Below are 46,741 nucleotides of genomic sequence, written 5' to 3'. Positions count from 1 at the left end.
CTTTTTGATTGACATTCACAATCGCAGAGTAAACGGAGAAAAACATAAGCCGAACTTATACAAAATTACTTTACCAATTGAAAAAGTTGAAGATGGTGAAATCTCAATGAGTGAAATTATTCCGTTTTCAAATGTACTCAAATACTTCTATGATGATGGTCAATTGAAGAAATTATTACCAAGAAGGCAATTTGAACAGTTAATTAAAGTTGGTTAGTCTAATATGTTGTTTATTTTGAATGTCTGGTTAATGAATGAATGATGTTGGTGGGAGTACCTACTCCCCTACTATTTGTCCGTTGCACTGCTAAATAATAAAAATATCTATTGTACCCCATTTCGTACAAACTATTTTAATATCAGATAGGAATACTAGGAATTAACTTATTCGTGGTGGCTATTTATCAAGGTAGTCACCTTTTCTATTTCAAAACTAAAACTGGAGGGTATCTCAAATGCAAGAAACAATGAATGAAATGTTAGAAGTAATTAAGCAAACAAATGTAGAGTTGAAAGAAAATAGTATTCGTTTACAACAATTAGCCGAAAAAATGGGAATCGTCATTGATGAACAACAGATTATGAAAATGGGTATGAAAGAAATCAATCAACGGTTGGATGTTTTGTTAGAGCGTTTTGAGGATAGAGAGCAACGTCACTTAAAGGTGGTGCACTAATGAATATTTATGATGTGATTGCTAAACTGCCATTTCCGAAACAGCAGTATGTAAAGTATAAGTTTAATCTTTGGTTTGATACAAATAAGACTATGACCGAGGATGAATTTTTACATACAGTCCATAAAAAGACCATGAACAGTTTCCATAAATGGGAGCGTACTGATGAGTTCAAACACATTGCCAGTATGGTTTTGGCGACAAAAACAGCACAGGATCTCATTGATATGTATGAAGCGGTAAGAGATAAAGCAGTAAAAGGTGATGAGAAATCGGTTAAACTGCTTCTTTCGCTACAGAAAGAGATCGAACAGTACAAGCAGCAAGCACTTAAAGCGTTCGAGGATACAGTTGAACAAGACGAAGAGGATGACGATGATTTGGAACTTTAAAAGAAAGCGGCAATTGGTGGATATTGAACTTTTTACTTTACTGGAATAATATTGTATTGCTTGAGAAAAGGAGGACGAAACGGTGAATTTAGTTGAAGACCTAAAAAGAGCATTGATAGAAATATTCCAAAAGTTTGACATGGCTGTACCAAGAAGGCAAGACGCTCATTATCTGTTAATGTGCTATCTAAATTTAAAGTCAAAACTAATCACTCCTTATCCAAGAAAAGTGCATATATCCTCTGAGTTATCCAACAAAGAAATTGCAAGCCCTTTTAAAGAAGCGCTTGATAGTATAAAAGTTAAAATCGAAAGGGGAAAAGATATTAATCCTCACTTAAGTAAAGGTATCTTTAAAATTGAAAAGCCAGATGATTTGCTTGTTGATTGGGGCATATATCATTTACATTTGAATAACAAAAAAGACAAAGATGATGATTACTTTTACAGTAGGTCTGATGAGTTGCTTTTTTTTATGTCTTTCGAAAAAGATATCTACTTTTTAGAAGTTCTTCCGCACAAACAAAAAGATTTATGGGGCAACAAGGAGTTGCTACGTATTGTAAATAAGAACTGGCCACATTTACTTGAACCTTTTAGAATTCCTGATGCAATTTCGATAACTCCAGATCTTACCGAAAGAGAAATAATTGATGCAAGAAAGTCTGGTTCATTTCTGTTAACTGAAGTGGATGGGAATGTATATTCTCCTATAAATGGAGGACTTACTACTGCAAAAATTGCAGTTCGCCATGTTCAAATGGCTGATTCAATCATTTCTTCCATTAAGGAATTGGAAAGGGTATTAGAAAAACAAATTGGTAAACAGAAGAAAAGAGACTCTCCTAAATTCAAGTTAGTTCATGATGGAATGTTGCTTTATGTAATTGAGGAAAATACAAATAAAATGATTGCATTTTTTTAAAGCGTTATAAAATCCTATTTCCCAAAAGGGTAGCCGATGTTTCGGCTGCCTTTTTAGTCTTACCTGAAAAGGAGATGAAACGGTGGCTGCGCTAACAAAAAAGCAAAAACTTGAAAAGATAATGAGTTCATTTGAACTTTTTGCCAAGAATTTTATCAAAATAATTGACAACAATGGTGATCTAGTTCCGTTTGTCTTGAACAAAGAGCAATCTGAGTACATTAGCACAATGGAAAAATACAATGTTATCCTCAAAGGACGACAAATCGGCTTTACAACACTATCTTTGGCCTACATGTTGTACTCGGCTATAACAAGGCCAGACACAAGTTACATAATCATGACACATCATAACAGTGTGAGCAAAAGTTTGTTCGTCAAATTGAAAAAGATGTATAAAAATCTCCCTCATGCTAAGTATCCTGAACTGTTTCCAAAAGATAGTTTAAACAATAGGGATGAGTTGTTCCTCTCCAATGGCTCAAGGATAATCATTTCTACTGCTGGTGGGGATGACGCTATTTCAGGTAATACTTTTCAATTTATCCATTTCTCGGAGATGGGCAAATATCCAAACAACGTACAGGAGGAGATATTGTCAACCGCTATTCCTGCACTAGCAAAGAATGATTCGGCTATGATTTGGATTGAGAGTACAGGTATGGGTTACAATTATTTTGCCGAGTTGTTTCTTAAATCATATAGAGGTAAAGAAAGTGTCTGGAACGCCAAGTTTTATAGTTGGCTGGCTGATGCTTACCGTCAACAGTTCAAAGTGGTGTTTGATGAGGCAGAGGAATGGTATAAACTCCATAACAAAGGCAACAGATTAAGAGAGAAAGACTTAGAACATGATGAGCGGATTTTGTTTGAAAAGTATGGTGCTACGTTAAGGCAATTGATGTTTAGGCGGTATTACATTGCTACGAACAGTTTGGATAAATGGAATCGTGAGTTTCCAACAACGCCAGACCAAGCATTCCAAACGAGTAACGAATCTGTATTCTCGACGGAAAAGATCGTTGAGCGATTGCAATTTGTAAGTGAACCTTTACCATACAGCGAATTAAGCGATTTACCAGAGGTTTTAAAACCTTATCTTGGTAAGTCGCTTTTTATTTGGCATAGACCAAGGAGTGGAAAACGGTACTATACAGGTGTTGATACGGCTTCTGGTGGAGGTAAAAATTCGGACTTCTCTACTATCAGTATATTTGATGCTGAAGGTCAACAGGTTGCGAGTTTCTATAATAATGAGATTCCAGTTTATAAGTTTGCAGATGTGGTTGATTCCTTAGCAAGATATTTTAATGAATCCTTCCTTGTGGTTGAGTCAAATTCATATGGCTTACCATTAATTGAACGTATCCGTAAAGAGAAAGGTTACCTAAACATGTACAAGCATAAGACGTTTGACCAAAAGGGAAAGAAGAAACTAAAAGTCGGTTGGCAAACAACAAAAGCCAATAAAGCCATTTTAATCTCAGATTTTAAAGAGCAGTTTGAGGTTGGCATGATCAACATTGAGTGCAAACAAACACTTGAACAAATGAAGATATATGTAGACCAAGACGGAAAACTGGGCAACAAAAGAGGTTCAGGAGAAAGTTACCATGACGACTTGGTTATTTCCGCCGCGTTGGCGATTCAAGGAATGAAAGCAGGAAAATGGTACGTTTAAAGAATTAATTAAGGAGGTCATCCGATGAGTATAGATCAATATATTCGAGAACAACATGACGCAAATCCAGAATGGTTCGTTGAAGAGTGCAACTCAGTTGCCAATATGCAACGGATTAATAACATAATTGATATAAAAGAGTATCTGTCGGGCAATCATGCAATTCTTCAAACTCCATCCTACATGTATAACGGTCGTGAATTTACCCCTAGAAAGATCGTTTTGCAGTATGCGAAGAACGTATTGAATTTTAGTACATCATATTTGCTCTCTCATCCGATCACATTGACAGGTCAGGATAGTGTAGTTAAGGAATATAAGAAGGTTTATAAGAAAGGGAAATATGACCGAATTGACTTTGATGTGCTGGATAAGATTACGAAATATGGATTCGTGGCTGAATATGTATTCGTGGATTTTGATGGAACAATTAAAAGTAAACTGATTGATCCTGCTGATTCATATCCTGTATATGATGATGAGAACAACTACATAGCGTTTATCGAGCATTATACAACGGCTGATAATGTGAGTTACTATACAGTCTACTACCCTGATAAGGTGCAGAAGTATTCAAACAAAGACGGAAGATTAAAGTTAGTCGGGGAATATTCCAATCTTAGCGGATTGCCAATTGTCTATAAGAACCAGAATGAATTGGATAGTACAATCGGACGTAGTGACTTAGAGGATATAGTAACCATCATCGACAGTATGGAGGATTTACTCAGTAAGTTTGCAGATTCATTCCATAAACATCATAATCCTATACCAGTTGTGATTGGACAGCAGTTAAAAGGTGGTGGGCTTCCTTCAAATGTAGTCGGGGCTGGTATAGCCTTAGATGATGGCAGCGACTTTAAGATGGTCAGCAATCAGTTAGATTATAAATCATTTGAGACAATCTACAAGACGCTTATGACTACGTTACTCGATATTTCTAATACGCCAGGCGTTGCAATGGGAAAAGTGGACATTTCCAATTTAAGCGAGGTCAGCATCCGTCTACTTTATAGTTTATCAGACCTAAAAGCCAGTATGAATGAGAAGTATATGCGTGAAGGAATGGAACAGCGATTTGATAAGATTAGAAAGTTATTAGAGTTGAAAGGTAAACGGATTTCAGATGATGCTTTTGATTCTTTAGGGATTGTATTCCAGTATGCTCGACCGCAATCGGCTAAAGAGGTAATTGATAATCTGAAAGTGCTTAGTGATATGGGAGCAATTAGTATTGAAAGTATTTTGGAAAGATCACCTTACACTAATGATGTGGTGCAAGAGTTGGAACGATTAAAGGAGTATCAGATGGGAAACAAAACGGGAAATAATGATGATCAGGAGAGTATGGATTCGGAGAGTTTGAGAAAAAACGTTGGGAAATAATAGTATGAATGATAAGGGATTGAGTGGAAAGAGATAATGTCCACTCGCCCACACATGTTATACTATCCGTTTCATCAGGTGAAACAAAAAATAAAAGCGGCAGGGGAACGTGAGATTTCAAAAATTTTGCGTTCCTCTTGATTCCTGTTGCTGATTGATCCTGATAAATGGCTAATTGTGTCAATCTTAACCACTTAATCATGGAGTTAGTGGTCTATTTTTTGCCTGTTTTGTGGTCAGGTGTTGATAACTAACATTATCAACGGTTTTAATCTGGGGAATGTTCGGGAATAGACGTGATAAAATCAAGTTTTCATCAGTAATGTTCGATACCCCAATTGGCATGAAAGGTGCTGTAGCATACCCAATTACACCCACCCTGAAAAAATCTATCATACCCTAGTTGGAGAATATATTCCCATATATCTATGATAATGGTACTATGATGGTGGAATATTCGTACTGGGGAGGAAGATTAGTTAGATGGCAGGATGTCTTGGTGTCGGAATTGCATTTATTATTATTGCTTGGATGTTTAGTATTAGTAAGGCACTAGGTTGGACTGTTTTAATAGGTATTGTCGTTGCTGGATTTTATTTTAGTGTAAAAGACAAAGAAAAAAGAGATAAAGAGTTGGCTCAAAAAAGGAGTATGATGGATGAAACCATTGAGTTAATGAGAAGAAATGAAAACTTCTCCATTTCAAAGAGGTATATGTCAGAATACAATGATTGTGGTATTGCGATTGATGAAAACTCTAAAAGAATATCTTTCCTGTATACTGATAGGTCATATACATACTCCTATAAGGACATTTTAGAGTCCGAGATTATTGAAGATGGTATCTCAGTCACAAAAACCTCGAGAGGCAGTCAAATTGGTGGTGCTTTGTTGGGTGCTGTTCTCGCAGGAGGAGTTGGAGCAATTGTCGGTGGTTTATCTGGTGAGAAAAAAACAATGGAAAAAGTCAAAAATGTCGATCTTAAAGTGATTGTAAATGATACAAGCAATCCGATTCACAAAGTTAATTTTTTCAAGAGTATTGATTTAGCAACTCACCAAGAAACTAAGGATGGAGAAAAGAAAGACAGTCCTAAATATAAAGCAGCAATTGAAAATGCTAATCATTGGCAAGCATTAATTAGTGTATTGATTAGACAGGCGGATGAAGAAGACAAGTCAAAGATACAAGAAAAAGTTGAAGAAATAACTGTAGCAAAGGAAAGTAATTCATCAATATCTATTGCAGACGAACTATTAAAACTTTCCGAGTTACTTAAACAAGGAATCATAAGTCAAGAGGAATTTGATAAACAAAAGGCAAAACTATTGTCCTAATAAATGCTTGTCTGAGTGTTATTTATTACCCGACCACATACTTCATTTTTTTCCAAATGTAATCAAAATACTCCTTGAGATATGGTAAAATCCTCCTATGATCAAATCAGGAGGGAATTACTGTGAAAAGGGTATTGTTGTCGCTTGCATTAGTTGGATTATTAACTGGATGTGGAGGTGACCCATCAAGTGGGATTACCCAAACCAAACCAGAAACACATAATAGTAATTCAACTAAGCCCATAACCAACAATCAACCAGTTTATACTAAAGAGGAACTAGAAGCCGATCCAAAAGCACCTTCTAAAGACCCATCGGATTACGACCAAAACGGGCAGTATGTTCCCAAAGATGGGCCTTCTGATAATCCAGCAGATTACAGTAAAAATGGTGAGTATAAACCTGTCGAATCTATGACACAAGAGGAGATTCAAGCCGAATTAGAACAGATGTTAAAAGATTCGTTAGGACAATAGAATTCTGACTGCCCATTGTGGCAGTTTTTCTTTTTACCCAAATCTACAAGGAGGAACCATAATGACTAACCAATCACGTCTCGAAATGGAGATAAAGGGAATCACACTTACACCAGAGGAAATTGACGTATATCTTGGAGAATCAGGGCTACAACCATTGGCAGAATACGAGCCTACAAACAAATCACAAACACGAAAAATTTACGAAACGGCACTTGCGATATTGGGATCAATTTCCAATCAGCCACAATTAATGAAAAACTATACTTCCGATGATCAAACAGTTAGTCAATTCCATGAAAACTTAATGGCACGTATTGACCAACTAGAAAACAAAATCCACAAAATGAAAATTGACGAAGAGAAAGCAGCCAATACTAATGGCTCTTTTTTTATGTTGTTTTATCAGTAAGGGAGGATGTATATGGTTAATTTGTTTCAATCCAATCCAGACGATTTTCAATATATCCTAGACACTCTAGGACAGGATGTTTTAATCAATAATCGATCTGTAAGAGCGGTCATTTCAAATACGACACTCAGCACAGACGTTGATGACAAAAAAATCAGTACTCTTACACCGATTCAAAGGGGTTATTTAGTCCATTACAATGATGAGGACTGGTTAATCATCTCTGAAGTCAATGGACAGCGTAGCGGGCGTTACAGAGCGTTTATGCGTGTCTGTGACTATCGGATTAAGTTCAACTTTACAGGTACTGTTAAAGAGTTTCCTGCTATTGTAGACGGAAAAGTGTTTGATGTAGAGACAGGCCAATTTATGACATTACCTAACAGCAAAATCCTAGTGACGTTACAAGAAAACGAGGAAACATTACAAATTGTAGTTGGTCAGCGGTTCATTAAAATGGGCAGAGCGTGGGAAGTAGAAGCCATTGACAGAACAGAAAAAGGATTACTTAGATTGTGGTGCAAAGAGGATCAATTTAATGATGCTGTGGACGATAAAGAAAATGAAATTGCAAATGCAGGAAGTTGGGTATATACCGTTGATATAACTAACTCGGACACGTCTATTACAGAAGGTAATACTCTGCAATTGAATGTATCGGTAACACTAAACGGTCAATCTGTGACAGATAAAACTGTTGTATTTACTTCAAGTGATTCTAATGTCGCAACAGTGGATTCAAATGGATTAGTTACTGCTATAAATACAGGATTAGTGACCATTACGGCTGCATTGCCTGAAAAATCAGATGTTAATGATACAATTACACTCACTGTTGAAGCAGTTCAACAAGACAATTTCGCTTTAACAATCGTTGGCGATCCTGATATGAGAGTGACGCAAACTAAAACATGGAATGCCGTATTGACCAACAATGGTCAACAGGTTTCAATGCAACCGGCAACGTGGGGTATTACTAATACAACAGGAGGAACAACGGATTTAGTGTCGATAACAAGTCAGACAAGTGAAAGTTGCACGCTGAAAGCGAACAGCAACAATAAAATAGGTTACTTCAAGTTGATTTGCACTCTTAATGATGGGAGTTTGACGGCTGAAAAGCAGATACAAGTTAAGAGTTTGATTTAGATTTATACAAACTTTGTGTATTATCGGAGATATTTTAAGGCGACCACTTGACTTCTTTTACCGACTACTATATATTTATGATAATTGATACTGGAAGTAAGTGGTTTGATATATCAAGGACAAGCCCAGTCAGTAAAAGGACAACATTTCGTTCCAGTTTACTTGACAGGGTGGGGGTCGCTGGTTCGAACCCAGTCCGGATCACCATATAATGAATGCTGAAACCTCTTGGTAATCAAGGGGTTTTTCTTATTGTTGTCATTCGGTTGTTTCATTGGTTTTGATACGAATTTGTATTTTGATACGAACCTAGGCTATTTTCGGGTTTTGTAGAATATATTACCAAATCCATCCCGGGTGTCTCTCTGGAGATTAGGCAAAGGTTTCTATATGTATCTAATGTAATACGGACATTGGCCTGATCTAGCATTTCTAATACAACCTTTTCGAATTTACTCCTTGTTTCAATAGCAAGCTTGCATGAGGATGACGGATATCATGGAATCGAATTTTCCGCAAAGCTGTCTTCTGAGTGAGGATGCCAAAAGACCTATTCAACTTGCGTAGGGATAGTGAAGTGCCACCAGAGGTACAAATGACCCACCCAAAACCTCAATACAAAGGGCGGCGGTTAGCCACCATTTTCTGATAAGATCGATAAGTCGCCAACTGTTCGTTTCCCACCTGCTTTTCATTACTGTGATATAATGAAAATAAAAACAATGGGGTGTATTGTTGAAGAGACAATTTTTGATGATTGTAAGTGATGTAACCAAACCACAAATAGATAGCGCCAGCGAAGCAGTAAAAGATTTTAACGAATTCATTGACTTGATTCCAATTGAGTCTAAATCTGATGGAGGCTATAGCCTGTACCTCGATATTCAAAAAGGCGATGTTCCGATAACAGTTTCAGATACACGAAAATTCCTGAGAAATTGGTTTATGCCTTTAAAAATAGAATGTGATTCAAATCCACGAGACTTTTATTAAAAGTCTTTTTTTATACAAAGTAAGTAAGAGGTGTGGGCGCTGGTTCGAACCCAGTGAAAACTTCTTTTGACTGTTCCTTGATGAAGCTGATTGTCGAGTGGCTCCCCGATTTATCCAATCGGCTGTTTTGTTATCACTTGCTACGTGGATTCAAATGTTGCATTCAAATCTTGTAAATATTTACGCTTAATTGGCCCGTTGTAAATCTCCTTTGTTATCCGTTGATGGAACGCCGTGTGTAATGTCCATCTAAGTGGATTGACTCCTGGCAATACCAACTACACTCTTGCTGAAGATGCAGCTCACAATGCTTCTTCGCCTATCGGTTTGCCTTTCTATACTGGTACTGCAGATTAGACAGCACTCTAATAGCTATTACTTTTCGAAGTCGCTCAACCGAGCGGCTTTTTCTTTTGGAAAGGGGGAAGAACACGGTTGTTCTAGAATCACTTGGAAGTTGGGTGCAAAATACGAGTAAAGTCTTGGATCAGGATCATTTTATTTACTTGTTCACTCATCCAGGCGCGGACTGTAACAGTGCACCTGTCACAATCTCACCAGACGGGCCAGTAATGGCAGCAGGACATGACGCTTCAACAACTTATGCATTGATTCCGCTAAGTGCTAGTAGAATTGTGTCACTTGGATCACTCAGCAGAAGCGTTTTCCAGAAGATATGGAAGACGGGTGACGTTGCTGACCCAGTGTACCCGCATAATTTGATCAAGTTTGATTGAGACGGATAGGCTAGATAAGTATGATGTTGATAAGCCTGACAATTTTATCGATAAAGAAACGTCTACGGCCTTGAAGCTGGAGGGCTGGAAACGTGAAGCCGGCTTGAAGGCAATTGACAGTGTTTGACTGCCAAAAGACTACTGAACAACTCGAACGCCTGGAAAAAGCGATTGACTAACGATCCAGCAGGCGGACTGAGCGAGTTGCCCTGGCTCATGTTTACGATGCCTGACCGGACGACAGAAAAAACAACGCGACAAAAACACAGCCCTCCGTCCGGGGGATAACCGGGGAGGGCTGTTGCCTGTTTGAACAACTCCATGAGCATTTCATCTATCTTTTGGCAACCATTGAAAACAACCCTAAATAACCTCAAAGTGGCAAGTGTAATGTATAAAATCAGGTATCTAAACCATAATAAAACAGCCTGAAAAGACTTATTTCCTATGAACAGAGGAGCAGATGAATATGAAAATCAAGCGACTGCTTGCGTTACTGTTGACCTTGACGCTCGTTTTTAGCATGATGCAGGCAGTAGTATCCGTGCAAGCTAAAGAGGGGAAGGTAGCTGATTCAGTTTGCCTCAGTCCCAAAATGGTGCAGTTGAAGACAGATATGCAGAAAGTCTGGATCGACCATACAATATGGACGAGAAGCTACATTGTCAGTGCCATATCGAATCGTCCAGACCAGCAGGACGTTTTGGACCGACTTTTGCAGAACCAGCAGGATATCGGGAATCTGATCAAGCCTTATTATGGGGAAGCCGCCGGAAATAAGCTGGCTGATCTTCTCAGAGAGCATATTTTGATTGCAGGGAAAATTGTAGCGGCTGCCAAAGCGGGCAATCAGGCGGATGTGAAAAAGCTGGAGGCGGACTGGCATAGAAACGCTGACGATATTTCGAAATTTTTAAGTGCAGCGAATCCGAACTGGCAGTTTAAAACGCTGCAAGATATGCTTTATGCGCACCTTCAATTGATTACGGAAATAGTTCTGAACTGTCTCAAAGGAGATTGGAAAGCGGATATTGCAGCAACGGACAAAAACGAGATCCATATGATTCATTTGGCGGACATTTTGACAGAAGGCATCGTCAAGCAATTCCCTGAAAAATTTTAACCGGGTAGCTATAGGGCAGTTCGACGCTTCTGCAAAGCTCCACAAGTGTAGAGCTTTTTTTATTTGCATGTTCGTATTATGTTCGCATACAATACAAACAAACGTTCCTATCTGGAGGCGAACAGCATGAAAAGGCAACTGCAAAGAGCCATACAACAGCATCAGTACATCCGGATTATTTACCTTGGCAGTGACGGCCGCACTACACAGCGAACTTTGCGTCCCATCGAAATTTCAGACGACCGACTGAAAGCGTACTGCCTCACGAGAAAAGCGCCGCGTGTCTTTGTAATCGACAACATCCTTGCGGTACAGTCAGTGGCGAACCGCCATGCTGTCTGATCTCTTGTAACATATGGAAGGGTTGGTGTGTTGAGAGGGCATTCCAGATAGACAATCCGTTCTCGATCCGATTTGTTCTGCCGAAGCAACGAGAAGGGGTCCTTCAGCTGAAGAAAGACAAGAAACTGGTAAAATGCCTCTTTTAAGTGGGGTACTTCCCGTCAGCAAGGTTCTATTTTTTCGGATCTCGACCTGGTCGTTCCACCGCGGGCGCATCTCTGTGATGTACTTCTTATCTATGTAACGGCTGGACATTTTTGTGATGCTTTGAAAGTGGATTAGTTCCAGCTGTGTAACATCGCCGCTGAGAATGTTTCGCGCTGCGATTTTGAAAAAATTTTCCGCTCACGCTTCTTCATGCCCGTTACCAGTTACCTCTCGTCGTTTATTAAAATCTTTCTCCCGATGTCCTTACTTAGCGAAGGCGCTATTAAGCGTTAAACTAAGGAGGAGATTGTGATGATGAAAAAATTTCTGAATTGGGCCCGTCGTTATGGCAATTGAAATGATCATCCATTGGTTTAACTGATCTTCTGGCATGGGGCTGGAGATTCAATTATCCCGCCATTCATCAAATCGCGCGGGTTGAAACGATAACTTTAGTTAGCTGCAAGATAAGCTTGCTCCCTTTACCCTAAATCTGCCCGTTGTAAATCTTTATCTTCTTATTTGTTGATGGAACGTCGTGTGCGATGAAAGTCGCTCGCACGGTGTAGGTCCAGGGCGACCTGGAAATAGCTTATCAGTAACAATCGAACAGACAGCACTAAGTGCGGAACAAGTCCAATTTAGATGGAGGTGGTCAGATAGCGACTATGCCGATTACATGGTGGCTTATGTAAATGGGCAGGAATACAGGGTCTTCAATTACGGAGAGACTTATGGATTTGGTGCTATTAAAACATTACGTGCGGATACAAGCTATGACATCACGCTTCATTTTTACAAGAATAATGTCAATATCGCCCAAGGCGAACTGCATATCGTTACACCGCACGATGATACAATTGCTCCAAACGTGAATGCAATGCTTGGAAATCACACATCGACCACGGCAGATTTTGAGGTTTGGTCAGATGAGCCCGGGACTATTTACTATATCTTCGTTAGGGACGCGGATTTTAACGTTATGCCTAATAAAAGTTTGATTATGGCCGGGAATGATCCGAGAATCGTACGATCTGGACAATTGAATGTAACAGCCGATCAACGGAAACAGGTGCTTTTGGATGGATTTACTATTACCGAGCCAGGATATTGGACACTTTATTTAGTATCGGAGGATTCGGCGGGTAATATTTCAAGTATCCAAGGAGCAGGGTTTTCTCTGTGAAAAACGTCGATACTTTTTTCAGCAAACGGGATGTGACTGTTTGCGGTCAACAAAACGGTCATGTCGTTTGTTGATCCAAACAAATTAGTCGTTGGCGGCTGATCCTTAGGATTTATCCTGGGGTTTTTTCTTGGAAAAGCTTGAGTAAAGTGCGGAAGAGTCGGTCAACCGAGCGGCTTTTTTGACAAGGAAGATGAATAAGGTAATGAGGACATTTGCCAATAACTGCCCTAATCACCAGAGGAGCAAGTCAGAGAGAGGCACAATCGAGCTGGACTTCCTTCCTTTATGGCTTATGGCTCGCAACGATTTCGGTCGTGCCAAACATGCAGATTGAACAGCCAGAAGTGGCTGAACGTCTAATCGAGTGTCAGCTAACGGGTAAAGACATGTTGGCTAAAGAATCTTTACATTCGTACCGCAAAAAAGGGGGCAGGAAACAGGGCAGGCAAGATAGCAAATGTTTTGGCAGAACGGAACAGCGGGTGTTGACCACTCAACAACTTTTGCATTACGGCAAATCAAGATAGGTTCTTGATGCCCCTACCGAGTTATTTCATATTTGACTTCAGAATAATTGTGAATCATCAATTCTTCATGCAGAAGATTCCCGGTTCGTTTATCAATGACTCTCCTCCATATTTCGTTCTCTCTAAAATTTTTCCCGTCTATATGATGGAATTGATGATTTCTTTCTTCCAAATGGTAGGAAAAGGGCAACTCGTTTTCACAAAAGACAATTCCTTTTAGATGTTGGTCGGTTAGCCAAACGTGAAATTGAAATTGATCATTGGTGGGATTAAAGAAACGCAAATCCACGTAATTAAAAAATACGCTTGCCCCACTCCCAAAAGGCAAGACCCTATGCTCGTCTGGAAACGGATCAAAACTATGATGATGTCTCTCCGTGATTTCTAACGGTGTATGCAAGGCAAGCCAAAAAAGCAAGTTCGCTAACTGACACAACCCTCCCCCAACACCTGTTTTCACTTCACCTTGCGATAACAGCAATCCGTCAATATACCCTTTGCTCGATGTAGGTTTCCCAATTAAATGCCAAAACGAAAAGGTTTCACCTGGCTTCAAAACAATCCCGTCCATGGATTTTAGGGCAATGCGTAGATTAGTAATTTTATTTTCCTGTAACATCGGATCGGATGTACCCAATTTTCTCCTTAAAAGCGATTGATGTCGTTTGACTACATGGGGGAAGCGATCAACCATTCGCTCATTGGCAAAATTCACAAACAGATTGCGAGTCGTTCTCTTTAAACGAAGCTGAAGGATTCTGAGTTTGTAGACTAAAGGCATTTTAACTGCGAGCTGTTTTATCATTGAGCGGTCACCCATTACCAATTTGATTTTTGCGTGCGATGGAGTTGCGGACAACTTGAACGGACAACTTGAACGATTGCGAAGGTCGGGAGTAATCCCAGACTGCTCCTGCCAACCGGAAATTATACCATAATATGGATTCCTGATGTTTTCCATTTCGCGCTTCTTGCGATACAAAATTTTGAGCGCGGCGATCACTGACTAAAATGGGACTATCCGGACAGCAAACAAAAGGCAGCCGAGCTTGAAACGAGAATGAAAAGTCCGAAGCGCCAGCTGCCTTTTTGCAAAATACGCATGTCTTCCGGCTTGACGATCGTTGCTTATTGCGCGAACAGGCTCGGGCATTGCGGCGGGAATGCAATGGGCGGGCAACGGAAAGATGGGGGCGGGACGGGAACCGGGAACGAGTTCGGACGAGGTGCACAAAGTTTGGCGAGCACTTCCAGCTTCACATCCGTTTCCACCTGGATCTGCACGCAGATGACGATGTCCATGGCGATCCTGCCGTCCAACAGTACATGGCTGCTCGGCGTACACTCGCTGGCGACGATGTGGCAGCGGATGTTGGAGGCATTCAGTGGCTCGGGCAAACAAAGCGCGATTTCGCTGTCGAGCTGGGCAGGAGCCGAAAATTCGCACAGCAGCGCGCTGTCGGCAAATACGCGGATCAACTGCGTGGAGCGAAGCAGAAAGTGGACGATGCCCATGCGCACTGCGTTTCCGTAAACGAGACTGGTGTCGCGGTGGATGCTGATAATCGAGCAAGCAGCGTCTGAACAGCACGGTGGCTGGACGTGTCCGGATGATGGCGGAACAAGCGGCGTTGCACATTGGATATCGATACGCTGACCGGCCAGGATTGCGGCTTCCACCAGCGGGCGGCACTCGTCTGGAATCCGGACTTCGTTTCGGCCCGAGAGCGCAGTGTAGACCCAGTCGTATATTTTAGGGACGCGGATGCAGACTTCGAGGACGTTGATAGGGATCGGCGGAGCTGGCACGATGATTTTGACGATAAATGCGTCCAGATTCCCTCCAAATAAAGTCTGCGCTGCCCCTGGAGTAATGGGAAACGGAACCGGATCTGTTTCAGGAGTGGAAGTAATGCCTGTCACGTAGGCGTTTCCCGATCCATCTACGGAGATGCCGAAAGCTTGGTCGTCTTGCCCGCCTCCCAAGTAGGTGGAATAGCGGAGAGCGTTGCCTGCGGTGTTCAGGCTGGTCACGAATGCATCGTGGCTGCCGCCCCCGTAGTTGCGTTGAAAGGCATTCAGTGTGATCGGAAAAGGGACGGGTGCTGTTTGAGGTGTGTTGGTGATACCCGCCACGTAGACGTTTGGCAAGGAATCAAGTGCGATCCCGAAAGCCTGATCGTCCTGACTGCCGCCTAGATAGGTAGAAAACACAAGCGCGCTGCCTGTCGGGTTCAGCTTGGTGACAAACGCATCTAAGAGCCCCCCTCCGTAGACCGTCTGGAAGGCGCCCGGGGTGATTGGAAAAGGGGCGGGATCGGTCTGGGGGGTAGCGGTGCTTCCGGCCACGTATGCGTTGCCTGCCGTATCCACCGCGATGGCAGCTCCTGCATCGTTTTGCCCGCCGCCCAGGTAGGTAGAGTAGACAAGCGTGCTGCCAGTGGCGTTCAGTTTGGCAATAAACGCGTCAGAGCTGCCTCCCCCGTAAAGCGTTTGGAAGGAACCCGAGGTGATCGGGAAGGGAACGGGATCGGTCTCGGGAGTAGAGGTACTTCCCGTGACGTACGCGTTTCCCAAGGAATCGACCGCGATGGCGGCCCCGGAATCGAACGATCCTCCGCCCAGATAGGTAGAGTAGATGAGCGCGTTGCCCGCGGCATTCAATTGGGTGACAAACACATCTGTGTTCCCTCCAAACGACGTTTGAAACGCGCCGGGAGTAATGGGGAAAGGTGTGAAATCCAATTGAGAAGTTGCCGTAGTGCCGACGATATAGGCGTTTCCGGCGGCGTCGACGGTAATACCCGAGCCGAAATCGATGGAATCCCCGCCAAGGTAGGTGGAGTAAACGAGGGCGTTGCCCGCAGGGTTCAGTTTGGTGACAAATGCATCCAACGCTCCGCCAAAAGTCGTTTGAAAGGCCCCCGGAGTGATGGGAAATGGAACAGGATTCGTTTGAGAGCTGTTCGTGTTGCCTGTGATGTAGGCGTTTCCCAAGGAGTCGACGGCGATCGCCGAACCTTGGTCGATCCCCCCTCCACCAAGGTAAGTGGAGTACAGGAAAGTGTTTCCGGCGGGATTCAGTTTCGCGACGAATGCATCCGATGTCCCACCAAATGTTGTTTGAAAGGCTCCGGGAGTGATGGGAAAAGGAACTGCAGCCGTTTCGGGAGTGTTTGTAGAGCCTGTCACGTAGGCGTTCCCCGCTACATCGACCGCGATCGCAAAGCCGATCTCGAAATTCCCTCCGCCCAAATACGTGGAGTACTCCAGCTCAGGATCGATGACGAGCGGGTAATGCGGATCGTAGTCAGCTCCGATCCGAAAGCGAATGACGGGTGCGCCATCTAGTTGCTGTTCGAGCAAAAAGGAACTGCTGACGTTTGCCTTCCGCCCGCCGATCTGCTGGTAACTGAACGGACGTGCTTCGCGAAGCTCCCCGATTTCGGTGTGTATGAGGAGATTCCCTTGCTCATCCAGAGACAACGATTTTGCTCCGCGATAGGCAAAACGGATGTCTGCCACCTTCGCACCGGGCTGAACGACAAATTCGTATTTGATCCGGCCGTTATCACTGTGAAACACGAGGTCAATTCCCGGCCACAGCTTCGGATAGACGACGTGCTCATACGTAGGAATATTTGTATGCCATTTGGAAGAATCGTTGCCCTTCAAATAGTTGACTGTCCTTGTAGCGAGCTTGCGGCCTGTCGGCTTTGCTGCCGGATTGGAGTCCAAAAACGCCAAAGACAGCCGGACTCCGCGTACCTGCTTGTTCCATTTCTCCGCGGATTGAGGAAAAATAGAGCCGAGGGCTGCAGTGGGCGAAAAATCTCCGGCAGGCTTCTCTTGAAACGTCAGGAGAACTTCTCCCGGCATGAAGTACGCTTCATAATCGGCTCCTTTTACGTAATAATGAAGTCGGGAATCCGCCTGGCCGACATTCGGGACAAAAAAAGGACGACTTTTTCCGAATGTCTGCAAAACCTGCTGCCTGTTGTCATTCGCGATGGGCATCGAATCACTCCTTCCGTAAACGAGGTGCCTTATTGCTATACGTATGTACTGTTGTAGGTGTGTGGACTGGGCGAGTGTTTATTTTTGCCGCATGGATGATTTGTAACATCAGGGACTCTCTTTTTCAGCTTTGCCAAAAGGGCATGGGATGGAGTTTTTAATTTTCGAAATTCTCACCAATAAAGTAATTAAATCTTCCGTGTTTCTTACCCTCCATGAGAGAATGAATATAGCTACCCGTTCGTTCAGGGGGCATCATGATTGCATCACAAAAAAATCAAGCGAGGCGAGCATGGACCAAATCCAAATTTACGTTACAGATAATTCTGAGTGTCTTGAGTTTGAGGCGGAAAGCAGAGATTGCCGATTTGATGTCTACGTTAAGTTCAGCGATGAGTTATTCAGTATTAAAATTTATGATATTGTGCGGCTAACCCAGGACTTTGAAAGCGAGGTTGCTTCAAAAGGCTTTTACTCTGTTGATCCTAATGTAGTATTAGTTCCATCGGTGACTAATACGCATATTTGCACAACTGTAATGTCGCTTGCAAAACAGAAGTATTTCAGTCAAATCAAACCGCTTTGTGCTCAGGAAGTGGAAAAAATCATGAAGGATCTCTCACCGATATCTCTGCCAACGTCGTTTTACGATAATGGACGATCGGATAATCGGGAGGGGCAGACAGCGAAAGTGCCAAGCTGATTCAGGGAACGTGAATGCAAGCGAGCAGCCATCGGTACATACGTGTCAAAACATATGATTGTTGTGTGTGGCATTGCGGCTGAAGACGACGAGGAACGTAGATAGCTGCGATCAAATGGGGGGCAGTTCGGCATGAAAGCAATTACCATTCACCAGCCGTGGGCGACGCTGATCGCTTTGGGCGAAAAAAGGTTTGAGACTCGGAGCTGGAGCACAAAATACCGCGGCTCCATCGCGATCCATGCTGCCAAGAAGGTAGACAAGGAGATTTGCTTGCTGGAGCCTTTTCGTAGCGTACTAGCAAAGCACGAATATACGGCGGACAACCTGCCGACAGGCGTAGTGGTAGCGACAGCAAAACTTGAAGAATGCCTAAAGATTGTTACGCTTGGAACGGACAAAGTGGCAGCTATTCGTGAAGCGGATGAAGTAATGATACCAATCGAAGGAAACGAGATAAGCTTCGGGTGGTTTGAACGAGGAAGGTTTGCTTGGCAGTTGACGGAGGTAAAACGGATTGCTCCGGTGCCCGCAATAGGCAAACAAGGGCTTTGGAATTGGGAAGGAGAATAAGGTCAAGGCGTAGTAGTCGATTGGGTAAAGACATACCGCTTCACTAAGGTACGTATAGTCGATGAAAAGTGGCTTATTTTGCTTTCGCCGTTTGCGACAAAAGCTGACGTCGTTACAAGCGAAAATGGTAATATTTTCATTAATCAACATGTAAGGGGTGTCTCAAATGAAGTTAAATCCTTATAACTAAAAAATGGAAAGTGAGGGATTGCATGTCATTTGAGATGATAGAACGTCCACCTACTCTTGAAGAGTTTCAGCAGTTGTGCGTTTCTGTCGGTTGGGAAAAGATGATGAATTTCAAAGTGATCAACCACTCACTTGAAAATTCTTTGCATGCAGTTGTTGTTCGCTTCGAAAGCAAAATAATTGGTATGGGCCGAATTATTGGCGATGGGCACGTTTATTTTTATGTGCAAGATATTGTTGTGCGTCCGGAGTTTCAAAAAATGGGGGTAGGGACAATCTCATGCTCTATCTAAAAGAGAGTGCTCCCGACCAAGCTTTTATCGGTCTCTTTTCGTCTAACGAAGGCAAGAAACTGTATGAAAAATACGGCTTTCAGCAGTACCCTACTTTAACCGGAATGTTTCGAGTAGCGCCAATTTAGCTAGTTGTAGGCTCCTCCAAGGTTGGGGGGAGTCTTCGCTTTTATCTGTTTTATCATAGTCGTGAGGCTGCTGCGTGGGAAATATTCCCCGAAGTCGCACTTGTTTATCTATGGTTAACATCCTACATCGTCTGTGGAATAATTCATGATCAGCCGCTAAAACTTTGTGCAATGTTGAGTGAATTGATCGAATCGATAGGAACTTCAACTGTTAAATGATGAGGAAATCTAGTGAATATCCATGAATCATATAATAGCTGTAAAGGCGTAAGTACATAAACGGCGCCCTCATGGAGGGTGCCGTTTATGTTATTTGCTATATTCCATGACTTCAAAGGATTGGATTTTGTTGAAGGCTACGTAATCTTTTCGTGATGTAAACGGCCCCTTATTAAAGTTCTTTTCAAATATGTATGTTTCGTTGCCGCGTCCATCTGCACGATTATTATACCAATTAATGAAACTTTCTACTTCAGTTGAAGATAAATCAAATTCTTTTTCAAGACCACTAATCATTTTAATAACAAGTAATGCACGCTCTCCAGCTGGCGTAGGATCGGGAGTTGGATCAGGATCAGTGTTTATGAGTGTGTCTCCGATCATTTCCAATTCCATAATTCCTACAGAACTCCCAGTCGGATCATAATAACTATTTAAAACGTTGATACGATAGTATCTAAAGTATTTCTTATTATTCGTTTCTACTGTTACTGGAGTTCTATCATTTTCTAACTTCCCTTCGGTAACAAGGGACCATGTTGTATTATCATTTGACCCATATAATTTCCAGTCCTTGATAAGTGACTTTACGGAGTCATTGTGGAACAAAGGGGTTATAGTAATTTGATTAACCTTCTTTTTTTCAGTTGAACCGAAATCAACTTTTAAAAAATGGCCGCCTTCAGGCGGTGTTGTTGCATAAACGTACCAAAAATCTAAGTGATTAAAATCAACAGAATCATCAAATGCTTTCCATCCATAATCATTACGTCCACCAGACCCATAATGGGCGCTTTCACTAATGACGATGGGAGCAGGTTTATCGAAGTCAGTCATTGCTGGAACAAGATCTTTAGTAGGCTGTTGATCTTCTGCTAAAGCAATGTTTTGTCCCGAAAATAAGATAGAAAATGCCAGTACAAGACTTACTAAAATTGAGTTATACCCTTTTGCAAGACGCACAAGAACCCTTCTTATTTTTCAAAAAAAGATAATAGGAACCAATAAAAATATAGAGCACTGAGTTAGTTTTTGCAAAACAAAATATGGAAATTTTTTGAGCCTAAGGTAGAGAGTTTTTCTTAGTTAAGTCTAAGCAACATTGTTGCCGAGATGATTTTATGGACGGACGATTACAATCAAAGTCAGGGGCGGATCAGGCAACTGAATAGGGCCTTATTGCATCATCGTCACAAGATGAGAAATGCTGAGCGGATTCACTGATCTAGCAAGTAACCCACTTAGCAGTAATTAAGAGAAAAGAAGCCCCAAAGGGACTTCTAACGATGCCCTCATCTTCTAGCTACATGCTTTGCATTTGCTATACAAGCAGAAGAGGGGGACACTAAATAAGTAGGTTTAATATTCTCGCTATTATTACGAGTGCTCCAATAGCAAACATCAAGAATCCAATGATTTTAAATAACCAATAATCAAATTGGCTATGAGGATCGCTTGCTGATCCAATTATTCTAGAACGTAATTTTTGGACGTCCTTGGTTCTGAACGCAGTGAAAAAACCTATAGTGGAAAGGATTACAAGTGCGATTAATATCCAAGGCGAGTCATTCAAGAAATATACACTCCTACTATTGATGATTTAATTTGATTAACCAAAAATAGATCGAATTACTCTTTCGACAATATTTCTATCGTTACTCTCCTTTTCTTCTCGGTCTCTTGATCTTTTTTCTCTAAATAGGTCCTTTACGTCCTCAACAATGTCTTTAACAGGCTCTACAATGTCCCTTTTAATATCGAGAATTTCTTTAGTTCCTCCGTAAGTAATACTGCCACCAATTGGTACTTTTCCTGCTACACCAACTTCGAGTCCCGTTGGAGAACTACCTGTAGAACTGTAAGGTTTAGTGAGCCCTCCTGAAATTGGTCCAAGTTGTATGCTTTCATTTATTGCAGTTCCTGAGATGAAATCTTCTGGTTTAATATCATCAGGTATGTAACCAGCTTTACCACTGAATCCGACGTCAAAGCCAATCCCGATATTTCCTCCTATGTATACCTTTCCGTTTTTGTCAATTGTGATTGCGGCACCACCACCACCGCCTGCAATTGCACTTCCACCAAATGAAATATAATCAATTTCTCCAACAGGACCTTCAAAAGTATTTGTTGAGACCTTTTTCTCTTGTTTTATGTATTCAGACTTAGAATTTGTTATAGAAGGCTGAGAAGGTTGATTGCTAAGTATTTTGATTAGATTCTTATTGGGGAGCGTAGTCTGTGCTTTCAGCTTAAGTATGGCATAGGGGTCATAGGTGTCTTTGTTAGATTGCGGTTTAGTATTGGTATAACCATGTAAATCTTTATCCTTATCTCTATGGTCTTTCACAACAACACCATGTGCTTCTTTATCTTTGTCAATACGTTCTTTTACAACAGGCTCTTGTTTTGAGGATTTATTATCGGTGGTTATTGAGCCTGAGTTCCCGCTATGAGTGCCTTCTGGAATGGATTTGGCGATTACTGTTGATTTCGGTTGGACAGTCGGATTTTTTTCATTTTGGGGAGTGGACAGGGCTGGTGTGACTTGACTGCTCTTATAAGCTTGTTGTGCTGCTGGACTAATTTGAACGGAGTCACTTTTTGGATTTGTGGTTGTTACGGCTACTTCTTTAGGCGGAGAGGCTGGTTTAGTTGGAACTGTAACTTTTGTAGTTTGCGAAGTGTTACTTTTGCTAGGTGTGTAATCACGAATAGATATATTTTTTGCCATAAATGCCTCACTCCTATATCATTATTCAGAATATATTAGGAGTATCGGAGAAAAAACCAAAATTGTTAATATTTAGTTATTGATTGGGTTTGAGATGCTTTAACTGATAAGCTAAGCAGAAGATATTATCCTTTTGCAAGGCAACTATGGTTTCCGTCAGATAAGACGGTTCTTCATTTCAAACAAACAAGGAAATCTGTTCGGCGATTTAACCAATCTATATATACCTGTGTTATTGGAACCAAAACTACTCGTTGGTGATGTTCCAAGATTGAAGGCTACAAAAACGACCCGCTGTGTTCTCAACCCCTAAACTACAATGAAAAGTAGAAGAGGTTGAGAGTGCTTCTATGATGAGTGGTTCCTTGACCGATTGCAGTATCGATAGCAACTTGCAGCTACGACATCGACGGCTCTCTAAAGTATGCCAAAGGATTCTCATCATCAGGCTCTACACCGCCAAGCCTTCGCAACACTTCCTCTGCAAAATCAAGATAATTGGAGCCTGTAGCTGTAATCACGTTCTTATCGATGACAAGCCGTTCATTTCGCTTGTTTTCCCAATTCATCACGTGCTCGTATTCCAGATCACTCGGTTCAATAGAGGCAGTATAGGCAATTTCATTGAGAATGCCGGCTGCGCCGAGCAAGGAAGGCCCACCACAAATCGCTGCGATTAATTTGTTTTGTTCGTAAAATGCCCGAATAACTTGTATCAATTTTTGGTCGTGCAGAAACGGATGGGGGGCGCCGCCCGGAATAACCAGGGCTGCAAATTCGTCAACATCGATATCTTGAACGGATCGGGCAGGAAGGTAACATAGCGTAGATAAGGCTGTAACAGCCTCTCCTTTTGGCTTGGTCGAAAAAGTAACAAGCGTGTAGTCGGTTCTCTTGAGTGCCGTGACTAATGTAATTACTTCAAATTCTGCGAATGAGTCGTAGAGGAACAGCAGCAGTTTTTTCAATCCAATCATCCTTTTGCGGTTTGTGGCGCTTCTTTTGTTCGTTGAATTGTGAATAGTATAACATTTGGGTGCGTCTACGACTTGCTTTTGCATGGAAGTGCTGAAAAAGAAAAAAAGCCCCAAAAGAACTGTTAACGATGGCCAAGCCTTCTTGCTGTGCGCTTCGCATCCCAAGCAAATAAGAGATACGTAATGATTAGCAAGAGCCCGATGCCTCCCAATCGAAGACTAATACCGTACACAAAATGAACATAGATCATTACTGGTATTTCAACAATGAGAATGGTAGCGAATAGCCATTTGAAAAAGGTAAGGATCATGGCATGCTCTCCCTGTTTGTTTTGTTGGCAAGTCTAGGGGATTTTACCATAAGAGTAGAGGCGTATCTCTTTATTCATTAGAAACAAGGTAACTTCGTCTTTTTTTGTTTCGTATGAAAATATCCCCATAAAAATATGAAAATGGTACTATTGTGGTGAGTTTGCTTTTTGGAGGGCGGGATGTCTTGCAGCAGGAGTATTGAGTCGAACGACACGGAATAACCGCTGAACAAATAGCCATTGCACACGAGATGGTGAGTGTCGAGGTTCAGAGCGAAAGTAAAATGGAGGCGGCGAGCATCAAAATCTTGTTCATTTGCAGCAGAAATAAATGGCGCAGCTTAACAGCAGAGAAAATTTTTCACGGATACAATCACTATGATGTGAGATCTGCGGGAACAGAGGAAAATGCGCGGATCAAAGTCACTGCTGGTCATATTGGCTGGGCTGATTTGATTTTTGCCATGGAGAAAAAGCATGTTAGAAGGCTGACAGATAAGTTTGGAGCAAGGCTCGCAGGCAAGAAAGTCATTTGTCTCAGTATACCCGATGATTATGGATTCATGGATGAAGAACTGATCGAGATACTCAAGTCCAGAGTGTCCGAGTACATTGAAGTGCCAGACTAGAGGAAAGTTCTTTTTATAAAAAAGGATCGTGAAAAAAGAAGAAAGTGGTCATCCAAACGGAGCGATCGGCAATAAGACGCCAATTCGTCTAAGTGGTGATTTTGAGCGTAGCTGATCCGATTGCGAAGCGGCATCTGAAGGGGGTGTTTAAAATGAGAAAAATCAGTCTCGGGCTGATGTTGTGCCTTTTATTCGGCTCGGTTGGCAGTGCTTTTGCCCAGAGCGGAGAGCGACCAGTTGCTCCTAAAGCTCCGATCGTGACATATCAAAGCGGAGAGCGGCCATAACGGGAGAACTCTCGCCCACATGCTAATACGATCCCCTCATAGCGCCAGAAAAATCAAACACTTACCTCTGTCTACTTGGGGGGATTTTTTATGGGGCGGCTCAACTCTGGATTCGGGTAAGGATGGAGTCACCACAACCACAGCAGCCAGTAGTCTACACAAGGAGAATCCACAATCAGCGCCCGATGTGTTTCAAGCCGTTTTATCGTTGACTGTATGCCCGCAGCCAACTCAGTTTTCCCCAGAGTATATGTCAGGACTGAATTTCATTACCAAGAGGTTAATGGTACAATCGATGCAGATAGCGATAGAAGAAGACGCCGGAAAACGACGAGGAAACGGGGGAACAGCGTGTCTTTTGTATTATTTTTGCCAATTGGGTTTATCGCGGTGGTTGTTGCCATTGTCATGGCTTTTGTCGGGATGAGGAAGGACGCGCAGAAGCAAAAGAATGAAGCCAAACGAATTTTTAAGAGAATGAACATCATTGCGGCTGTAGGATTTGTTTCCATCGCGCTGGGGCTTTTTGCTCCGAGTGGACAGAATGAATCGACGGAAAAGGCAGTTCCGGCCAAGGGGGCGGAGGAGTCCGCGGTCCTTCCGGCTGAAAAATTGGCCGAGCTTGAAAAAGTGATGCTAAAGGACTATCACGAAAACTTCTCGATGACATCGTGGTACCAAAAAGAGCTGAAACTGGCGATCGCGAAGGGCGAGCAAGGTTTTTACAAGCTTGGCCTTTACACCGGATTGACGGAATCAGAAGAAAGCAAGAAAATCGCTGACCAGCTGACGCATCCGTTTTTGGGCATGGTCAATGAAAACGGAGCCGTGCTCCAGGGGCACGTGCAGACGATCGATATTTTTGGAAAAGAAGATAAGCTGTTACTGAGCGTCAAAAATCCGATAGTGAATTAGCGAACGAGGCGGCTGCGATTGCGCCTCTTTTTTGTCGGCAGAGTGCGCCCCTAATCAGAGAAAAACGCTTTTTCATGGACTGTAAGAACGTGTATCAAGCCAAAGAATGTTATCTTTTTGGGGAAAAGATGAGACGGATCAAAAGCATTGTTGCGAGTAGTGTTAAAATAAGCTCGAAATGTTGGTCAATAAAGATGCCTTTGTATGAACAGACGATTCGAACCGTGAAGTAAAGCGATAACATCAACACCAGCGCCAAAAAGTAGCCCCGCTGATTTCGCCAGTAGTACAAAAAATGCCCGCCTTTTGCTTGAAATTGAAAATCGAATTGATTTCGTTTATTGTAAATTATACCAATTTATGAGCGCTCAACAAACAAACTCCCCCAATTTTACAAACGGAAGTGAACATACGATGATTCCCTTGAAAGACTACCCGCACACGAAAGAAAGCCTGCTCCACTTGCTAAAGCAATCATGTGCCCAAGCAAACTCGCACACCGCGGCGGAACTGGCGGAATGGTGCTGGCTTTTTTGGTCGCGCTGGAGAGCAGATGAGGATGACTTGTTTCAGCAGACAGACGAATTGACCATAGACATCGTCATGGAGATTGCGGAAAAGTGGGTAAGCCAAGAAGGAGCACACGCTGCCCACGATGTGCAGTTCTCCAAGAAACAACTCGCAAAGTGGCTGGAGCGATTGGGGGAACATTAACCAGAGCAGGGAGAGTGCAGATGATTCCCGATGATGTAAAAGAACGGTTGAAAAAGAAATACAATCTGGAGGAACCAACGCCATTCAACTCGGAGCAACGACTCCCACCTCCGAGAAATAGGACAGAATATCCGGCAACTACAGAGTTTCATATAGACCCATACAAAGGGGCGGGAGAGCTGTTGCTTGGCATGACTCCCGACGAAGTGCAGGCCGCGCTGAATTTTCAACCTCGTGCGGGGCGCAGGTTCCATTATGGTACGGATACATATGACAAAATGGATGATTACCGTTGTTGTTTTGTGTATTTTAGAAATGATACCAATAAATGTAATTTTATGGAGTTTTATTCGGAGCGGATTTCGGTCATGTTTCATGGAAAAAACCTCATGAATATTCCTTACGAGGAAGCAGAAACGTTTGTCAGGCAATATGATCCTGACATCCAAACGAACGGAACGGGTTTTGTTTCATTAGCATTGGGCTTTGGTGTTTATGCCGAATTTGCCTTCGAGAACACAAGTCTTCCCGTTGAAACCGTGTGTGTATTTGAAAAAGGGTATTTTGCTAAGAACAAGGAATAAAGGTGATGCCGTCTTCAAGCCTAAAAAAAGGCCAGCATGTCGAGGGGATGGATCAGAGGGGCGTAACCGCGTAACAAGTTGGTAAGACAAGATGCCTACTCGTAGTGCGGCGCCGAAGGATACATATAGTCCAGCAACTCGACCAGCCCCCACAAAAACAGCAGCATGACAACGAGACACAGCCATTTTCCCGGCAGCGACCTGACCTGTACGATTACACCCCAGGCAAGGAGAAAGATGACGACAAACGCGACAGAGAAAAAGTCATACATACCGAGCGCTCCTTTCGCCATGAAGTACGTGTTTGGATGAGATTGGTTACAGGCGGCGGCAGGTGAACAACCAGGCGAAGCGGGCAAGAGACGCGAGAGCAAGTTTAATCGGCAGCGAAAAGCTGTTTTTATGACAAACAAGCATCCACATGAAAAGGCACTAATCTTCGCGGAGGCGCTTATGGCTTATACATACGATCAATTTACGCTTGATTTGTTCCAAGGCAGAGAAGTGGAATTTACGTATAAAGAAAAACGCTACTCCATCACGAATACTCCAAACGGCCGCTGTTTTTGCCAATATGGCGCGGAGGATGCCGCATGCTTTGCCAACCCGCAAGAACTCATTGCCAGGGTCAGGATTGAGGAAAAGTCGTTGGAAATGCTGTTTCGATCGAATGAATTTGTTTTGGAAGTTCTCTATTAAAGAAGCCGGATTGGTAAATACACCATTTCGCAGCCGTTTTTCAGTACATCCGTCAACAGCCTCCGGGATATCCGGGGGTTTTTTCAGGTATGCGGGACTTGGTTCATTTCATGAGGACAGAAAGAGCGAGTCGGCCATGGCAGAAATGGCAGGCGAGGGGAGCGGAGCAGAGCAGGGAGTGGGCAAAGGGCGATTGGACAGGGGGAAAAAGCTGGGACAGGCCAGAAACAAGCAGACCAAAGACAAACAGACAAAAGACAAAACCAGGGAGCTGCTCCACTGGCATTAGAAGCGTTATGCACGCACAAAATCCGCAAGCCAAAAAGAATAAATAACAATCCCGAAGAGCAAAGCGACAATGCCTTGCGTGCGATTCCCGTATTTCAAGTGAAACACACCCATCGCCAAAAAAGAGAAGAACAGCCCGGAAGTCGCCCAAAGCGCTCGCGGCTCGTTGCGAAGCTTTGCTTCTCTGTACAGTCAGATGCTCATTAAGATACTGATAATGGGGGAAAACATAGCTTGCACCTCTTGAAAATGAAAGTAAGTGGCACTCCAGCTGCATGTGTGCTGGTTGGGAAATTTGGCTTGTTTGCATTAGAAAGTGGATGGTGGATGCGGCTATAAAAGGAAGCCAGCGGCGCGTGCAAGGTAGATGCGTCTGCAAAAGGAAGCCAGCCCGAGCAAGGTGCGGATGCACCTGCACAAGCGAACCACCTCGTAAAAAAAGCCCGAGACATCATCATGCCGGGCACATCCTGGAAAGACAAGTCCACCTTTTTATGCGAACCATTCCACAATGACTGAAAGCGAGACGACAACCATGTACACGGATTCCTGGATTTTTTTAAGCACCTTGGCACCTCCTCATGCTTATCGCGCTGCCCACGCTTCCACTTCTACTTTCAATGCTGGCTGGGCCAGGGCAGAGACGTAGGCTACTGTGGTCGAAGGCGGATTGCCGCCGTGAAATTCGTTCCAGATTGCCTGGAAGCTGGTGCGCTCCAGTTTCTCGGTCATCCAGATGTTGATTTTGACAATTCCGTCCAGCGAGACTCCCTCGCTTTGCAGGATGAGGGCCACATTTTGTAAAGCGTGACGCAATTGTTGTTCGACTTCATCGGGGAGGTTGCCAGACGGGTCCATGCCAACCTGTCCGCTCAGCACGAGCAGCTCGGCATCTCTTGGCAAGATCGTCAAATGCGTGTAGGAGCCTACAGGTGGTGCAACCGTTTCAGGGTTTTTTCGAATAATCGTCAAAATGTTCCCTCCTTTTTGTCTGTTCCAGTATACCACAAACTGGGAAACGGATGAGAACGGCCCGCTTGCGGCTGGGAACGGTAAGTTCCCGTAACGCAAGCGAGTGAGGACCGTTAGTTACGTGCATCGGCAAGGAAATAGGAAGGAAACAGCAAAGAAATAGCAAGGAAATGAAGAAGAAAATTAGCAAGAGCATTCTTACAACCAAAGCGTGGCGAATCAATCATTCGAGCAGGCGGATGAAAAAACTGACCAGATTGAACGCACCCGCAGCAAAAGTCAAACGTTCCCTGCCTTTCCTGACAAAAACTACTCTCGTCTCCCACAACCAAACTCCTCTTGTATCCCTGCCAAAAATGCCCGAACCGCCGGAGTCAAGTAACGATTTTTTAAGTAAGCTAAAAAAACGGTTCTTTGCAAAAATGATGAATCAATTTTCTTCCGCACAATGGACGGGTCGCTTACGCCAGCCAAATAGTTTTCGGGAATGATCGTGATCCCCAGATTTTCCCGGATGAGCGACAGCGCGGTTTCGAAGCGTTCGATCTCGAATTTGATGCGCGGCTCCACATCTTCCATGGCAAAAGCCGACAAGATGTTTTCCCGAGTCTGGAAGCCTTCTGTGCTGATGATAAAAGGCTCAGCCACCACTTCTTTCAGCGAGACGGACTCTTGCTGCGCTAACGGATGGCTCCTGTGCAGGACAAGCACCAAATTCTCGATGTAGAGCGGAATTGTTTGGAGATCGTCTTCCTGGATAGACTGGTTCGTAATGAGCAGATGGGTGTGGTATTTGCGCAAGGAATCTTTGACAGCCTGTCCGCTCAGGACTTCGATCAGCTTGATATTCATGGACGGGAAGTGTTCCTGATAGTTGCGAATGACTTTGGGCACCCAATGCTTGGCCGACTCGATGATGCCGATGATGAGCTGGCCGCTCCCGGTTTCCTTGACTTCCGCCATTTCCTTTTTCAGCGTGTCCATCTGGGAGAGAAGCAGGATCGCCTTCTGGTACAAAATGTTTCCAGCGTCCGTCAGCTCGATTTTCCGCGTGTTTCTTTCCAGTAGGGGCGAGCCCACCTCTTGTTCCAGATTTTTGATCGCGTTGCTTAGCGAAGGCTGGGAAATGTGCAGCTTTTGTGCGGCTTTGGAGTAGCTCAACAGATCGGAAACCGTGACGAAGTAATGCAATTGCTTGATGTCCACCTGAGTCGCTCCTTCGGATTTATAGCTTCAAGCTATTAATTTATTAAAATTATATATTAGTCATAATAAGTTCGCCATTATATAATCAATAAACAAAATCTACTTCAGAAGGTTCAGAAAGGATGAACATCTTGAGAGAGCATGTTTCAGCGACGATATGGACCGGGCGGACAGACCATCCTACGCAAAGAAGCCATTTTCGCTACCATCAAGTGGTGGAACAGATCGAACTAACGCACTTGCAGGCAACGCCAGGCAGGGCTTGCGCGATTGTCGGCTTTGAATGCGATGAAGGCGTACGCCGCAACCAAGGGCGAATCGGGGCGGCAAAAGCGCCAAACGCGATTCGGCAAGCGCTTGCAAGCCTGCCGTGGAGGCAAAGCGAAAGCAGCCGTCTCCTGGATGTGGGAAATGTCGCTTGCCCGCATGAACGACTGGAAGAGGCGCAGCAGGAATTGGGGCAAGCGGTAGCGGCGATACTGGCAAAATCAGCAACACCGATCATTTTGGGCGGAGGACATGAGACTTTGTACGGACATTATGCAGGTGTCCGTAGCCATATCGGAACAGAAGCATCGCTTGGCATCATCAATATCGACGCTCATTTTGACTTGCGGGCCTACGATAGGCAGCCTTCATCCGGGACGATGTTTCGGCAAATTTTGGAGCAAGACCCGAACAGCGACTACTTTGTGCTCGGAATCCAGCGGTTTGGCAATACGCAGGAACTGTTCGACAAAGCGGACGAGCTGGGCGTCCGCTATATTTTGGAAGAAGAGATGACGGAAGCGGGGATGGCGGACATCGTGTCCCAGCTTAACGCTTTTATGGAAGAACGCGATGCGATCATGCTCACACTGTGCACGGATGTGCTGAGTGCAGCAAGCGCTCCCGGAGTGAGTGCCCCATCGCCTTTTGGCTTGACGCCTTTGATCGTCCGCAGTCTAATTCGTACCGTTGCCGCTTATAAGAAAACGCTTTCTTTCGATATTTGTGAAGTGAATCCGCTGTTGGATGAAAACGGGAAAACGGTGAAGCTAGGTGCTTATTTGACGAACGAGGCCATCGCGGGATTTTTAGGAGGAGACAACAATGACACTCGCACTTAATCAGGTCAGTACCATTTTTCTGTCTGTCGCTTTGCTCGTTTTGGGAAGCTTTCTGGTGAAAAAAGCAAGCTTGCTGCAACGATTTTGCATTCCGGCGCCCGTGGTCGGCGGGCTGTTGTTTGCGATTGTCGCTACAGTGTTGAAAGCGAGCGGGGCAGTGGAGATTTCCCTGGACACGTCTTTGCAAAGCTTGTTCATGCTCACGTTTTTCACTACGGTGGGACTGGGAGCGAGTTTCAAGCTGATCAAGCTGGGCGGGAAGCTGCTCGTCATTTACTGGATTGCCTGTGGCTTTTTGGCTTTGGCGCAAAATGTGATCGGTGTTTCGCTGGCCTCGCTGTTCGGTATTCACCCGCTCATCGGCATGATGGCTGGCGCCGTTTCCATGGAAGGCGGTCACGGTGCTGCGACGGCTTTTGGTCAAACGGTGGAAGATTTGGGGATTCCATCTGCACTCGCGATCGGGATTGCTGCCGCTACGTTCGGTCTTGTAGCCGGGGGATTGGTCGGCGGGCCGACCGTGAAGTATTTGATTGCGAAGCACAATCTGAAGCCGACGGAAGTGGAGGACACAGCGAAAAACGTGGAAGAGGCGGCGCAGCCTATCGTCACGAACGCTTTTTTCACGCAAGTATTGCTGATCACGTTTTGTATGGCGGTGGGCACATACTTGGGCGGACTGTTTTCCACGGCGACGGGATTTGTTTTGCCTGGTTATGTGGGAGCGATGTTCGTTGCTGTCATCGTTCGCAATGTCGTTGACAAATTCAAACCGGATGCGATTGATATGAAAAGCATCAACCTGATCAGCGATGTGACACTCGGAATCTTTTTGTCCATGGCGCTGATGAGCATCAAGCTGTGGGAAGTAGCTGCCCTGGCGCTTCCGATGCTGGTGATCGTGTTCGTGCAAGTGGTCTTCATCGTCTTGTTCGGCATCTTCGTTTTGTTCCGTTTGCTCGGCAAAAACTACGATGCGGCTGTAATGGTGGCGGGCTTTACGGGTCATGGCCTCGGTGCCACGCCGAATGCGATGGCGAATATGGCGGCAGTGACGGAGCGCTTCGGCCCATCGCGAAAAGCTTATCTGGTCGTGCCGATTGTCGGGGCCTTCCTGATCGACGTGTTTGCGATGCCGATTATTATTACGACGATAAACTTGTTGAAGTAAGACGAGAAAATCCCTGTCCATGGTGTGATCCGCGGACAGGGATTTTTACGTGGGGCTTGCTTATTGCAGCAGCATCAACCGTTTGCGCTTGTGAAAGCGGGAAATACCCGTTGGTAGCGCATGCTTTGCTCGCCGACGACGTAGTAAAAGAGGTTGACGGCTCGGCATGCGTAATTGTAGCACTGAGCTCGGGCGCTCAGGTACAGCTGCTTTTCCTCTCCCCCCTCCACTTTGTTCAAAAGCCTCACCTCAGCGATTGTGCCGAACGTAGATGAGTTTCCGACCGGGCGAATGTGCACGTTTATTTTGATGGCTTGATTGCAGGAAAAACATTTTGGAGCATCCGTGAATTTCACGAACAATCCCCCCTCGATTCGTTTTGAAACAGTATACAATTCATCCTTTTTTTCTCAAATAGTTCCAAAGAAGCAGTTCGGTTTGCAAGCCAGCCGATTCTTGAACAATCCGTGACCAATGCGGTTCTTGTGTTGAAAGAAATTGGGAGTTGATATACATTTGTATCGAATGATAGATAAAACTATCAAAAACAAGCATGAATGTGCGACCATGAGCATGAGAAAGTAGGGCTGCCGAGTGAACCATCCCCGATCTGCCATAAAAGAAGCGCGGCTTCGCGCCATTTTGGATGCCGCTACCGAGTTGTTGATTCAAAAGCCGACAGCGTCGCTGAACGAAATCGCCGAATATGCGGGGATTGGCATCGCTACGCTGCATCGGTACATCGAGAGCAGGGAGCAGCTGATGCTTCAGTTGGGGCTGCGTGCCCTTCAAGTTGTGGGGGAGAGCATGCGACAAATCCCGCTCGATGAGGAAAAGCTGGAGGACTACATCCCGGCGCTGATCGAGGCGCTGATTCCGCTTGGCGACAAAATTTACTTCCTGACGCACGACGCGACGCTTTATTACAGCGAGGAAATTATCGCGGCCGAGCACAAGCTCAAAGAGCCGGTTTGCTACGCGATCCGCCTGTTGCAGGAAAAAGGGATCGTGCGCCAGGATATGAGCGTGGATTGGGTCTGGAATGCGCTGTACATGCTTGTTTTCATTGCGTGGCAGCAGGTGCAGGATGGGCGTCTCGCCAAAAGGCCGGCAGCGCAACTGGTCACGGATACATTGTTTCACGGGGTAAGCGCCAGGTAACGAAGTCATCGCCGTCCGGCAGGAAGCAAGGCCATTTCATTGCGAGAGGATGTTGCATGTGAGCGAAGCAGTCATGATTCCGCAACCGAAAACGTACGGTCCACTTGGCAATTTGCCGTCTATCGACCAAAGTCAACCGATTTTGTCCATGGGCGATCTGGCGAAGGAATACGGCCCGATCTACCGTCTTACGCTTCCCGGTTTCACTACTTTGATCGTCACAGGGCACAAGCTGGTGGCAGAAGTATGTGACATTACCCGCTTTGACAAGGAAGTCAGCGGAGTGCTGGAAAATGTGCGCGTATTTGCAGGGGATGGCTTGTTTACGAGCCGGACAACCGAGCCGAACTGGCGAAAGGCACACAACATTTTGCTGCCGACGTTCAGCCAGCAAGCGATGAAGGGCTACCACGACATGATGGTCGATATCGCTTCGCAACTGGTGCAAAAGTGGGCGCGACTCAATCCAAACGAGACGATTGACGTGGCCGACGACATGACCCGGCTCACCCTTGACACGATCGGGATATGCGGCTTTAACTACCGCTTCAACAGTTTTTACAAAGAAAAGCACAGCCCGTTTATCGAGAGCATGGTGCGCGCGCTGAACGAAGCGATGCACAAAAGCTCGCGGCTCGCGATCCAGAATATGTTGATGGTGAAGACGCGCCAGCAGTTCCAGGAAGATATCCAGACGATGTTTTCCTTGGTCGACAAAATCATCGAGGAAAGAAAGCGGAACGGAGATCGCGGTGAAGCCGATTTGCTGGCACGCATGCTCCATGGCAAAGATCCGGAGACAGGCGAAGGGCTGGACGACGAGAATATTCGTTACCAGATCATTACGTTTTTGATCGCCGGACACGAGACGACGAGCGGACTGCTTTCCTTTGCGCTGTACTACTTGCTGAAAAACGAGAGCGTGCTGCAAAAGGCATACGAGGAAGTGGATCGGGTGATGACGACGCCGATCCCGCAATACGAGCAAGTGCAAAAGCTCAAATACATCCGGCTGGTGCTGAACGAAGCTTTGCGCCTGTGGCCGACCGCGCCCGGATTCGATTTGTTCGCCAGGGAAGATACGGTAATCGGCGGGATGTATCCGGTCAAAAAAGGTGAGACGGTCAGCGTCATTTTGCCGCAGCTTCATCGGGACAAGGATGCGTGGGGCGAGGATGCGGAAGAGTTCCGTCCCGAGCGGTTCAGCGATCCGGCAAAAGTGCCGCATCATGCCTACAAGCCGTTTGGAAACGGCGAGCGTGCGTGCATCGGCATGCAGTTTGCGCTGTATGAGGCGACGCTCGTGCTCGGGATGATTTTGCAAAATTTCCGGTTGGTCGACTACGCCAACTACCAGTTGAAAGTAGCGCAGACGCTCACGATCAAGCCGGATGGCTTTACGATTCGCGTCCGGCAGCGCACAGACAGAAGCGCAGTGAGCGTACCTGCCGACAAGCACCGCGAGCAGGCAACAGGAAACGCACAAGCTCCCGTGAAGCCGCAAGCAGCGAAAACGCCAGTAGGTGCCACGGCTATTCCGCTGCTCGTCCTGTACGGATCGAATCTCGGAACGGCCGAAGGCAAAGCGCGCGAGCTGGCGGATGCGGCGCGCCAGTACGGTTTTGCCAGTGAAGTAGGCGTTCTCAACGACTGGGCGGGAAAGCTGCCGACAAAAGGAGCTGTTCTGATCGTAACCGCGTCCTACAACGGCAGACCTCCGCGAAATGCGGCCGGCTTCGTCAAGTGGCTGGAGCAGGTGCAGCCGGGGGAGCTTGCGGGCGTGCAGTTCGCTGTGCTCGGATGCGGGGATCGGAACTGGTCGAATACGTATCAAAGTGTCCCAGTGTTCATTGACGAGCAGCTCGCGAAAAAGGGCGGCACGCGACTGTCCGGGCGCGGGGAAGCCGATGCGGGCGGAGATTTTGAAAAACAGGTGGACGATTGGCGCGAGACGATGTGGAACGACTTGACGGACGCTTTCGGCCTGCAACGGGAAGAGCAGGCAGAAGGCGAGCAGCCGGAGCTGCAAGTCCAGTTTGTGGCAGGACATCCAACCGTTCCGCTGGCGGAGGCGTATGATTGCGTCCAGGCGACTGTGCTGGCGAACCGCGAACTGCAACAGCCAGGCAGCGGTCGCAGCACGCGGCACATCGAGCTTGCCTTGCCAGCGGGAGTCATCTATCAGGAGGGCGACCACATCGGCATCTTGCCGAACAATCGTCCGGAGATCGTCGAGCGGATTTTGCGCCGATTCCGTTTGCAAGGCACGGAGCAGTTGATTTTGCGCGTTCACGGGCGAAGCGCCGTCCATCTCCCTTTGGATCGTCCCGTCAGCTTGCGCGATCTGCTGTCGACGAGCGTCGAGGTGCAGGAAGCAGCTACCCGCGCCCAGTTGCGAGCGCTGGCCGCCTGCACGGTGTGCCCTCCGCACAAGCGGGAGCTGGAAGCGCTGCTGGATGAGACGGTCTACGCCGAGCAGGTGTTGAAAAAGCGGCTCACGATGCTCGAATTGCTCGAAAAGTACGAGGCTTGCGAATTGCCTTTTGCCAAGTTCCTGGATTTGCTGCCGCCGCTAAGGCCCAGGTATTACTCGATCTCCAGCTCTCCGATGCACTGGGAAGATCAGGCCAGCTTGACAGTGGCAGTAGTGAACGGGCCTGCCTGGAGCGGCCAGGGGCAATACCACGGAGTAGCTTCTACCTTTTTGGCAGAGCGCAGCGCCGGAGAAAAAATATGGATGTTCGTCCGTACTCCCGAGTCGGGCTTCCAGCTGCCAGAAAATCCGCTGCTGCCGATCGTCATGGTCGGTCCGGGAACCGGGATCGCACCGTTTCGCGGGTTTTTGCAAGCGAGAGCTGCTTTGAAAGAACAAGGAGTGCCGCTTGGCGAAGCCCACCTTTATTTTGGCTGCCGAAACGAACTGGACTTTTTGTACCGCGAGGAGCTGGAGCAATACCAAAGAGACGGCATCGTCACCTTGCATACGGCTTTTTCCCGCTCTTCCGGCATGGTCAAAACGTACGTCCAGCACCTGCTCGAACAAGATGACGTGTACTTGGTCGACTTGCTCGATAACAGAGGGCGCTTGTATGTGTGCGGGGATGGTACGCACATGGCGCCGGATGTGGAAGCGACTGTGTTGCGGATTTACCAGCGCGTCCGTGGCGCGGACCCGGCGGAGGCGCAAGCGTGGCTTGAGCAGCTGCAAGCGGAAGGCCGATACGCCAAAGATGTCTGGTCGCGGACGTAAACGAGTCGTTGCGGCCAGGAGCTTTGGGGGAAGGCAAAAGCATAAAAACCGACCTGCCGTTAAAACTGGGTCGGTTTTTTCGTGTTTACGTTTGCCGGGCGGTCAACTGGCTGGTCGCCACTGCTTTTGCTTTCGTTTTGCCATATGAAAACAGAAAGCATCCCGCAATCACGATGTTGCTGCCCACTCCTTGAATCCACGTCATCTGCTCGCCGAGAAACAGGAACGCCAAGATTGAAGTGAAGATCGGATTGAAATTGAGGAAAAGGCCGGAAGTAGTCGCGCCGAGCTTTTGCACTCCGATGTTCCACAGCACCATGCACACGACCGTGGAGATGACCCCGGTATACAAAAGCGAGCCGACAAACGAGCCATTCCAATCAGATACGGCGAAGTCAGCCAGGTTAAAAGGCAGGAGGATCACCAGGCCGAAAACAGCCGAGTAAAGAATCGACATCATCGGAGTCGTCTTCGTCATGGCCCATTTGCTGCAAATCGAGTACACGCCCCAGACGCCAACAGCGGCCAGCATCCACAAATCACCCGAGTTGAATCGCAGGGAGAGCAAGTAGTCGGCATTGCCTTTGGACAAGACGAGCAGCACGCCTGCGAGCAAGAAAACCATGCAGCCGATTTGGAACATGTTGATTCGTTCCTTCAGAAAGAGAAAAGAAAACAGCGCAATCGAGATCATGTTTAACGTCGAAATCAGTCCGACATTCGTCGCAGTTGTCCTCTCCAGCGCAAGAAATTGAAACAGATTGAAGAGGACGACACCTGTAACCCCCATCAGTACGAGCGGCAACACGGCTGCTTTTGGCGGCAAAAGCTTTTTTTCTTTCCACCAGACCATTGGCAACAGACACACGATCGCAATTAGCCAGCGCAGGCTGGTCAACGTAAGCGGGGAAGCGTGCCCGACGAGCGATTTTCCCAGGACGAAGTTTCCGCCCCACAACAGGCTGGTGAGCAATAGCAACAGTACATAACGATTTGGCATAGCAAATAGCCCCTTTTTCATGAACGGTGTCGTTTGGAATCAGCTTGTTAATGAACATAACATTTTTGTTGAACATTCAAAATAAGATTCTGTATAATAAGGAAAATTCGAAATAAAACTCACGTAAAGTATCTGTACAGGAAATTTCATTCGTTACAGACAAGGAATCTTTGGCGTTTTTGGAAGAATGAAAAGAGGGTGGTAACCGCATGGAAGCATTTGTAAGCAAGGTGCTGGATCAGGTCGACATTCACATCCTGGATGTGTTGCAAAAAGATGCGACGATCAGCAATGCCGAACTGGCGCGGAGAGTGAGTTTGTCGCCTCCCGCGACGCATACCCGGGTGAAGCGTCTGGAAGCGGAAGGCTATATCAATCGGCAAGTGGCGATTTTGGATCAGGAGAAGCTCGGCTTCGACCTTTTGTGCTTCGTGTTTATCAGCACGAACATTCACCAGGAAAAGGAGCTGGAGACGCTGGAGAGCGCCCTGCGTTCCATGCCGGAGGTGCTGGAATGCCACTGTTTAACCGGGGAGTACGATTACTTGCTCAAGGTCGCCATCAAGGATCGCAAAGGGTTGGACAGCTTCATCCGCAAGCTGAACCGACTGGGCATTTCCCGGTTGCAGACGAACCTGTCGCTGCGAGAGATCAAATCTTCGACCGTCTTGCCGATTGCGGCGGAGGAACAGGAACAGCCTGACAGCTTGTAGGAAGCTTCGGCTGATTTTTCGCAGAAGTCTGTTGATAAAACAGCCGATTTCCGTAATCATAGAGGGAGAGACAGATGACGAGCAGGAGAAGGGGACCGAGAGAAATGGCAATCAAAGCGGTTTTATTTGATCTGGACGATACATTACTGTGGGATGAGCGCAGTGTAAAAGAGGCGTTTCAGGCGACTTGCGCGGAAGCTGCCAAGCATTACGAGCTGGACGGGGAACGTCTGGAAGCGGCCGTGCGCCAGGAAGCACGGGCGATGTACGAAGCGTTCGAAGCATTTCCTTTTACGAAAATGATTGGCATTAACCCGTTCGAAGGGCTGTGGGCGCAATTTGCAGAAGGCAAGCAGCAGGAATTTCGCCAGCTGCAATCGTTCGTTCCGACGTATCGGAAGGAAGCCTGGACGCGCGGCCTGCGTGCGCTTGGCATAGAAGACGAGGAGCTTGGACACAAACTGGGAGAGCTGTTCGTCGCTGAGCGGAGAAGCCGCCCGATCGTCTATGAAGAAACGTTCGAAGTGCTGGACCAGTTGAAAGCGAAGTACAAGCTGTTGCTGCTCACAAACGGTTCGCCTGACTTGCAAAAGGAAAAGCTGGCTGGCGTGCCAAACCTCGCTGCTTATTTCGACCATATCGTCATCTCCGGCGATTTCGGACGAGGCAAGCCCGCGGCGGAAATTTTTGAACATGCGATGAGTCTGCTGGGCATTACAGCGGAAGAGGGCGTCATGATCGGCGACAAGCTGACGACGGATATTCAAGGCTCGAATGCAGTCGGTATGCGCAACATGTGGATCAATCGGCACGGCGCGACTTTGGCGGGGGATATCGCCCCTGTGCACGAAATCGTGAGCTTGCGCGAGATTCAGACGATTCTCGATACAGTGGAGTAACATGGCTCCATTCACGTGGAAAAGACAAGCCCGCCAAACGCTTTGGCGGGTTTTTGTCGTGAAGAAGCTGATTTTTTCAAAGCATCCGAAAGTGTGATGTTTATCACCACGCCCAAGTCGCAGCCGCCGTATGATCAAGAGGAAGATCAGCCAACACAGAGGAGGAAATGAAGATGTTTTGTTATCAATGTGAGCAAACACCGACGGGCGGCTGCAAGGTAATCGGCGTATGTGGCAAAAACGAGGAATTGGCGAGCATCCAGGACACGATCATTTTTGCCCTGAAAGGGATCGCCGCCTATGCGACACATGCGAGACAATTGGGGTACATCGATCCGGAAGTGGATGGGATCACGCAGGAAGCTTTATATTTCACGCTGACAAACGTTAACTTTAACCTAGAGGAACACTTGCAAATGGCAATGAAAGTCGGGGGCGCAGCCATCAAAGTGATGGAATTGCTGGACAAGGCGCACACAGATCGCTTTGGCATTCCAGAGCCGATTACCGTCTCCCAGAACAAAATCGAGGGACACTGCATCGTTGTGACCGGGCACAATCTGTTTGCGCTGCGGGAACTGTTGGAGCAGACCGCAGGCAAAGGCATCAATATATACACCCACTCGGAGATGCTGCCAGCGCACGGTTATCCCGAATTGAAGAAGTACCCGCATCTGAAAGGCAATATCGGCAAAGCGTGGTTTGACCAACGGAGATTGTTTGAAGAGTTTCCGGGGGCGATCCTGGCGACGACCAACTGTGTGATGCCGATCAAAGGCACTTATGCGGACCGCTTCTTCTCCTACGATATTACGGGGCTTGAGGGCGTGACCAAAATTGAACACGACGATTTTACGCCACTCATCGAACGCGCGCTTGCCTTGCCAAAAGCCCATATCGAATCGGAGCAGACGCTGACGACCGGGTTTCATCACGAGACGGTATTGGGAATCGCGCCGGAAATCATCGATGCCGTCAAGGCTGGGCAGATCAAACGCTTTTTCGTCATCGCCGGATGTGATGCGCCAGGCAAAGGCGGCGACTACTATCGGGAATTGGCTACTTCTTTGCCGCCAGAAACCGTCATCCTGACAACTTCCTGTGGCAAGTTCCGCTTCAACGATGTGGATTACGGCGTCGTTCCGGGCACCAATATTCCGCGCTACATCGACCTGGGGCAGTGCAACAATTCCGGTTCTACAGTCAAAATTGCGACAGCGCTGGCAGAAGCGTTTGGCTGCGGGGTCAATGAATTGCCTGTGAGCATCGTCCTCTCCTGGTTTGAGCAAAAGGCCGTCGCAATTTTGCTCGGATTGTTCAGCCTGGGCATTCAAGATATCCGAATCGGTCCCAAGCTGCCGGAGTTTATCCAGCCAGGCGTGCTCAACGTCCTTCAAGATTTGTTCCGGATCAAATTGATTGGCGATGCCCAAGAAGACATGAAAGAAATGCTCGGCGTGCACTAATGGCAGGAAAAAATGGCTGTCCCTTGTGGGGCGGTCATTTTTCTTTGTTTGCCGAAAAAAGGAGGGGGCGCAAGGGGGAAGGTGTGACGTACTTAACAGCGTCTCTCCCTCTTTTCCATTACAGTAGATTTGTGAAAAGAAAAGGGAGGGGAAGCATGATGCCGTTTGGATGTTCCATGGGAATGACTCCGGAAGAAAACGCTCTTTGTGCCGCTTTAGCCCAACTGAAAACAGAACACGGTCCGCTCGTGGAAAAAATGGTGGAACTTCAGCGACTTGCCACACAGTTTGTGGCTGCCGACGCGATTCGCAAAGAAGAACTGCTAACGGAACTGCAAACGAACGCAAACGCCTTTATTGCCGAGCTTGAGCCTCACTCCGCGAAGGAAGAGGACGTATTGTTTACGATGATGGCCAAGTATGTCGGGAGGGAGGCGGGGCCTATTGCCGTGATGGAATACGAGCACGAACAGGCGAAACGCTTTCTGAACCGCTTTTTGGAGGATGGCTTCCCTGACTATTTGCAAAGCGCTGTCGAGGTTTTGCTCCAGCATTTTCAAAAAGAAGAGCAAGTGCTGTTTCCCATGGCTCAAAAGCTGCTGAATGAAGAGGAAAAGCAGGAGCTTCTGGAAAAAATCGCGCCCAAGCATCCAGAGCGCTTGTGAGCACGGCGAAGGCAAGCCCTCTAGTCAACCAGGCTGTGCTCGATGAATTGCTCTTCAAGCGCTTTCAGATCGTGCGCCCAAAACTTGATGACTTCCAGGGCAATCTGGTGTTGAAGCTCCGCCTTGCTTGTCAGCTGGAGAACCACCTTTTTCCGATAGTCGGAATGGATGCTGTAAAACGTACAGTCTGCCTGCTGTCCCTGGATCGACAGCTGCTTGTAATAGGGAAAGCCGCATAGAAAAAAGACATCTTGTATATCGGCAATTGTCATCATCTCATGTCACCTCGAACTCAGTCGTGCCCCAAGCATAGGTCAAGACGAGCTGGATTGACTGTGCGTACGATCACACGGTTCCAAACGATTTTGTGAATGAGCGCGATTGTGATTTTCCTCACAACGAAGCGTCGAGGATGAGGATAAGGTAAAAAGGGGGATGAGCATTGGGAGTTCGGCCTGACACAGAAACATCCTCGTCTGGCCGACTCCGTTTTTTTCCTAACGAAAAGGAGTGGTGATAGATGGTTCGCAAAATTCAGCTACCCTTGCAAACATTCAGCCTCGTTGCTGGATTCATGGTCTGGGTCATCTTGTCTTCTTTGATGCCGTTTATGAAAGAGGAATTGCAATTGTCAGCAGGACAAATCGCCTGGATTACGGCGATACCTGTCTTGCTAGGCTCCTTGTTGCGTATTCCGATTGGCTATTATACGAATCGCTTCGGGGCGAGACTGCTGTTTACCGTCAGCTTTCTTCTGCTGCTCGTGCCTGTGTACTACATAAGTGAAGCACGTTCGGCGGCGGATTTGATGATCGGAGGGTTTTTTCTGGGGATTGGCGGCGCGATCTTCTCGGTAGGCGTGACTTCCTTGCCCAAATATTATCCGAAGGAAAAGCACGGCTTCGTCAACGGCATTTACGGAGTAGGCAATGCCGGGACCGCGCTCTCCACGTTTTTCGCGCCCATCGTGGCGAAGCAGATTGGCTGGTCGGGCACTGTGAAGCTTTATCTGGGGTTGCTCGTGCTGTTTGCACTTCTTAACTTCGTCTGGGGCGACCGTAAAGAAACGCGGGTTAAAACTCCCGTGATGGAGCAGATCAAAGGGGTTTACCGAAATGAAAAGCTGTGGTTTCTCAGCCTGTTTTACTTTATTACGTTTGGCTCGTTCGTCGCTTTTACCGTCTATTTGCCAAACTTTCTCGTCAGCAGCTTCGGGTTGGATAAAATAGACGCGGGCATGCGGACAGCCGGATTCATTGCGCTGGCCACCATCGCCCGGCCGCTGGGAGGCTGGCTCGGAGATCGCTTCAATGCTTTGAAGGTGTTAATGGTGGTCTTTGCCGGACTGAGCTTGTTCGGGGTCGTTCTGTCGTTCTCGCCGTCGTTGCAGCTGTATTCGATCGGGTGCCTGGCGATTGCTGTCTGCGCGGGAATCGGGAACGGGACGATTTTCAAAATGGTTCCGTACTACTTTTCCAAGCAAGCCGGGATCGTCAACGGGATCGTTTCCGCGATGGGCGGGCTTGGCGGATTTTTCCCGCCATTGATTCTCTCGCTATTATTTAGCCTTACAGGTCACTACGCTATCGGGTTCATGGCCTTGTCCGAGGTAGCGTTAGCCAGTCTGATCCTCGTCTTCTGGATGTACTATCAGGAAAAAATGCAGTTGGCCAAAACGATCGTCGACAACACGGGAGAAGCCATCGTCATCACCGATACGAAAGGGATCATCCGCGATGTAAATCCCGCTTTTTCTGCGGTGACGGGCTACGAGCGTCATGAAGTGGTCGGCAAAAATCCGAAGCTGTTAAAATCCGGGATGCAGGAACCTGGCTTCTACCAGCAGATGTGGCAGCAGATTGCCGCCACAGGCTTTTGGCAGGGCGAAATCTGGAACAGGCGCAAGAGCGGCGAGGTTTATCGCCAATGGCTGACGATCAGCTCGATCCGGGATGAAGCGGGAGACGTCCAGTATTACGCAGGCATGTTTACCGAGTTGACACCACAACAGCTTCAACCAGGCAATCCGGCAGTTTCTGCGACCAGCTAGAAAAAAAGGCAGCCATGTTCGCGTGGCTGTCTTTTTTATACAAAAAAACGCTGCACGCGCTCTCCTGCTTGGAGGAGACAAACGGTGCAGCGTTCGTTGTTACATTTGGCAAATTTCCGGCGGGCAATCGTCACAACAGATTGCTTCTTTCAAATACTCCACATCTTTGATCAACAGGTATCCGTGCGGCATGATCTCGATGACATCCAGCTTTTTCAAATCGGCGAGCATCCGGTTGACGCTTTCGCGGGTGAGGCCGATGAATTGGGCAAGATCGCGATTGGTGAGAGAAAGCTTGATGAGAATGCCGTCCTCTCGTTCTTCTCCGTACGTATTGCTCATGCGGATCAGCGTGGAGTAAAAGGCTCCGATTTTGCCGTTCAACAGCAAGTCGCGGAACTTGGATTGGATTCTCCGGTTCATGATGGCCATCCAGCGCAAAAAGTCGACGCAAAACTCACCGTTTTCCAAGAGCAGCTTCTCCAGTGCGCTCCGCTGGATGACGTTGACCTCGCCCGGCTCGTGCATGGTCGCTGTAGACGTATAAGTAACGCCTGACTCAAAAAGCCCGACCATTCCGACCAGCTCGCCTGGCCCAAATACTTGCAAGGTCAATTCCTTGCCGTCGGCTGTCGCTTTGGTCAGCTTGATTTGTCCTGATTCCAGCAAGTACAACTTATCTGCAACTTCCCCATCGATAAACAGGACGGACTCTGTAGGGGACATTTTTTTCTTCGTGCCGATTTGTGCCAATTGATGAACAAAAGCAGGAGAAACCTGCTCAATAAACGTGAGACTTTTCATGAATCGTTGCACCTCTGCTTTCCTTGCCGCTCTGCTCTCGCATAACCTGCTGCCCCATTATAGCACGGAGATTTTGACAAAGGCGTGTCATCTTCTGGGCGATCGCATGCAGGTGTGAGGTATGTCACTTTGGAGCGCCAGCGGCCTTGTTACAATAAAGCCAACGATCGACAAAGCTTTGTACCAGAGGAGGTTGTTCGCATGGAGCGGGCATTTGCGTCCAAAGTGGCCAGAAGGGCTTTCTATACAGTCTGTGTGTTGTTTTTGGCTTCGTACCTAGGTTCTCGTTTTTTTACCCACATGGATTTTGCCTTGTACGGTTACATGGTGGGAACAGTCGTGTTCATCGGCGGGTTTCTTTATCGGTTCTCGGCTTGGGCTGACCGACCGCCAACGAACATTATCCTGAAAAAAGGGTTGCGGCTGTTGCTGCGCAAAAGCACACCGCAAACGGCAGTGGATCATCTGGCGACCTACCGCTTTATCTGGAATCGCGGCTGGTATCGCTGGACCCAGCACATCCTGCTTGGCTGGGGCTGCATTCTCTCGGCACTGGTGACATTTCCGCTCGTCTTCGGCTGGATGTACTTCACCATGGGGGATAACGGCACCTACACCGTCGTCGGGATGGGCATTGATCTTTTGCAAGTCAAAGCGGATGGCTGGATTGCCTTTTTGTTCTACAACGCGCTTAACATTACGGCGTTCATGGTGATCGCAGGAGTGTGCATGGCGCTGTACCGCCGCTTGAAAAACTGGCAGGCCCGTGCGGAGCAAAGTTTTCTGTACGATTTCTTGCCGCTCTATCTGCTTCTGTTCATCAGCATCACCGGCTTGCTTTTGACGGTGAGCAACCTGTTTCTCCACGGCTTCGGCCATCCGGTGATGAGCATGATCCATCAGTTTTCCGTCATCGTCACCTTGATTTATTTGCCCTTTGGCAAGCTGGCGCACATTCCGTTCCGGCCGATGAGCGTCTTCGCCCGCAATTATCGCGAGCATTATGCCGAGCAGGAAATGAAGCATTGCAAGGTGTGCGGAGAGCGGTTTGTGTCCGCCGAGCAGTCTGGTGACGTGATCGATGTCTTGCAGGAAAACCAGATTCGCTTCGAAACGGCAGAAGGCTTCCATCTTGCGGAGTTGTGCCTGCCTTGTCGCAGAAAATATCGCATCTTCCGTTTTACCGGCATTCCTACCCATCACCGATCGGAGAAAGAGGCGAACCAGCATGCAAAAGGATAAATTTTTCAAGGAGATCCAAAACAAGCTCCATCCGGGAGAAAAGCTGGTCAGCACGCATTGCAGCTATTGCGGCATGCAGTGCGGGATGAACCTGCGTGTCGATACGAGAACGAATACGATTATCGGGGTAGAGCCGCGTTACGACTTCCCGGTCAATTTAGGCAAAATGTGCCCAAAAGGGGTTACCGCTTATCAGCAGGTCAACCATCCTGACAGGATCAAAAGGCCGCTCATCCGCCGCAATCCGGCATGGAAAGGAACGGCGGAAGGCTTCGAAGAGGTGTCCTGGGATGAAGCGCTCACTTTCATTGCAAGCCGATTCACGGAATTGCAGGAAGCATACGGCAAAGATACGCTGTCTGTCTACTCCGGAGTTTCGATGACGAACGAAAAGTGTTACTTGACAGGCAAATTCGCCCGCGTGGGGCTGCAAACGCGATATATCGATTACAACGGGCGGTTTTGCATGTCGTCAGCAGCTGCCGGGTTTAACCGCAGCTTTGGCATCGACCGTGGCTCAACCGTCCCGTGGACAGATATTCACCAAACCGATTGTTTGCTGATTGCCGGTTCCAATGCGGCGGAATGCCATCCGACCAGCATGTTTCGGATTTGGGAAGTGCAAAATCGCGGCGGCTACTTGATTGTAGTGGACCCGCGTGAGACACCGCTTGCCCGCCGCGCTGACGTCCACCTCGATTTGCGGCCAGGGACAGACCTCGCATTGGCGAACGGACTGCTGCACCTTTTGATCGAAAATGGCGCTATCGACGAGGCATTTATTCACAATCACACCAATGGCTTTGCCGAAACAAAAGCGTTAGTCGAAATGTATACACCTGAGGTCGTCAGCGAGATTACAGGCATTGCGCAGGAAAAAATCATTCGCGCAGCCGAGATTTACGGCAAGGCACCTGAGGCCATCGTGATGTTTTGTCGGGGTGTCGAACAGCAATCCAAAGGAACGGATAACGTATCGGCCTATACAAATTTGGCGCTTGCGACGGGCAAGATCGGCCGTCCGAAATCAGGCGTGGCGACCTTTACCGGGCAGGGCAACGGCCAGGGAGGACGGGAACACGGTCAAAAGGCAGATCAGTTGCCTGGCTATCGGAAAATGGATAATCCGCAGCACGTGCAGGAAGTGGCTTGCGCCTGGGGGATTCCCGTGGCGGAGATGCCGCAAAAAGGCGTATCTGCCTACGAAATGTTTGAACTGATGCACAACAAGACGATTCGCGGGATGTACTTGCTCTGTTCCAACCCGGCGGTCAGTGCC

The 46,741-nt window shown here is 46.7% G+C and carries 46 protein-coding genes and 1 pseudogene (1 of these 47 running past the window's edge); 35 read left to right on the top strand and 12 right to left on the bottom strand.

Features of this window, described 5'->3' with window-relative positions; genetic code table 11:
- The 14 genes from DEP07_RS01515 to DEP07_RS01450 all read left to right on the top strand — a co-directional run.
- A partial coding sequence (locus tag DEP07_RS01515) for a hypothetical protein (RefSeq protein ID WP_287102002.1) occupies positions 1 to 217 on the top strand: 217 nt, incomplete at its 5' end.
- A 238-nt stretch (positions 218 to 455) separates the two neighbouring features.
- The gene (locus DEP07_RS01510; RefSeq protein WP_287102001.1) at positions 456 to 677 is read left to right on the top strand and encodes a hypothetical protein; all 222 of its coding nucleotides are present in this window, start codon (positions 456 to 458) and stop codon (positions 675 to 677) included.
- Complete coding sequence (locus tag DEP07_RS01505; RefSeq protein WP_287102000.1) at positions 677 to 1,069, top strand: hypothetical protein; 393 nt, start codon at positions 677 to 679, stop codon at positions 1,067 to 1,069. The genes DEP07_RS01510 and DEP07_RS01505 overlap by 1 nt, the downstream gene beginning before the upstream one ends.
- Positions 1,070 to 1,151: 82 nt before the next feature.
- On the top strand, positions 1,152 to 1,994 hold the full coding sequence (locus DEP07_RS01500; RefSeq protein WP_287101999.1) for a hypothetical protein: 843 nt from the start codon (positions 1,152 to 1,154) through the stop codon (positions 1,992 to 1,994).
- 82 nt (positions 1,995 to 2,076) lie between these two features.
- Positions 2,077 to 3,675, top strand: a complete 1,599-nt coding sequence (locus DEP07_RS01495) for a DNA packaging protein (protein ID WP_353772863.1) — start codon at positions 2,077 to 2,079, stop codon at positions 3,673 to 3,675.
- Positions 3,676 to 3,699: 24 nt separating this feature from the next.
- Entirely contained in the window at positions 3,700 to 5,061 is a 1,362-nt protein-coding gene (locus DEP07_RS01490; RefSeq protein WP_287101998.1) for a phage portal protein, read from the top strand.
- 483 nt (positions 5,062 to 5,544) lie between these two features.
- Positions 5,545 to 6,399, top strand: a complete 855-nt coding sequence (locus DEP07_RS01485) for an SHOCT domain-containing protein (RefSeq protein WP_287101997.1) — start codon at positions 5,545 to 5,547, stop codon at positions 6,397 to 6,399.
- A 122-nt stretch (positions 6,400 to 6,521) separates the two neighbouring features.
- Entirely contained in the window at positions 6,522 to 6,875 is a 354-nt protein-coding gene (locus tag DEP07_RS01480; protein WP_287101996.1) for a hypothetical protein, read from the top strand.
- Positions 6,876 to 6,936: 61 nt separating this feature from the next.
- Positions 6,937 to 7,287, top strand: coding sequence for a hypothetical protein (locus DEP07_RS01475; protein WP_287101995.1), 351 nt, complete (start codon positions 6,937 to 6,939; stop codon positions 7,285 to 7,287).
- Positions 7,288 to 7,299: 12 nt separating this feature from the next.
- Positions 7,300 to 8,436, top strand: a complete 1,137-nt coding sequence (locus tag DEP07_RS01470) for an Ig-like domain-containing protein (RefSeq protein WP_287101994.1) — start codon at positions 7,300 to 7,302, stop codon at positions 8,434 to 8,436.
- A 753-nt stretch (positions 8,437 to 9,189) separates the two neighbouring features.
- The gene (locus DEP07_RS01465; protein ID WP_122964845.1) at positions 9,190 to 9,429 is read left to right on the top strand and encodes a hypothetical protein; all 240 of its coding nucleotides are present in this window, start codon (positions 9,190 to 9,192) and stop codon (positions 9,427 to 9,429) included.
- Positions 9,430 to 10,635: 1,206 nt separating this feature from the next.
- Entirely contained in the window at positions 10,636 to 11,289 is a 654-nt protein-coding gene (locus DEP07_RS01460; protein ID WP_287101993.1) for a glycosyltransferase, read from the top strand.
- A gap of 126 nt (positions 11,290 to 11,415) precedes the next feature.
- On the top strand, positions 11,416 to 11,631 hold the full coding sequence (locus DEP07_RS01455; protein WP_122964847.1) for a WYL domain-containing protein: 216 nt from the start codon (positions 11,416 to 11,418) through the stop codon (positions 11,629 to 11,631).
- Positions 11,632 to 12,316: 685 nt separating this feature from the next.
- Entirely contained in the window at positions 12,317 to 12,964 is a 648-nt protein-coding gene (locus DEP07_RS01450) for a hypothetical protein (RefSeq protein WP_141254226.1), read from the top strand.
- A 543-nt stretch (positions 12,965 to 13,507) separates the two neighbouring features.
- Here the strand turns inward: DEP07_RS01450 and DEP07_RS01445 are convergent.
- Positions 13,508 to 14,299, bottom strand: a complete 792-nt coding sequence (locus DEP07_RS01445; protein ID WP_287101992.1) for a VanW family protein — start codon at positions 14,297 to 14,299, stop codon at positions 13,508 to 13,510.
- Between the two features lie 323 nt (positions 14,300 to 14,622).
- A complete protein-coding gene (locus DEP07_RS01440; protein ID WP_122964849.1) occupies positions 14,623 to 17,511 on the bottom strand; it encodes a DUF7948 domain-containing protein in 2,889 nt (962 codons plus the stop codon).
- A 148-nt stretch (positions 17,512 to 17,659) separates the two neighbouring features.
- Here DEP07_RS01440 and DEP07_RS01435 point away from each other — a divergent pair, with 148 nt between their 5' ends.
- From DEP07_RS01435 to DEP07_RS01425, 3 genes and pseudogenes are all read left to right on the top strand, one after another.
- Entirely contained in the window at positions 17,660 to 18,214 is a 555-nt protein-coding gene (locus DEP07_RS01435) for a hypothetical protein (RefSeq protein ID WP_287101991.1), read from the top strand.
- Between the two features lie 132 nt (positions 18,215 to 18,346).
- Positions 18,347 to 18,787: an ASCH domain-containing protein gene (locus DEP07_RS01430; RefSeq protein WP_122964851.1), complete on the top strand. Its 441-nt coding sequence runs from the start codon at positions 18,347 to 18,349 to the stop codon at positions 18,785 to 18,787.
- A 212-nt stretch (positions 18,788 to 18,999) separates the two neighbouring features.
- Positions 19,000 to 19,397: pseudogene (locus tag DEP07_RS01425) on the top strand (GNAT family N-acetyltransferase).
- A 309-nt stretch (positions 19,398 to 19,706) separates the two neighbouring features.
- Here DEP07_RS01425 and DEP07_RS01420 read toward each other — a convergent pair.
- The 3 genes from DEP07_RS01420 to DEP07_RS01410 form a co-directional block, all read right to left on the bottom strand.
- Positions 19,707 to 20,579 carry a discoidin domain-containing protein gene (locus DEP07_RS01420; RefSeq protein WP_173599832.1) on the bottom strand — a complete coding sequence of 291 codons (873 nt, stop codon included), beginning with the start codon at positions 20,577 to 20,579 and terminating at the stop codon, positions 19,707 to 19,709.
- 646 nt (positions 20,580 to 21,225) lie between these two features.
- A complete protein-coding gene (locus tag DEP07_RS01415; protein ID WP_274874110.1) occupies positions 21,226 to 22,350 on the bottom strand; it encodes a hypothetical protein in 1,125 nt (374 codons plus the stop codon).
- Between the two features lie 398 nt (positions 22,351 to 22,748).
- Positions 22,749 to 23,318 (bottom strand): DJ-1/PfpI family protein, encoded by a 570-nt coding sequence (locus tag DEP07_RS01410; protein ID WP_173599834.1) that lies wholly within the window; start codon positions 23,316 to 23,318, stop codon positions 22,749 to 22,751.
- A 604-nt stretch (positions 23,319 to 23,922) separates the two neighbouring features.
- Between DEP07_RS01410 and DEP07_RS01405 the strand changes: the two genes are divergently transcribed.
- The 5 genes from DEP07_RS01405 to DEP07_RS01385 all read left to right on the top strand — a co-directional run bounded on the left by DEP07_RS01405 (position 23,923) and on the right by DEP07_RS01385 (position 26,767).
- The gene (locus tag DEP07_RS01405) at positions 23,923 to 24,267 is read left to right on the top strand and encodes a low molecular weight protein tyrosine phosphatase family protein (RefSeq protein ID WP_173596948.1); all 345 of its coding nucleotides are present in this window, start codon (positions 23,923 to 23,925) and stop codon (positions 24,265 to 24,267) included.
- A gap of 152 nt (positions 24,268 to 24,419) precedes the next feature.
- Complete coding sequence (locus DEP07_RS01400; RefSeq protein WP_256436801.1) at positions 24,420 to 24,554, top strand: hypothetical protein; 135 nt, start codon at positions 24,420 to 24,422, stop codon at positions 24,552 to 24,554.
- 351 nt (positions 24,555 to 24,905) lie between these two features.
- Complete coding sequence (locus DEP07_RS01395; RefSeq protein ID WP_287101988.1) at positions 24,906 to 25,469, top strand: hypothetical protein; 564 nt, start codon at positions 24,906 to 24,908, stop codon at positions 25,467 to 25,469.
- Between the two features lie 414 nt (positions 25,470 to 25,883).
- Positions 25,884 to 26,183 carry a hypothetical protein gene (locus tag DEP07_RS01390; RefSeq protein ID WP_122964858.1) on the top strand — a complete coding sequence of 100 codons (300 nt, stop codon included), beginning with the start codon at positions 25,884 to 25,886 and terminating at the stop codon, positions 26,181 to 26,183.
- Positions 26,184 to 26,203: 20 nt separating this feature from the next.
- Positions 26,204 to 26,767: a hypothetical protein gene (locus DEP07_RS01385; protein WP_173599836.1), complete on the top strand. Its 564-nt coding sequence runs from the start codon at positions 26,204 to 26,206 to the stop codon at positions 26,765 to 26,767.
- Positions 26,768 to 26,862: 95 nt separating this feature from the next.
- Here DEP07_RS01385 and DEP07_RS01380 read toward each other — a convergent pair whose 3' ends face one another.
- Positions 26,863 to 27,039: a hypothetical protein gene (locus DEP07_RS01380; protein ID WP_173599837.1), complete on the bottom strand. Its 177-nt coding sequence runs from the start codon at positions 27,037 to 27,039 to the stop codon at positions 26,863 to 26,865.
- A gap of 181 nt (positions 27,040 to 27,220) precedes the next feature.
- On the opposite strand from DEP07_RS01380, the gene DEP07_RS01375 reads away from it, so the two are divergent.
- The gene (locus DEP07_RS01375; protein ID WP_173596952.1) at positions 27,221 to 27,466 is read left to right on the top strand and encodes a hypothetical protein; all 246 of its coding nucleotides are present in this window, start codon (positions 27,221 to 27,223) and stop codon (positions 27,464 to 27,466) included.
- Between the two features lie 136 nt (positions 27,467 to 27,602).
- The gene (locus DEP07_RS01370) at positions 27,603 to 27,755 is read left to right on the top strand and encodes a hypothetical protein (RefSeq protein ID WP_173599838.1); all 153 of its coding nucleotides are present in this window, start codon (positions 27,603 to 27,605) and stop codon (positions 27,753 to 27,755) included.
- A gap of 584 nt (positions 27,756 to 28,339) precedes the next feature.
- Here DEP07_RS01370 and DEP07_RS01365 read toward each other — a convergent pair.
- Positions 28,340 to 28,726, bottom strand: coding sequence for a RidA family protein (locus DEP07_RS01365; protein ID WP_173596955.1), 387 nt, complete (start codon positions 28,724 to 28,726; stop codon positions 28,340 to 28,342).
- A 309-nt stretch (positions 28,727 to 29,035) separates the two neighbouring features.
- Positions 29,036 to 29,932, bottom strand: a complete 897-nt coding sequence (locus DEP07_RS01360) for a LysR family transcriptional regulator (protein ID WP_274874104.1) — start codon at positions 29,930 to 29,932, stop codon at positions 29,036 to 29,038.
- A 122-nt stretch (positions 29,933 to 30,054) separates the two neighbouring features.
- Between DEP07_RS01360 and hutG the strand changes: the two genes are divergently transcribed.
- Both hutG and gltS read left to right on the top strand, forming a co-directional pair.
- Complete coding sequence (gene hutG / locus DEP07_RS01355) at positions 30,055 to 31,041, top strand: formimidoylglutamase (RefSeq protein WP_274874103.1); 987 nt, start codon at positions 30,055 to 30,057, stop codon at positions 31,039 to 31,041.
- On the top strand, positions 31,025 to 32,212 hold the full coding sequence (gltS, locus tag DEP07_RS01350; RefSeq protein WP_274874102.1) for a sodium/glutamate symporter: 1,188 nt from the start codon (positions 31,025 to 31,027) through the stop codon (positions 32,210 to 32,212). The genes hutG and gltS overlap by 17 nt, the downstream gene beginning before the upstream one ends.
- 74 nt (positions 32,213 to 32,286) lie before the next feature.
- Here the strand turns inward: gltS and DEP07_RS01345 are convergent, their stop codons facing one another.
- A complete protein-coding gene (locus DEP07_RS01345) occupies positions 32,287 to 32,568 on the bottom strand; it encodes a hypothetical protein (RefSeq protein WP_122964862.1) in 282 nt (93 codons plus the stop codon).
- Between the two features lie 238 nt (positions 32,569 to 32,806).
- On the opposite strand from DEP07_RS01345, the gene DEP07_RS01340 reads away from it, so the two are divergent.
- Both DEP07_RS01340 and DEP07_RS01335 read left to right on the top strand, forming a co-directional pair.
- Positions 32,807 to 33,373, top strand: coding sequence for a TetR/AcrR family transcriptional regulator (locus DEP07_RS01340; RefSeq protein WP_122964863.1), 567 nt, complete (start codon positions 32,807 to 32,809; stop codon positions 33,371 to 33,373).
- Positions 33,374 to 33,422: 49 nt separating this feature from the next.
- Entirely contained in the window at positions 33,423 to 36,623 is a 3,201-nt protein-coding gene (locus DEP07_RS01335) for a bifunctional cytochrome P450/NADPH--P450 reductase (protein ID WP_429827587.1), read from the top strand.
- An 85-nt stretch (positions 36,624 to 36,708) separates the two neighbouring features.
- On the opposite strand, the gene DEP07_RS01330 is transcribed toward DEP07_RS01335, so the two are convergent.
- Entirely contained in the window at positions 36,709 to 37,623 is a 915-nt protein-coding gene (locus DEP07_RS01330; protein ID WP_287101987.1) for a DMT family transporter, read from the bottom strand.
- Positions 37,624 to 37,832: 209 nt separating this feature from the next.
- Here DEP07_RS01330 and DEP07_RS01325 point away from each other — a divergent pair, with 209 nt between their 5' ends.
- The 4 genes from DEP07_RS01325 (at position 37,833) to DEP07_RS01310 (ending at position 41,366) form a co-directional block, all read left to right on the top strand.
- The gene (locus tag DEP07_RS01325) at positions 37,833 to 38,336 is read left to right on the top strand and encodes an Lrp/AsnC family transcriptional regulator (RefSeq protein WP_122964865.1); all 504 of its coding nucleotides are present in this window, start codon (positions 37,833 to 37,835) and stop codon (positions 38,334 to 38,336) included.
- A gap of 104 nt (positions 38,337 to 38,440) precedes the next feature.
- Complete coding sequence (locus DEP07_RS01320; RefSeq protein WP_242775102.1) at positions 38,441 to 39,235, top strand: HAD family hydrolase; 795 nt, start codon at positions 38,441 to 38,443, stop codon at positions 39,233 to 39,235.
- 173 nt (positions 39,236 to 39,408) lie between these two features.
- Positions 39,409 to 40,701 carry a hydroxylamine reductase gene (hcp, locus tag DEP07_RS01315; protein WP_122964867.1) on the top strand — a complete coding sequence of 431 codons (1,293 nt, stop codon included), beginning with the start codon at positions 39,409 to 39,411 and terminating at the stop codon, positions 40,699 to 40,701.
- A gap of 158 nt (positions 40,702 to 40,859) precedes the next feature.
- Entirely contained in the window at positions 40,860 to 41,366 is a 507-nt protein-coding gene (locus DEP07_RS01310; RefSeq protein ID WP_287102003.1) for a hemerythrin domain-containing protein, read from the top strand.
- 20 nt (positions 41,367 to 41,386) lie between these two features.
- On the opposite strand, the gene DEP07_RS01305 is transcribed toward DEP07_RS01310, so the two are convergent.
- Positions 41,387 to 41,641 (bottom strand): hypothetical protein, encoded by a 255-nt coding sequence (locus DEP07_RS01305; protein WP_122964868.1) that lies wholly within the window; start codon positions 41,639 to 41,641, stop codon positions 41,387 to 41,389.
- A 245-nt stretch (positions 41,642 to 41,886) separates the two neighbouring features.
- Between DEP07_RS01305 and DEP07_RS01300 the strand changes: the two genes are divergently transcribed.
- Positions 41,887 to 43,416 carry a nitrate/nitrite transporter gene (locus tag DEP07_RS01300; protein WP_122964869.1) on the top strand — a complete coding sequence of 510 codons (1,530 nt, stop codon included), beginning with the start codon at positions 41,887 to 41,889 and terminating at the stop codon, positions 43,414 to 43,416.
- Between the two features lie 99 nt (positions 43,417 to 43,515).
- On the opposite strand, the gene DEP07_RS01295 is transcribed toward DEP07_RS01300, so the two are convergent.
- The gene (locus tag DEP07_RS01295) at positions 43,516 to 44,220 is read right to left on the bottom strand and encodes a Crp/Fnr family transcriptional regulator (RefSeq protein WP_122964870.1); all 705 of its coding nucleotides are present in this window, start codon (positions 44,218 to 44,220) and stop codon (positions 43,516 to 43,518) included.
- 201 nt (positions 44,221 to 44,421) lie between these two features.
- Between DEP07_RS01295 and DEP07_RS01290 the strand changes: the two genes are divergently transcribed.
- Both DEP07_RS01290 and DEP07_RS01285 read left to right on the top strand, forming a co-directional pair.
- Positions 44,422 to 45,462 carry a hypothetical protein gene (locus DEP07_RS01290; protein ID WP_173599843.1) on the top strand — a complete coding sequence of 347 codons (1,041 nt, stop codon included), beginning with the start codon at positions 44,422 to 44,424 and terminating at the stop codon, positions 45,460 to 45,462.
- Positions 45,449 to 46,741, top strand: partial view of a molybdopterin oxidoreductase family protein gene (locus tag DEP07_RS01285; RefSeq protein ID WP_287101986.1) — the 5' portion only. Its footprint extends 882 nt past the window's final position; 1,293 of the gene's 2,175 nt are visible here — the first part of the coding sequence; the start codon lies at positions 45,449 to 45,451; the stop codon falls past the right edge of the window. Before DEP07_RS01290 ends, DEP07_RS01285 begins: the two co-directional genes overlap by 14 nt.

The organism is Brevibacillus sp. (assembly GCF_003521185.1).
Classification (GTDB): domain Bacteria; phylum Bacillota; class Bacilli; order Brevibacillales; family Brevibacillaceae; genus Brevibacillus; species Brevibacillus parabrevis.
The sequence above is the reverse complement of the archived record's forward strand: the minus strand, read 5'-3'. Positions and strand labels throughout refer to the sequence as shown.

Excerpts from the sequence above, each read along its gene's own strand:
- DEP07_RS01510 (WP_287102001.1), top strand. The coding sequence starts at position 456 with ATGCAAGAAACAATGAATGAAATGTTAGAAGTAATTAAGCAAACAAAT.
- DEP07_RS01505 (WP_287102000.1), top strand. The coding sequence starts at position 677 with ATGAATATTTATGATGTGATTGCTAAACTGCCATTTCCGAAACAGCAG.
- DEP07_RS01490 (WP_287101998.1), top strand. The coding sequence starts at position 3,700 with ATGAGTATAGATCAATATATTCGAGAACAACATGACGCAAATCCAGAA.
- DEP07_RS01485 (WP_287101997.1), top strand. The coding sequence starts at position 5,545 with ATGGCAGGATGTCTTGGTGTCGGAATTGCATTTATTATTATTGCTTGG.
- DEP07_RS01475 (WP_287101995.1), top strand. The coding sequence starts at position 6,937 with ATGACTAACCAATCACGTCTCGAAATGGAGATAAAGGGAATCACACTT.
- DEP07_RS01470 (WP_287101994.1), top strand. The coding sequence starts at position 7,300 with ATGGTTAATTTGTTTCAATCCAATCCAGACGATTTTCAATATATCCTA.
- DEP07_RS01465 (WP_122964845.1), top strand. The coding sequence starts at position 9,190 with ATGATTGTAAGTGATGTAACCAAACCACAAATAGATAGCGCCAGCGAA.
- DEP07_RS01460 (WP_287101993.1), top strand. The coding sequence starts at position 10,636 with ATGAAAATCAAGCGACTGCTTGCGTTACTGTTGACCTTGACGCTCGTT.
- DEP07_RS01455 (WP_122964847.1), top strand. The coding sequence starts at position 11,416 with ATGAAAAGGCAACTGCAAAGAGCCATACAACAGCATCAGTACATCCGG.
- DEP07_RS01445 (WP_287101992.1), bottom strand. The coding sequence starts at position 14,299 with ATGATAAAACAGCTCGCAGTTAAAATGCCTTTAGTCTACAAACTCAGA.
- DEP07_RS01440 (WP_122964849.1), bottom strand. The coding sequence starts at position 17,511 with ATGCCCATCGCGAATGACAACAGGCAGCAGGTTTTGCAGACATTCGGA.
- DEP07_RS01435 (WP_287101991.1), top strand. The coding sequence starts at position 17,660 with ATGGAGTTTTTAATTTTCGAAATTCTCACCAATAAAGTAATTAAATCT.
- DEP07_RS01430 (WP_122964851.1), top strand. The coding sequence starts at position 18,347 with ATGAAAGCAATTACCATTCACCAGCCGTGGGCGACGCTGATCGCTTTG.
- DEP07_RS01415 (WP_274874110.1), bottom strand. The coding sequence starts at position 22,350 with ATGGCAAAAAATATATCTATTCGTGATTACACACCTAGCAAAAGTAAC.
- DEP07_RS01405 (WP_173596948.1), top strand. The coding sequence starts at position 23,923 with ATGGAGGCGGCGAGCATCAAAATCTTGTTCATTTGCAGCAGAAATAAA.
- DEP07_RS01400 (WP_256436801.1), top strand. The coding sequence starts at position 24,420 with ATGAGAAAAATCAGTCTCGGGCTGATGTTGTGCCTTTTATTCGGCTCG.
- DEP07_RS01390 (WP_122964858.1), top strand. The coding sequence starts at position 25,884 with ATGATTCCCTTGAAAGACTACCCGCACACGAAAGAAAGCCTGCTCCAC.
- DEP07_RS01385 (WP_173599836.1), top strand. The coding sequence starts at position 26,204 with ATGATTCCCGATGATGTAAAAGAACGGTTGAAAAAGAAATACAATCTG.
- DEP07_RS01380 (WP_173599837.1), bottom strand. The coding sequence starts at position 27,039 with ATGTATGACTTTTTCTCTGTCGCGTTTGTCGTCATCTTTCTCCTTGCC.
- DEP07_RS01375 (WP_173596952.1), top strand. The coding sequence starts at position 27,221 with ATGGCTTATACATACGATCAATTTACGCTTGATTTGTTCCAAGGCAGA.
- DEP07_RS01370 (WP_173599838.1), top strand. The coding sequence starts at position 27,603 with ATGGCAGAAATGGCAGGCGAGGGGAGCGGAGCAGAGCAGGGAGTGGGC.
- hutG (WP_274874103.1), top strand. The coding sequence starts at position 30,055 with ATGAACATCTTGAGAGAGCATGTTTCAGCGACGATATGGACCGGGCGG.
- gltS (WP_274874102.1), top strand. The coding sequence starts at position 31,025 with ATGACACTCGCACTTAATCAGGTCAGTACCATTTTTCTGTCTGTCGCT.
- DEP07_RS01335 (WP_429827587.1), top strand. The coding sequence starts at position 33,423 with ATGTTGCATGTGAGCGAAGCAGTCATGATTCCGCAACCGAAAACGTAC.
- DEP07_RS01330 (WP_287101987.1), bottom strand. The coding sequence starts at position 37,623 with ATGCCAAATCGTTATGTACTGTTGCTATTGCTCACCAGCCTGTTGTGG.
- DEP07_RS01325 (WP_122964865.1), top strand. The coding sequence starts at position 37,833 with ATGGAAGCATTTGTAAGCAAGGTGCTGGATCAGGTCGACATTCACATC.
- DEP07_RS01320 (WP_242775102.1), top strand. The coding sequence starts at position 38,441 with ATGGCAATCAAAGCGGTTTTATTTGATCTGGACGATACATTACTGTGG.
- hcp (WP_122964867.1), top strand. The coding sequence starts at position 39,409 with ATGTTTTGTTATCAATGTGAGCAAACACCGACGGGCGGCTGCAAGGTA.
- DEP07_RS01310 (WP_287102003.1), top strand. The coding sequence starts at position 40,860 with ATGCCGTTTGGATGTTCCATGGGAATGACTCCGGAAGAAAACGCTCTT.
- DEP07_RS01305 (WP_122964868.1), bottom strand. The coding sequence starts at position 41,641 with ATGATGACAATTGCCGATATACAAGATGTCTTTTTTCTATGCGGCTTT.
- DEP07_RS01300 (WP_122964869.1), top strand. The coding sequence starts at position 41,887 with ATGGTTCGCAAAATTCAGCTACCCTTGCAAACATTCAGCCTCGTTGCT.
- DEP07_RS01295 (WP_122964870.1), bottom strand. The coding sequence starts at position 44,220 with ATGAAAAGTCTCACGTTTATTGAGCAGGTTTCTCCTGCTTTTGTTCAT.
- DEP07_RS01290 (WP_173599843.1), top strand. The coding sequence starts at position 44,422 with ATGGAGCGGGCATTTGCGTCCAAAGTGGCCAGAAGGGCTTTCTATACA.